We start from the raw sequence: 57,671 nt of genomic DNA on the forward strand, positions 1-57,671 counted from the left end.
CGGCGCGGCGGCCCCACCGGCCCGCCGCGATCTGCTCGTTGGCCGCCTCGACGTTGTGGATCAGCGGGCTGAGCAGGTACGGCACCGACGTGCCGAGCAGCAGATGGTCGACCTCGCCGGTGTGCTCGGTCTGCCGGCACACCCAGGCCCACTCGGCGGCGTCGACCATCGCCCGCGTGCCGTCCGCCGCGACGACCCGCGTCGCCCGCGAGTCGATCACGACCAGCCGGGTCCGGCCCAGATCCCAGCGGAAGCTCCACCGCACCGACCGCTCCCGCGGTTCGACGACGCCCAGGTCGGCCTCGGCCTGGGCGTCGACCTCGGCCTGCTCGGGCTCGGTGGGGTCCGTGGGGTGGGGGTCCGTGGGGTGGGGGTGGTCGGGGACGGCTCGGTCGGCGTCGGCGTCGGAACGCCGGGCGAAGGCGCGCAGCAGGTCCTCCGCGGACGGGCCGGGGCCGCTGAGGCCGTCTGGGCCGGGTTGGCCGGCCGCGATGACGGCTCGGTGAACCGGATCGCGGTCACGCTCGTCCGGTGTCAGGTTGCCCAGGTGCTGGTACAGCCAGTAGGCCATGATCCCGCCGGTGATCCGCGCGTCCCACCAGGGCTCGGTCCTGATCTGCGCGCGCCACGCCGCGGAGATGTTCCAGTCGTCGCGCACGTCGTGATCATCGAAAATCATGGCGGTGGGGACCGTGGACAGCAGCCAGCGGATCTCCGGCTGCGACCAGGCCTCCTGGTAGAGCCAGGTGTACTCCTCGAAGTCGGCGATCTCCTCCCCCGGGGGAGCGGTGACGTCGCGTCGCCGCCGGATCCGCGCGGCGGTCTGCGGGGAGACGTGGTCGGCGTAGACCTGGTCGCCCAGCAGCAGCAGGGCGCCGGGCCAGGTGGCGGGGTCGCGGGTGGGCAGCTCCAGCGCGAGCGCGTGCAGCGCGTCCGTGCCCAGGCCCTGGCTGTCGTCGTCGGCGTTCAGGGTGTACGGCGGCTCCTGCGGCGCGGTGACCCGGCAGGAGCCGAAGACGATGCGCACCGGTTCGCCGCCGCCGACCGGCCGCAGCAGGCTCGGGGGCGCCCCGGGCTCGGGCCACACCCGCAGGGGAGGCGCCGCGGCCCCGGCCAGCCACACCTCGTACGGAACCGGCTCCCCGGGCACAAGACCGTCCGCGACGATTAGGCCGTAGTGGTGCCCGGCCACCTCGAACGTCGACGCGCGGCCCGCGACCCGTCCGAGTGGACCAGGGTCGCCCGGACCCGGGTCCCCCTCTCCCTCGCCCACCACCTGCGGCGGAAGGGCGACCAGCACCTCGCACGCGGCGTCGGTCTCCACCCAGACGGCGACGCGGGAGACGTCCGGGTGGCGTTGGATGGGGCCAAGGAGGAGTCCAGCCATCCTTCTACTGTCGCCCGTCCCGGCCGTCCCACCGGTGGCGGGTGCGCTCCAGATCAGCAATCATGAATACCAGCGCCATTTCGGCCGGCCGGGCGCAGACAACGGGGCGTCGCGCTGCTAGCGTCGTCAACTGTGAGGTCACACGTCGGACATCGGGGACGGTTTCGCGCCGCCGTGCGATGTTCCGTGGGGTGCCCGGACTCCGGCGTCCCGGCCGTCCGCCGGCCTCGCGGCGCCGCCCCCGTCGTGGCGTCCTCCGGTCGCTGACCGGGCCCTTTCGCCGCGACCGTTCGTCGGCATCCCGCCCACCAGCCCTGGCCGCGCCGGCTCCGGTGACCGCCGTGGCCCGCGTCCGGCCACGGGCCGCCGCATACCCAGGTCACGTCCGCGTCACAACCGCGTCACGTCCCTGACGGTGGACGGCGGCCCGCCAAGCCCGGCATCATGCCGCCCGCACCCGACGCCCCACCGCAGGCGACGACCCACCGCAGGCGACGACCCACCGTCGGCGACGACCCACCGTCGGCGACGTTCCNCCCGCCGGCGGCGTTCCACCACAGCCGATGTTCCACCACAGCCAATGCCGCAACGCGGCCACAGCGCAGTGCAGCCGCACCACACCGACACGGGGAGAGTCACCCAATGAGTGCCGAGAGCTGGTCGTTCGAGACTCAGCAGATCCACGCGGGCGCGCAGCCCGACCCGACGACCGGCGCCAGGGCGGTGCCGATCTACCAGACGACGAGCTACGTCTTCCGCGACACCGACCACGCGGCCGCCCTGTTCGCGCTCGGCGAGCCCGGCAACATCTACACCCGGATCGGGAACCCGACGCAGGACGTGTTCGAGCAGCGCATCACCGCCCTGGAGGGCGGCGTCGGGGCGCTGGCGCTCGCGTCCGGGCAGGCCGCCGAGACGCTGGCGATCCTCAACCTCGCCGAGGCCGGCGACCACGTGGTGTCGTCGTCCAGCCTGTACGGCGGGACGTACAACCTGTTCCACTACACGCTGCCGAAGCTCGGCATCGAGGTCACCTTCATCGCGGACCCGGACGACCTGGAGGAATGGCGCGACGCCGTCCGCCCGAACACGAAGGCGTTCTACGGCGAGACGATCGGCAACCCGCGCGGCGACGTCCTCGACACCGCCGGGGTGTCCGAGGTCGCCCACGCCCACGGCATCCCGCTCATCATCGACAACACACTGGCCACCCCGTACCTGTACCGCCCGCTGGAGCACGGCGCGGACATCGTCGTGCACTCGGCGACGAAGTTCATCGGCGGCCACGGCACGGCGATCGGCGGCGTCATCGTCGACGGCGGCCGGTTCGACTTCGGCGCGTCCGGCCGGTTCGCGAACTTCACCACGCCCGACCCGAGCTACCACGGACTGGTCTACTGGGAGGCGCTCGGCCACGGCTCCTACATCGCCAAGGCCCGCGTGCAGCTCCTGCGCGACATCGGCGCCTCGATCTCCCCGTTCACCTCGTTCCTGCTGCTGCAGGGGCTGGAGACGCTGTCGCTGCGGGTCGAGCGGCACACCGCGAACGCCCAGCGGGTGGCCGAGTGGCTCGAGGCGCGCGACGAGGTGAGCTGGGTGACCTATCCCGGGCTGCCGTCGTCGAAGTGGTACTCCCGGGCGCAGCAGGTGCTGCCCCGCGGCGCGGGGGCGATCCTGTCGTTCGGCATCGCCGGCGGGGCCGCGGCCGGGCGGAAGTTCGTCGAGGGAGTCGAGCTGTTCAGTCACCTGGCCAACGTCGGCGACGCGCGCTCGCTGATCATCCACCCGGCGACGACGACACACTCCCAGCTCACCGAGGCCGAGCAGGCCGCGACCGGGGTCACCCCCGACCTGATCCGGCTGTCGGTCGGCATCGAGGGGATCGACGACATCCTCGCCGACCTCGACGCGGGGTTCCGTGCCGCCAAGAGCTGAGCCGGGGGGCGCCGGTCCGGCCCCGCCGACCGGACCGGCGCCGCCACCGGCCTCCCCCGGCCCGGCCTCCCCCGGCCCGGCCTCCCCCGATCCGACCACGGCCGATCCACGTGGCGGCGTGCCGGCGGGTGACCGGGCACCGGCCGTCTCCGGGGCGTGGCGGGCGGGCGTCGACCCGGTCGGGCGGCGGCGGTTCGCCGAGCTGCCCGGCCCGCTGCGCCTGGAGCGCGGCGGGGTGCTGCCGGGGGTGCGGGTGGCGTACGAGACCTGGGGGCGCCTGGACGCCGCGGCCAGCAACGCGGTGCTGGTCCTGCACGCGCTCACCGGGGACAGCCACGCCGCCGGTCCCGCCNAACCGGGCCATCCGAGCGCGGGCTGGTGGGATGGGCTGATCGGGCCGGGCCGGGCGCTCGACACCGAGCGGCTGTTCGTCGTCAGCCCCAACGTCCTGGGCGGCTGCCAGGGCACGACCGGTCCGGCCACCACCGCACCGGACGGCCATCCCTGGGGCGGTCGCTGGCCCGAGATCACCATCGCCGATCAGGTCTCCGCCGAGGTGGCGGTCGCCGACGCCCTGGGCGTGCGGCGCTGGGCAGCGGTGGTCGGCGGGTCGATGGGCGGGATGCGGGCGTTGGAGTGGGCCGTCGGCCATCCCGACCGGGTCGGGCGGGTCGTGGTGCTGGCCTGCGGCGCCACCGCGACGGCGGAGCAGATCGGGCTGTACGCGGTGCAGGTGCGCGCGATCATCGACGACCCGGGCTGGCACGGCGGCGACTACCACCGCCTGCCGGCGGCGCAGGGGCCCGCCGCGGGGATGGGCCTGGCCCGCCGGATGGCCCAGATCAGCTACCGCAGCGAGGAGGAGCTGGAGGACCGCTTCGCCACCCGGACCCGCCCGGACGGGCAGTTCGAGGTGGCCTCCTACCTCGACCATCACGCCGGCAAGCTGGCCCGTCGGTTCGACGCCGGCACCTACGTCGCCCTGACCCGGGCGATGATGACTCAGGACGTCGGACGGGGCCGCGGCGGGTTCGCCGCGGCGCTGCGCGCCTGCCCGGTGCCGTTCACCGTCGCGGGCGTCGACTCCGACCGGCTCTACCCGCTGCGGCTGCAGCAGGAGATCGCCGTGTTCACCGGCGCGCCGCTGCGCGTCATCCACTCCCGCAGCGGTCACGACGGCTTCCTCACGGAGACCGACCAGGTCGCCGCGCTCGTCCGCGAGGCGCTCGGGGCGCTGCGCGGCGGCGACTCTCCGACCGGGTCACCCGGCTCGTCACCTTAGGCGTGTAAGACCTCCATCATGGTGACTCCCTTCACCGGACCGGCCGGTGCCGTCCGTCCGGGCGGGCTGTTCGCGGCCATCCGCGCGACCCTGCCGAGCCTCGTGCCGAGCGAGCAACGGGTGGCCGAGGTGTGCCTGGCCCGTCCGGGGGAGGTGGTGGAGTGGTCCGCGGCCCAGCTTGCGGAGGCGGCGGGGACGTCGGCGGCCACCGTGGTGCGGGCCTGCCAGTCGCTGGGCTTCCGCGGGTTCCAGCACTTCCGGGTGGAGCTGGCCCGCGAGGCCGGGGCGGCGGCACTGCGCGGCGAGGTCGGCCGCGCCGGCGCCGGGGACCCGGTCGAGCGGCTGGTCGACACCGTGTTCGAGGCGGCGGCGAAGGTGCTCGCCGACGCGTTGGGACCGTTGGACCGCGCGTGCCTCACCCCGGCGGTCGACCTGCTGGACTCCGCCGGGCGGCTGCTCATCGTCGGCAACGGCGGTTCGGGGCCCGTCGCCCAGGATGCGGCGCTGCGCTTCCTGAGCATCGGCCGTCCGGCGGAGGCGCCGGGTGATTCGATCATCCAGGAGATCACGGCCCGGCTGCTCGCCCCCACCGACGTCTGCCTGGTCATCACCTCGTCCGGCGCGAACGAGCCGACGCTGCGCGCCGCCGAGGCCGCCCGCACCGCCGGGGCCGCGGTCGTCGGGATCACCAGTTACACGTCGGGCCCGCTGGCCGAGATCGCCGACATCACCCTCGTCGTCGGGACGCCCGACTGGCCGGTCGGCACGGACACGATCGCGAGCCGGCTGGCGTCGCTGCTGCTGCTCAACGCGCTGCAGCTTGCCGTCGGGCTGCGCCGGGAGAACGACCCGCAACGAGCGTCATCCCTGGTCCCGGACGTCCTCGGCCACTCCGTGCGGGCCGAGCCGGCGAGTCCGCCGGAGCCGGCGGGGACCGAGCACGGCGACGGGCCTCGGCGGCGGTAGGCACTCGGCGGTCGCTCCTCCGGGGGCGGATACCCGACGGTGGGGATCCGACTGCAGGTACACAGCCCACAGATCTTCTCACTTTCGGTAACAGACGACGACGGCACAATCGGCGCCTTGACCAGGTCGAATGGCACCCCTCGCCACCAGAAGCCAGAGAGAACCGTTGCGATAAGTGACCACCGTCCGTTTCCCGTCCGTCGAAGACCGTTCATCTCGGTATTCGACGCTGCCCAGGTAACAGGAAACCGGGAGCAGCCCCGCCCCCGGAACGGACGTTACCTGGAGTGCTGGTGGCAGAGATCCGGATCGAGGGCCTGACGAGGACCTTCGGCGATGTCCGCGCCGTCGACGACATCTCCCTCGAGGTGGCCGACGGCGACTTCCTCGTGCTGCTGGGCCCGAGCGGATGCGGGAAGACGACGCTGCTGCGGATGATCGCGGGCCTGCTGGAGCCGAGCGAGGGCCGCATCCTGCTCGGCGAACGCGACATCACCCACCTGCCGGCCCGCCAACGCGACCTCGCGATGGTGTTCCAGAGCTACGCGCTCTACCCGCACCTGTCCGTCGAACGCAACATCGGTTTCCCACTGCGGGCCGCCCGCGTGCCCCGGGCCGAGATCCGCCGCCGGGTCCGCGAGGTCGCCGGGCAGCTCGAACTCGACCACCTGCTCGCCCGCCGACCCCGCGAGCTGTCCGGTGGCCAGCGCCAGCGGGTCGCCCTCGGCCGGGCGCTGGTCCGCGACCCGCAGGCGTTCCTCATGGACGAGCCGCTGTCCAACCTCGACGCCAAGCTGCGCACCGCGACCCGTACCGAGCTCACCGCCCTGCATCGCCGGCTCGGACGCACCTTCGTCTACGTCACCCATGACCAGGTCGAGGCGATGTCGATGGCCACCCGCGTGGCGCTGCTCAGCGGCGGCCGGGTGGAGCAGGTCGGCACGCCGACGGAGGTGTACGACACCCCGGCGTCCGTGTTCGTCGCGGGCTTCCTCGGCGCGCCGCCGATGAACCTGCTGGCGGCCCGCATCGAGGCGGACGGCCCGATGCTGACGGTGCAGGCACCGGGGCTGCGCCTCCCCCTGTGGCCGGGCACGGCGCCGGACCGCGACGTGACCCTCGGCCTCCGGCCCGAGAGCCTGCGCCGGATCCCGGCCGGCGACGCCACCGCGCGAGACCACCCCGGTGTGGAGATCGAGGGTGTCGTCACCGCGATCGAGAACCTGGGCAGCGAGGAGGTGGCCTGGTGCGATGTGCACGGGCAGCCGGTGGCGCTACGCGGTCCGCGGCCGATCGGACTCGCGGTCGGTGACCGGACCCGGCTCGGCGTCGACCCGGCCCGCGTCCACCTGTTCGACCGGGCCAGCGGACGCCGCCTGACCTGGCAGCAGCCGGCCAGCCGGCCCGCGGTGCCGGTCGCCCTCGCCGCCGGGACGCCGGCTCCCCCCGATCCGACCACCGCGACTCCGACCACCGCGACTCCGACCACCGCCGGCGTCTGACCCGCCACACCCGCCACACCCGAGCCACCCGAGCCACCCGCCACACCCGAGCCAAGGCCCACTCGATCCCCCAGGGAGCATGCCCGTGGCCCGACCACGCCTGCTGCGCGCCGCGGCTGGCCTCGTGCTGATCGCCGCGCTGGCCTCCGCGTGTGCGACGTCCTCGTCCACGCCGTCCAGCGCGGCCGCCGGCGCCAGCGCCGGCTCGACCGCGACGATCCCCGAACTCGCCCCGGATCAGAAGGTCTCCATCGTCTTCGAGAGCTACAACCTCACCAGCACGGGCACCTGGAAGCCGGTCATCGAGGGACTGCTGCACGACTTCGAGGCCGCGCATCCCAACATCACCGTCAAGGGCCAGCCGCCGCAGGGCACCACGCCGAACGGCGACTACACCAGCAGCGTGAAGAACCAGGTACTGGCCGGTCACCCGCCGGACGTCGCCCAGGTCACGTTCGACGCGCTGCGGTTTGCCGCCGGCAGCCTCGGCGCCCAGCCGCTGGACACCCTGGTCGGACGGGACGCCGTGCAGGCCAACTTCGGCGGCACCCACCCGTTCGCCCCCACGGCTCGCCCCCTCGGCAACGTCGACGGCAAGACCTACGCGGTGCCCTACGTCTTCTCCACCCCGGTGCTCTGGCTGAACAGGACGCTGTTCACCCAGGCCGGGCTCGACCCGGCCAACCCGCCGAAGACCTGGGCCGACGTCCGGACCGCCGCCCTGGCCATCAAGGCCAGGACCGGCAAGGACGGCATCGTCGTCGACTGCCTGACGAAGGCCGCCGTCTGGTGCTTCCAGAGCCTGGTCCGATCCTCGGGAGGTCGGGTGATGTCCGCGGACGGCCGGACGCTGTCGTTCGGCGACGCGCCGGCCGTCTCGGCGGTGTCGACCGCGGCTGACCTGGCCCACAGCGGCGCCATGCCCAACCTGGACCAGCAGCAGGCGTTCAAGGCGTTCAGCAGCGGACAGCTCGGGATGATCCTGGAGACCAGCGCCGTGCAGGGGCTGTTCATGGCCGGGGCCAAGGCGAACAACTGGGAGCTCGGCGCCTCGCAGGAGCCGTCGTTCGGGTCGAAGCCGGTTGTCCCCACCAACTCGGGCTCCGGCCTGGCCGTCTTCAGCAAGGACCCGGCCAAGCAGCGCGCCGCCTGGGAGCTGATCAAGTTCCTCACCAGCGACCACGCCTACACCCAGATCTCCTCGAAGATCGGCTACCTGCCGCTGCGCACCGGGCTCATCGACGACCCGAACGGCCTGCAGGCGTGGGCGAAGGCGAACCCGCTCATCAAGCCCAACCTCGACCAGCTCACCCGGCTGCAGCCGTGGGAATCCTTCCCCGGCGACAACTACCTGCAGATCAGCGACACGATGATGTCCGCGGTCGAGGGCGCCGTCTTCGGCGACAAGGACCCCGCCGCCGCGATGGCCGCCGCGCAGAAGCAGGCCACCACCCTCCTGCCGCCCAAGTGACCCCGACGGACATGTCCGCCACGCCCGCGGAAGGGATGCCCGTGCTCCCCCAGCTCGCCCCGAACGCCCACACGCCCACCCACACCCTGATCCAGATCAGCGACACCCACATCGTCCGATCGGGCGAACGGCTGTACGACAAGGTCGACACCCATGCCGTGCTGTCGGCCGTCCTCGCTCAGCTCGAGGCATCCCCGCTGCAGATCGGCGTCCTGCTGCTCACCGGCGACCTGGCCGACAGCGGCGATCCGCTGGCCTACCGACGGCTGCGGGAGCTGGTGGAGCCGGTCGCCGCCCGGATGGGGGTGCCGGTCCTCTACGGGATGGGCAACCACGACGCGCGTGGGCCGTTCCGGGCAGGGCTCCTCGGCGTGGAGCCGACCACCGAGCCGCACGACTACACGCACTGGGTCGGCGACCTGCGGGTCATCGTTCTTGACAGCACCGAGCCGGGCCAGCACGGCGGTTTCCTCAGCACCGCCCAACTGGGCTGGCTCGCCGACGAGCTGGCCACGCCGGCTCCCGCCGGGACGGTGCTGGCCCTGCACCACCCGCCCGTGCCCTCCCCGATCGCCGCGGTCAACACGCTGCTGCTCACCGAACCGGAGAACCTCGCGGCCGTCCTCGCCGGCAGCGACGTGAAGATCGTGCTGACCGGGCATGCCCACCACGCGTCGGCGGGTGTGCTCGGCGGGATCCCGGTGTGGGTGGCGGGTGCCACCGCCTACCGGGCCCAGGTAATCGGGGCGGCAGACCGGATGACCGGGCTGGTGGGCGGCGAATACACCCGGGTCGACGTCTACCCGGCCGGCGCGGTGGCCACCACGGTGCCGATCGGCACCGCCGACGTGATCTATGACTTGAGCCTGGACGATCTCAGCCGCCACGCCGCCGAGTACACCGCCCACGCCGCCCAGGCCGCCCACGCCGCCCTCTGACGTCCCATCGAGCGTGCGGGAGCGCGCCACCCCCGAGCGTGGCCCGGTCGGACCCCGCACGGGGGTGGCGTCCGCCTGCCGGAGAGGAAGTTCCAGATCGTGTTCGTCGAAGTCGCGCCGTCCGGCGCCGCGAGGATCTCCGGCGGCGGTGGGGCCGCGGTGGCGGTCCCGGTCAGACGGGTCCAGGCCGCTCGCCCGCCGCTTGCCCAGCGGGCGCTGGGCGCCCTGCCGCCGTATCTCTACCTGCTGCCCGGCCTGGTCTGCCTGGTGCTGTGGACCTACAAACCGATCGTCGAGGCCGTCCAGCTCTCCTTCTACCACTGGAACCTGCTGCCCACCTCGCCGCGGACCTACGTCGGGTTCGAGAACTACCGGCGGGNGTTNACCCTCCCCCAGTTGCGCGGCGCCGCCGAGAACACGCTCTGGTACATGCTCGGCCTGATCCCCTTCTCGATCATCCTGCCCACCGCCATCGCGTTGGGAATCCGGAACCTGGGCGACCGTTCGCGGGCAACGTACCGTGCACTGATCTTCCTGCCGATGCTCATGGCGCCGGTCGCCACGGCCGCGGTGTGGCGCTGGCTGCTGGACCCCAAGGGAATCGTCAACCACGCTCTCGGTCTCGGTTCCTACAACTGGCTGCGCGAGGAGCGGACGGCGCTGCTCGCCATCCTCGGGATCTGTGCCTGGCAGATCCTCGGTTTCGCCACCCTCGTCATCTCCGCCGGCCTGACCGGCATCAGCGCCGACTACGCCGAGGCGGCCGAGATGGACGGCGCCTCCCGCTGGCAGGTGACCCGCTGGGTGACGCTGCCGCTACTGCGCTCGACGCTGCTGTTCATGCTGCTCATGACGGTGCTGCTGTCCGGTCAGTGGACGTTCCCGCTCCTCGACGTGCTCACCCAGGGCGGGCCGGCGGACTCCTCGACGAACGTCTACTACCTGCTCTGGGAGTACGGCTTCCGCAGCCTCGACTCCGGTCTCGCCTCGGCCGCCGGCATCGCGTTCTTCGCCGTCTTCGCCGTCGTCGCCGCGTTCCTGGTGAAACTCGCCGACCGTTACAGCTTCGCCGACAACTGACCGGTGCCGCGCCGCACCAACCGGCGCCCGTCCCTCCCCACCGACCCGCCGACACGCCGACCCGCCGACCCGCCGACACGCCGACACGAGGACACGACCGATGAGCAGCGTGCGGACATCCCGCCTGCGGGCCGCGACCAGCCATTCCATGCTCGCCCTGGTGAGCCTGATCAGCCTTTTCCCGGTGTACTGGATGTTCGCGAGCTCGTTCCGCCGCCGCGGCGACGTCTTCGACCAGTCGTTGCTGCCCTGGCCGCTGAGCCTCGGTAACTACCGGCAGGTCTTCGACAGCCTGGATGTCGTGGGCCTGCTCGGCAACACCCTTGTCATCGCCGTCGTCACCGCCGCCGGCCAGCTCGTCGTCTGCCTGCTCGCCGGGTACGCCTTCGCCGCCTGGGAGTTCCGCGGCCGGACGGTGCTGTTCATGGCGTTCGTGGCGATCTGGCTCATTCCGTTCCAGGTAACGATGATCTCCAACTATCTGGTGCTGTCGAACCTGGGCCTGCTGAACACCCTCGCGGGCGTCATCGTGCCGAACCTGTGCTCGGCGCTGGCCGTGCTCATGCTCCGCCAGCACATGCAGGCGTTTCCCCGCGAGCTGCTTGACGCGGCCCGCATCGACGGACGGGGGTCGTGGACGACGCTGTGGACTGTGGTCGTGCCGAACCTGCGCCCAGCGTTGGCCTCGCTGTCGATCCTGCTGTTCATCTCCGCCTGGAACGAGTACTTCTGGCCCGCGCTCGTGCTGCAGCGCGCGAACTCGGTGATCCAGCTCGGCATCCGCGGCTACCTCACCCAGGAGGGCGACGACTGGGGCGCGGTGATGGCCGCCTCCGGCCTGGCCTGCCTGCCGGTGTTCGCGCTGTACCTCACCATGCAGCGGCAGGTCATCGACGCCTTCGTCCGCTCCGGGCTGCGCTGACCACGCCCAAAAACCGGTGGTAGGCCCGGACGGACTACCGCCATGCTGGCACCATGTCAGAGACACCCCCCGACTGGACCATGCCGATACTCGCCGGCAGCCACGTGCGGCTGGAACCGATGGACACCGGCCACCTCGACGGTCTGGTCCGCGCCGCCACCGAGGACCGGCGGACCTACGGGTTCACGGATGTCCCGGCGACCCCGGAGGCGATGGCCCGGTACGTGGCGGCGGCCGTCGCGGAACGGGACCGCGGCCTGGCGGTCCCACTCGTGCTCCGGGAGCGGGGTGGTGACGCCGGTGGCTCCGGCCGGATCGTGGGCGCCACCCGCTTCCTCGACCTCGGCTTCTGGCGGCCGACGCCAGGCCCCGCCGGATCGGGCCCCGCCGACGCGGCAGGCCGCTCCACCACGTTCCACTGGTCGACGGCGTCGGACGCCGGGACGGCCGTCCACAGCTCGACGACCACGACCGCCACGGCGACCACGATCACGGTGGTGACGACGGCGGCAGGCGGGACGACCGTGGCCACGTCGAGCGCCGAGGGGACCCCGGCTGCCGGAGCCCCGGTCCAGCACCCCCCCACCCACGAGACCCTGGCTGCCAGCGCCCCGGCCCGCGAGGCTCCGACGGCGTCCGACCCGGCGGGCGCCCCACCGTCGGTGGCCGAGATCGGTTCGACGTGGCTGGCAGCGTCGGCCCAACGCACCGCCGTCAACACGGAAGCGAAGCTGCTGCTGCTCGGCCACGCCTTCGGCACCTGGGCGGCCCTGCGGGTCTGCCTGAAGACCGACGCGCGCAACGCCCGCTCCCGCGTGGCGATCGAACGTCTCGGCGCCCGCTTCGAGGGCGTCCGCCGCACCCACGTACTCGCCCTCGACGGCACCGCCCGCGACTCGGCCTACTACTCGATCGTCCGCGCCGAATGGCCCGGCGTGCGAGCCGGCCTCATCGCCCGCCTCACCCGCCCCTGACCGATCCCCCGCCCTTCTCCGCGGTGCGCCTCCAGGTCGGCGACGATCCGGTCCGCGTCGGCCTCGCCCAGCACCGCCTGACGTGCTCGTGCGGCTGCGGTGGTGCAAGGTGGAGAGGCCGCGCGAGCGGGGACGTTCAGGGTGAACTCGTCGAAGGGATGTGCAGGTGCGCAAGGCGTGGAGCAACGATGACACGACCGTGGGTCCGTCGACGGTGGCCGCATGACCGCCCAGGGATCCACGGGTCGCCTGCTGGCCAAGCTCGTGTCGTCGGTACCGGCCACCATCAGCCCGGCGGACGCCCGCGCGCGGATCGCCGCGTACTACGCCAGCTACGCGGCGGGTGACGTCGCGGGCCGCGAGGCGCTGTTCAGCGACGACTGCCTCGTGGAGGATCCGGCCGGCTATGTCGTCGCCCGTGGGGCCGAAGCCCTGCACCGGTTCTTCGTCGAGGGGATTCCGCCGGACTGGTCGGTCGCGTTCCGGCTCGACCGCGTCGCGGTGGTGGGCAACGAGGCGGTGGCCACGACGCTGTCGGTCATCGACGCGGGTGCCAGGGGCGGGCTCGAGAACGTCGTCACCACGCACTTCGTCTTCGACGACGCCGGTCTCATCCGCAGTCTGCGCACCTTCTTCGACGCCGACTCGATGAACGACCCCGCGCCGAACGACCCCGCATCGAACGACTCTGCGCCGAACGACCCCCGGACGCACTGACCCCACGCGCGGCGAGGCCGGGCCCACGGTGCGGACCCGGCCTCGCCGTCGATCGGTTCAGGCCACGCCGACGGGCGCCCGGCTGTGGGCGACCTGCTCGCCGGCGACGTAGGCCATGGTCATGCCCGTCCACAGCGTGGTGCCGCCGCCGGGGTAGCCCCAGCCGAGCGGGCTCGCCGCGGCGTTGCCCGCCGCGTACAGGCCCTCGATGACCCCGCCGCGCGCGCGGCGCACCTGGCCGTTGACATCCGTGCGCAGGCCGCCGTTGGTGCCCAGCGTTCCCGGGTAGATGCGCACGGCATAGTACGGGGCGCGGTCGACGGGACGGATCTTGGATCCGGTCATCCCGCGCGGCCGGTCGAAGTGCGGGTCGACGCCGTCGGCCGCGTGCTTGTTGAACTCGGCGACGGTCTCGGTGAGGTGCTCCGGGTCGACGCCCAGCTTCTCGGCGAGTTCGGCGATGGTCTCGCCGGTCGCGACCCAGTCGGGGATGGGGTCGCCGGGCTTGAACGACAGGATCTGCTTGCGCGAGCGAACACCCTCGTCGAAGATCATCCACGCGATCTCGTTCGGGAAGTCGATCGTCGTCGCGTCGAACTCGCCGAAGGCGTGGGCGAAGTCGTGGTACGGCTGAGCCTCGTTGACGAACCGGTCGCCGTGGGAGTTGACGATGATGGTGCCGCCGGCCGCCCGGGCGTCGTCGAAGGTCGGCAGCGGGGCGCCGAGGGTGAGGTCGGTCGGGTCCAGCATCGCGCCGGAGCCCCAGAACGAGTGCATGTTGCCGAGCAGCGCCCCGGCCTCCATGCCCATGATCTGCCCGTCGCCGGTCGCGTGCTGGGGGCTGATCGGGTACAGCTCGAAGCCGATGAACGCGGACACGAGCTCGCGGTTCCACTCGAACCCGCCGCTGGCCAGCACGACGCCCCGCCTGGTCTCGATGGTGGAGGTCGTGCCGTCCGCGGCGGTCACCCGGATCCCGCGCACGACACCGTCCTCGCCGAGGAGCTGCTCGGCGCGGGTCTGCATGCGCACCTCGACGCCGCGGTCGAGCACCCCGCGCAGCAGGCCCGCGACGATCGCGCTGCCCTTCGTGCGGACGTCCTCGCGGTTGCGCCGCTCCAGCTCCTCCGGGGTGCGCTCGCGCTGCCCGATGTCCTCGGCGAGCATGTTGCGGGCCACCTGACCGCGCACGGCCACCTTGGTCTGGATGCGCGCGGCCCAGTCCGGCAGCAGCTCGCCGACGGGGAAGGGAAGCGGCTCACACGAGCGCCCGCCGTACTTCTTCCCCGGGATGTCGTAGGCGGCGTAGTAGTCCGGGTACTTCGCCATGGTCGTCATCTTCAGCGGGGTGTGCGTCTCGATGTACTCGAGCATCTCCGCGCCCCGGTCCACGCACAGCTCGAGCAGCTCGGGGTCGGCCACCCGGCCCGAGAGCCGCCGGATGTAGGCGAGCGCCTCCTCCCGGGTGTCGGAGATGCCGAACTCGGCCTGGTGGGAGTTCAGCGGCACCCACACGATCCCCGCCGAGACCGAGGTGCTGCCCCCGACGACGGCGGTCTTCTCCACCACCAGCACACGCGCCCCGGCGTCGGCGGCGCGGACCGCCGCGGTGAGCCCGGCGGCGCCGGTGCCCACCACGACGACATCGGTGGTCTCGTCCCAGGATGTGGGGGTCGTGTCCATCTGGCTCCTCGTCATCGCGGCTCTGCGTGGAGAGTCCTCGTGCGGCGGCGGCGCCGTCGCCGCCCCGGGGCACGCGGAACCTCGAGGACCGCAGCCTGGGGCCGGCCGGCGGGGTACGCCCCCGTCGGGAAGAGGAACAGAGCATCCCGAACATAACCGCGCTGTCAGAAGCGGGCAACCGGCGTCAACCCTGCCGCGTCCGGCCGGAGCCGGCGGCGTCGAGGACGCAGGTGATCGGCCGCGGCCGCGGCTCTCCGAACGTGGCTTCGCTGTCAGAAACAGGTGACCAGCCTGCCGGTCATCCCGACAGGTCGATCACCGGGTCGACCCCGGCCATGGACGGGAACCTTGCCCTTCCAGAGGGCTTCGTGTCCGATTCGTCCCGCTGGAAGGACAAGCCCTCCGGAAAGACAAGGAAAGGCGGTGGGGGCTACTCGAAGTGGGGGGGCTGGCCGGTGGCTTCGAGGACGGACATCCACAGGTCGCCGGCGGGGTCGACCTGGTTGCGCTGGCTGACGGCGAGGGCGATCGGGATGTGGATGAAGCGGCGGCGCCAGCGGCCGACGACCATCTCGGTGCGCCCGGACATCGCGGCGTGCACGGCGGCGTGGGCGAGCCGGATCGTGTAGACGTTGTCGTACGGGTTGGCCGGGACGCTGCGGATCGCGTAGCTGGGGTCGATGTACTTCAGGTTCAGCTCGACGCCCTCGTTGGCGAAGTGTTCGGTGATCCGGCGGGACAGCACCGGGCCGACGTCGTGCAGCTTGCGGTTGCCCGACGCGTCGGAGCCCTCCGGCTGGTCGGTGATGAGCTCCTGGCCGGCGCCCTCCGCGACGACGACGACCGCGTGCCCGCGCTCGACCACGCGGTGGCGCAGGTAGTTCAGCAGGCCGCCCTCGCCCTCCAGCTTGAACGGCAGCTCCGGGATGAGCACGACGTCGGCGTTGCTCTTCGCCAGGGTCGCGTAACAGGCGATGAAACCGGAATGCCGGCCCATCAGGCGGACCACGCCCATGCCACCCGGTGCGGACGTCGCCTCGGCATGCGCAACACGGATCGACTCGGCGGCCTTGCCGAAGGCGGTCTGGAAGCCAAAGCTCTGATCGATGTAGGGGATATCGTTATCGATCGTCTTCGGGATGCCGACGACGGCGATCTTCTCGCCGCGTTCGGTGGCCACCCGGGAAATCTCCTTGGCGCCCCGCAGCGTGCCGTCCCCGCCGATGACGAACAGAATGTTGATGTTCATCCGGGAGAGGCAGTCGACGATCTCGCCGGGGTCCTGCTGGCCGCGGGAGCTGCCGAGAATCGTCCCGCCGTCGTCGTCGATGTTCGCGACGCTCTCCGGGGTCAGGTCGACGACGTCGTGCCCGTAGCGGGCGATGAAGCCCTGGTACCCGTTGCGGAAGCCGAAGATCCGCCGGACCCGGTAGTGCGAGGTCAGCTCCAGCACCAGCCCGCGGATGACGTTGTTCAGCCCGGGGCACAGGCCGCCGCAGGTGACGATGCCGACCCGGGTCTTGGAGGGGTCGAAGTAGATCTTCCGACGCGGACCGGCCGGCTCGAACCCCGGTAGCTCCGCGAGATCGACCTGCCGGGCGGCGATCATCGACGTGGTGTCGTCGTAGAGGACCTTGTCCGCCTCGTCGATGTAATGCTGTGTCGTCGGCCGTTCCCCCAACAGGGGCATAAGAGGGGAATCTATCCGGCAGGCCCCCAGGGTCTTCACCGACAGATCGGCATTATCCACAAGCAGTGGCGCACCCACCGTTGCCCGGCCCTCACGTCTCGCTCGGCGTTTCGTCTCTTCGCGACTTCGCTCCATACATACCCCGGGCGGGCCGGCGACGGACGCCGCCGATCATCCCAGTTCTTCCAGACCGAGACTACCGGGCCAAACCAGCCGTCACGGGGGCATCGCCGGGCCAACCCGGCCACCAGCGGGCGGAAACATGTGCTTCACCGTCCGGAAACCGGCCGAAACGGCCCTTCGGACCCGCCCTGTACTTGTCCCCGGCGGACACCTCGGTGCCCGCCGGAGAACCGGCCGCCCGACCCGGCGCCGGCGGCCGTCCCCGCGCGGCCAAGGGCCGTCCGACCGGTCGGACCTGCGCGAACCCGGCCCCGGCCCCACGGGCGGATGGGAGCACGACTGCCCTGCTCACGGCGCCCGCCATGCGACCGGAGGCCAGCGTCACCAGCCTCCGCCGAGGGCAGCCCATGGCCGCCTAGCGCCCCGTCCGCGGACCGTCTTGTCCGCCGGCCGTCCTGTTCTCCGACCGCCCCGTCGGCGGACCTTCCTGTCCACCCCCGTTCCGTCCGTCCGATCGGGCCGTACCCGGAATACCGTGCCCGAAGACCATTCGCCGCAAAAGCTGCCTGATTCACGGTCCGCCAGGCGTCACCGAGGCATGTCAGGAACATGACGGCGACGACCGGTGGCGATCCGGCTGGCATCTGCCGGACACGGGCGTTCTGCCCGGGCAGCCACGGCCCCCGCTCGACCGAGCCACCCGGATCACACCCCGGGGTGTCGTCGCCTCACCACCCGTACGGGCGGCGTCGACACGCAGGCCACCGCCGGCCGGAGCCGGAGCCCGAGCCCGATTGTCAGGCGCGCGCCGCCCGCCGATCGGCCGATCCGCTGCGGGAACGGGCGACGATTCGCCGGGCACCAGGATGATTTCGGTCGAGAGCAGGACGATCCCGCTGGGCAACAGGACGTCGGGCCCCTCCTCGGGGGCCGGTCGGACCGGTGCGGCGGCGCCTTTCGGCGCCCCGGATGCGGTCCGCTCGCCCCTGCCCCGTCGCCGCCCGATCCGGGAAGCTCAAACCACGCTCACGCCGACCACGGGAGCGGACGGGGAGGTCACGGTGCACGTCATCGGGCACGGCCGGATCGGCGGGCAACGCCCACCGCGGTGGCCCACTCGGACGGTCGCCGCCGGCTTCACGCCGCCTGCTGGTCGGAACCAGGACGGGGGCGCGACAGGCTGACACCGGGCTCGGGATCGTCGCACCACCGGGGTCCGGCACGGACCCGCGGTCGAGGATGCGGCGTCACCCGACGCAGACGGCTGCGACCCGCGGAGGGATCGGGTCGGAGCCAACCAGGCACGGCGCGGCGGCCACCGACGCGATGGCGAGCGTGTCGGTGGGGACCGACCGCCGCGCCGTGCCCGGACCTCCGGCATCCCCCAGCCCCGTCCGAACCATGAGTCGGTCCCGACTGGAGACCCGCCGGACCACCCGCGACCGCGCGCACGCTCAGCCCGGGACGTCGAGCCGCCACAGGCGCAGGCCACCCCGCCCGAACGTCCACACGCTGCGCGACGTGGCCTCGCCGAGCCAGCCGCAGTCGTCGACCCGCCCCTCGATCCGCAATGCGGCGACGCGGGCCGCCGAGCGTAGATCGAACACGCGCAGCACGTTCGCCTCGTCCACGGACGCAAGCATCGATTGATCACCGCTGACCGAGAACGCCGTCACCCCACCCAAGTGACCGCTGAACGATGCCGTCCGCGTCCCGCCCGGTAGATCCCAGGCCGTGATCGATATCGGGCGTTCATCGCCGCGCCCGCGATGCTCGACGGTGAGCAACCCCGAGCCATCGGGCAGGTATGCCGCCTTCGCGATCGGGCCCAGATCGCCCGGGTTCGCCCTGGCCTTGAGCGTGCGCAGGTCGAGGCGGGTCACCATCCCGCCGTAATCTACGAGCACGATCTCGCCGGCTGCCTCGCTGACCATGACGTCGCCGACTCCCCGATCGACAGAACGCTCCACACCGAACTCCCGGCCGGCGGCTGCGGTCCACAGTGAGATCCGGCACCGTCCCTCCGCACCGCGAAGGGAGCTGGTGACAACGAGCGCGACGGGAACCGTCGACGGACCTGCGATCGGCGACGCCGCGATCCGCGTGGTAACGCCGTCGGTCTGGAACTCATCCAGCAGCCCGCCGGTGTGTGGATTCCAGATCTGGATCCCCTCATGGGTCCGGACAGCGAGCCATGTGCCGTCCGGAGCCGCGCCCCAATCAGATGAGGTAGCGACTCCAGCCTGAATTCGCGACAACAGCTCGCCGTCCCTCACCGCCCGGACGATTACTTGGTCTCCGCCCGCCTGGAATTCGCGCGTCGTAGAGGCGAACCAGCCGCCCGTCGGCGCAAGCAGGACAGCGCGCACCGCGGCGTCATGTGCCGCGACCATCGCGTCGGCATCGCCGCCTGACGACCAGGTGCGTACGGTCCCATCCCCGTGCCCGGACACCAGCCACCGGCCGCGTGGGTCGCCAGCCGTAGCGGTCGCGTCGTCCGCGTCGTTAGCAGAGGTCGGATCTGCCGCATCCCGCCGGACCTCCCAGATCCGCACGGTTGGGCCATAATCCCCGACGCTGGCGAGCCAGTGGCCGTCCGGCGCCACCAGCAGGCCCGTGATCCTGTCGCGGTGGCCCGTCAGCACGCCGCGCTGGTTCCAGTCCGCAGTGTCCCAGACACGGATCACCGCCCGGCGGCCCGAGATGGACGGCTCGGCGGCCTCGGCCACGGCGATCCACTCCCCACCGGGAGCGATCGCCATGGCGGCGACCCCGCCCACATGGCCTGACAGTCTGCGGTCGAGCGAACCGTCGACGATGTTCCACACGTACAGGCAGCCGGCCTTCTTCCGCCCCGTGTCCGGGACAGATTCACCCACGACTAGCGACCGGCCGTCCGGGAGAAAGGAGACAGTCGACACCGTGCCATCGTGGCCGGTGAAGCTTGCTCGGACCGACCGCGTCTCGACGTCCCACACGAACACAGCCCGCCCGGACGCCGTCGCGAGCAGCCGGCAGTCCGGCGAGATCGCCAGGAGCTGCCTCCTCGCCGGCGCAAACTCCGGCAAGATGTTCACGGACCGGGTGTCGATACCGGCCGGCAGAACTGCAAACACGATATCGTCGGCGACGTTCCACAGGCGGACCAGTCCGTCGTCGGAGCGCACCGCAAGCCAGGCCCCGTCTGGAACACCGGCCAGTTCGACCTGCCCGGAGCCCGGGAGACTGCGGTACAGCGCCCCAGTCCGGCTGTCGAAGATCCTCACAGCGACCGGGGACGGTTCAGGTCGCCCATCGGGGCCATCGTCCCGATGGGCGTGTCCCACCACCAACCAACGGCCGTCCGCGGTGAACCGTAGTCCGTTGACCCTGCCGGCGGCCCCGTCGATTGAATACCGGAGCGTGCCGGAGCTCATGTCCCAGACGCCGACCTGACCCGCACCATCCGCGATTGCCAGCAGGCCCCGCCAAGTGTCCTGCACTGACACCGCGGTCACCCCCTGGGGATGTCCGCGCACGCCGCCCTCGGGACGACCACTCGCAACGTCCCAGAACCGGACCTCCCCCGGTCGCACCCCCCAGACATCCGAGCTCTCTCCAACGAACAGCCGCTTCCCGTCGCGAGATACGGCGAGTGCGGAGACTGCGGCTTCCCCTGCGGACAGGACCCGCTTTAGCGCATTGTGGGGGCGGTCGAGTTCTGGCCAGACCGGCGTCAGCCGGGCCCCGTGGAGCGTCGCCGCGAAGACGGCCGCGAGGTCGCTCAAGCGCTCGTCCGAGGCCATCCGGGCAAGCAATGTCGGCGCGAGGATGTCCGGGACGGGGGTCGGGGTGAGCACGTCGAGCGAGCGTGCGACAACACCGGCGAGTAGGCCGAGCTCCGGATCGGCGGAGCGGGCCAGGTCTGCCTCCACGGCCACCGCGCCCGAGCGCGTGAACTGGGCGACGATCCACCGTAGGTCGTGTACCAGGGCCTCGGCCTCGTCGTCGGGCTGGGGAGCGACATCGGCCGGTGGCGCGGCCGCGCCACCGGGGCCGGGACCGATGGCCTGACGTAGGTGGGCGAGCAGATGGCGCCACAGGTAGGTCTCGGACTCCGTCAGCAGCCACCAGGCGGTGCGGCCGTCGACGGCGGGCAGGTCTCGGCGGTAGGCGTCGAGCAGGCGGCCGTGGGCTGCGGGCAGCGTGTCGCCCAGCGCGAGGCGCAGGTGCTCGCGGATGACCTGGTGCAAGGTGAGTCCGGGCGGGTCCTGGCCGAGGCGGGCCAGGGCGAGCTCGTCGAGCAGCTCGCAGAACCGGCCCGTCTGCCAGGAGGTCCAGCCGGCGCCGGCGGCCCAGAACCGCTCCAGCACCGGCAGCGGGATGACCGCCCCCTCCGCGAAGATCGCCAGTTCGTGGTAGCGGGCGACCCGGTCGGGGTCGCTGCCGATGGTAAGGATGTCGACGCTGGCCGTGATGGCGGCGGCGACCGAGCGGGCGCGGTTGCGTTCATCGTCGAAGGCGCCGGGTCCGGCGGCGGCGAAGCCCTCAAGGGTCGCGGAGACGGCGTCGCTGACGGGGACACCGCGGCCGACGCGGGTCCGGATCGCTCCTGCGGCCAGGCCCAGCAGCAGCGGCCAGTCGCCGCAGCGGGCGGCGAGGAGGTCAGCGGAGGTGGAGGTGGAGAGATCTGGGACCGCGGCGGTCAGGATGCCGATCGACTGTTCTCGGGCCATCGCGTCGACCGCGACGACGGACGCCTCCGGCGGGAACACGGACCGGTCACGGCCGGTGACGAGCCGCCCGCAACGGTGCCCCCCGTGCAGGAACGGCGCGAGCTGATCGGCGGACCACGCATCGTCGACGATGAGCAGCATCCGCCGCTCGGCCAGCAGCTCGCCGAGGCGCATCCCGGCCTGCGCCGGATCGGAGGAGCCGACCGAGCGGTCGCCGAGGCGGCGCGACAGTCCGTTGACGGTCTCTGCGAGAGGAACCCCGGCCAGGTCGGGGCCGACGCCGACCCAGAGCACCCCGTCGGGGTAGCGGGCCCGGATGTCGTCGCGGTGGCCGATCATCCGGGCGAGGGTCGTCTTGCCGAAGCCACCGGCGCCGTGCAGGGCGACGATCGGCGCTGCGGGCCCGTCCGCGGCCGGCTCGACGAGTCTGCGAGCGGCATCCAGCGCCAGCTCCGTGCGGTCGATCTCCCGGCCCGTGAGCTCCGGCAACCAGCGGATCTCCGCCTCGACGGCTGGTTCCGCGGGGCCGGGCGAGACGTCCGGTCGCGCAGCGAGGACGGCGAGTGCCTGCAGGAGCTGCGTCTCGAGATCGGCGGGGCTGGCGACCTTGCCGGCGGTGACACCGCTGTCGAGGATCCGGCGACGGAACGCCTCCTGCCGGTCGCCGTGGGACGGGTCGATGAACAGCTCGTAGCCGCCCTGGACGCGGTCGGGGTCCAGCAGGAACATCAGGCGCGGCCTGTCCAGCCGGGTCGCGGTGTCGAACTCCAGCTCGGTGTAGGAGACCTCCGGCCGGTCTCGGACCGGGGAGCCGTACCGGAAACCGATGATCCCCACGTAGACGTCGCAGCCGGCGACCTCCCGCTCGCACACCTCGGCGGGCGGCGCGTCGGCCACGGCGAAGAATGCCATGTCCACCGCCGCGAACTTCATCCGCCCGACGGCATCGGCTGCTGCCTGCACCCAGGACCGCTCGGCGGGAACCCGGCTCAGCTCGCCGGTATGGCTCAGGAAGACGCGCACCCGAACCACCTCCCATCGCTCGTCCAACCGGAACGGGATGCGGCGGCGGCCTCCGCGCATTCGGTGCCTGGATGCCCGGCAGTGAAACCGAATAATGTGACGCTTCGTCCCCCTACGCTCACAGTGCAGCAAAATAACACCCGGTGCAGCGCTCCGGCTCCGGCTGGACAGTCCGGGGATCATGGCGCTTCGGCCGTCCCGCTCCCTGGCACGGGCCGGGGATCCGCCCAACGCGTGGCGCGGTTCCGCGGAACACCATGATCGCTGAGACCAATACCGGCGCCGGGGTCCGGACACGTGGTGCGGTGGCACGCTGGCCGCGCTGATGCCCGACTGAGCGGATAGGACTGACTCGTCCAGGACGCCCGTCTCCCCGGGCACCCGCCCGCTCGACGAACCAGAGGTTGGCCAGGGGATCGCAGCGGTGCGGCGGGGTCCGACGCCAGCTCGGCGGTCGGAAACCGGCGATGCTGTCGGACGCAGGCCGTAGTGTCGGCTCAAGCGGAGGCGCGGACCACATCAGGCCGCGCTCGCCGCGCCCTGACCCCGCCGTCCGTCCGAGGAGCCGATGTCCGTTGTCTGCCCGTGACCTGGTGCGCAGCCGGTCGCTTCGACTGTTGGACTACCTCGCCGCGCTCGCCGCCGAGCGGCGCGGCGCCCCCCGCCGTCAGCTCGCCGACTACTCCCCCGCCCCGATCCTCCCGGCCGCCGTGCCCGCGCACGCGGATGTCCGCCTCGGCCCGTCGACCCGGCGGGACTCGTGGCTGGAGATCGATCGGACAGCGCCGCCGCGGCCGCCCGCCTGGCCCCGAGCCCTCGACGCGATCCTCGGCCCCACCGGGGTGAACCCCGACACGCCACCCACGATGCCCTCCCCCGCGCCCGCGGGCGGCCCTGACGGCATCGGCGGCATCGGCGGCATCGGCCCGAACGTCGCAGTCGGCGATGTTCCGGATGGAGCCGTCCCGGCGCAGCCAGCGGTCTCTGTGGAGGCGGCGTCGCCGGCCGGCGCCCTTGCGTCACCGGGGATGGAACCGGCGACGGCCCAACCCGGCGAGCCGGGCGACACCGACCGGCACGGGGCGGCGCCCTTGGCGGACGAGCCCGATCCCCGGGCGGCGTTGCTGGACGCCTGGGTACGCGACGTCTGGCGGCCCTGGGCGCCGGCGGCGCGCGCGGCGCGGGACGCCCGCGCGCTCTACCAGCGCCTGTTCGACCTGCGCCTGACTCTGCAGCGCGACGACGCCACCACCGAGCTCGTGTGGGGGCACGGCGTGCTGTGCTGGCGAGTCGGCGACGCCGTGATCAGCCATCCGCTGCTCGTCACCCGAGTGGTGACGACACTCGATCCCGAGTCCGGCGTCATCCGCCTGCATCCCGACGGGCCGACCAGCCTGGAGACCGAGCCGCTGCACGGCCTCGGGCTGCCCGGCCTCGACGAGCTCTCCGCCCTGCGCGACCGGCTGCGCGCCGCGCCGGTCGACCCGTGGGACGCCCCGGGCCGCGCGGAGGTGTTCCGCCAGGTCATCGCGCCGCTCGGGCTGGACGCCCGGCTGGTCGCGGGGCCGGGGCTGCCGTCGCCCGGCGCGGCGCCGGTCCTCGTCGACACCTGGGCGCTGTACGCGCGGCCGCGGCCCGCCCTGCAGGCGCAGTTCTACGCCGACCTGCGCACCGCCCTCACCGATCGCGACGTCGTTCCCGAGGCGATCGCGTCCGTGGTCGCCGACGAGGCGCTCGTCGCCGACGCGCTGGCCGGCGACGGCACCGGGATGCCGCCCGGCGCGGGGCGCTGGGATCACGGCGATCCAAGCGCGCGGCCGGGGCCGGGTGGCGGCACGCCGGTCGGCCTGGGCGAGCGGCTGCTCATGCCGCTGGCGACCAACGCCGACCAGGAGCGGATCGCCCGCCAGCTCGCCGGCTCCCGTGGGGTGACCGTGCAGGGGCCGCCGGGCACCGGCAAGAGCCACACCATCGCGAACCTGATCTGCCATCTCGTCGCGCACGGGCAGCGCGTGCTCGTCACCGCGCAGGACGAGCAGGCACTCGGCGTGCTGCGCAACAAGATTCCGCCGGAGCTGCGGGATCTGAGCGTCGCCGTGCTGGGATCGAGCCGCGCGGACCTCGACGAGCTACGCGCCGCCGTGGTGGAGATCTCCGGGGCGCTCAGCGACGTCGACCCCGCGCGGGAGACGGCGGCCGTCAAGGCGCTCGCCGAGGAACTCGACGCGGCCCGCGCCCACGCCCGCACCCTCGAACTGCGCATGATCGACCTGTTGGCGGCCCAGGCCCGCGAGTTCGAGCTGCCGCACGGACGGNAACGGGCCCCGGCGGTGGCTGCGTGGCTCGCCGAACGGGCGGGCGAGCTGTCGTTCATCCCCGACCGGCTCGACCCGACCCGGGCGCTGCCGCTGGACCCGGCGGAGCTTGCGGTGCTGTACCGCACGGCGCGTCAGATCGGTCCCGCCGACGCGCGGGCACTCGCCCAGGAGCAGCCGGACGCCGCCGCCCTGCCGAATGCGGTCGCCCTGGCGCGGCTGCACGCCGAGCTCGACGAGGTCCGCGACGGCCTCGCCGACCTGGAACAGGCGGGGCTGTCGGTGCCCGCGCTCGACGCCCTCGGCGAGTCCGCGACGCGGGCGCTGGTCGACGACACGCGGGCCGGCGCCGAGCGGGCGGCGCGGCTGTCGGTCGGCTGGCTCGCCGCCGCCCGGGCGCAGTGTGCCGCCTCCGACGCGCAGGCCGAATTCTGGGCCGGTCAGGCCGCGGCGCTGGCCGCCGAGGTCACGCAGCTGCGCGGGCTCACCGCACGGACCTTCGGCCACCCGATCCAGGTGCCGGACGGCGACCCGCGGGTGCACCTGCGCCTGCTCGCGGAGCTGCGCGAGCGCTACGCCGCCGGCCGTGGGATCCCGCGGCTCGGCGGGCGGGAGCTGCGGGAGCTGCGCGACGCGGTCCGCGTCGACGGGCTCGTCCCGCACACGGTGGACGACGTGGCCGTCGCCGAGGCCGAGGTGCGCCGCCGCCAGACCCTCGCCGCCGCGGTGGCCCGCCAGGGCGCGATCGCCGCCGCGCTCGGCGGCCAGCCCGTCGACACGGGTGCCTCCGACGTCCTCACCCGGCTCGACACGGCCGCCCGAGACCTTGCCGACGCCGTCGACTGGGAGCGTCAGGTCCGACCGGAGCTCGCCGTGCGGCTGCGCGCCGTCGCTCCCGGCGCCGTCGCTCCCGGCGCCGGCGACGGTGGCGATCCGGCCGCGCTGTCCCGGCTCGCCGACCTGCTGGCCGCGGCGGCCGGACGGGGCCGCGAGCAGGAGGTCACCGACCGGCTCGCGACCCTGGCGCGGACCCTTGACGAGGGCCGCCGCCGCCCGCGGGCCGGCCGGCTGTGGGGCGAGCTGCACGAGGCACTGACCCGACGCGACCTCGCCGCCTGGGATGCCCTGCTCGACGAGGCCGCCCGGCTGGCGGCGCTGCGTCCCGACGCCGCCGCGCGCACGCGGCTGTCGGAGCGCCTGGGTGCGGTGGCGCCGCTGTGGGCCGACGCCATCCTCGACCGGTCCGGCGAGGCCGTCGCCTGCGGCGACCCGGCGCGGGCGGCGGCGGCGTGGCGCTGGCGGCAGGCGCAGACCTGGCTCGACGACCTGCACGCCGACGGCGACCTGGCGCTGCTCGGCCGCCAGCTCGGCGACGCCTCCGAGCAGGCCCGCCGGCTCGTGCTCGACACCGCCCGTCGGGCCGCCCGCCTCGGGCTCGCCACCCGGCTCGGGGACCCGCAGCGCCGCGCGCTCACCGGCTGGGTGCAGGCCCTCGACCGGCTGGGGAAGGGCACCGGGAAGTACGCCCCGCACTGGCGGGCGCAGGCCCGCGCGCACATGCGGGCCGCGATGGGCGCCGTACCCGTGTGGATCATGCCGACGTACCGGGTGATGGAGAGCTTCGACCCCGGTTCCGACGACCTGTTCGACGTCGTGATCGTCGACGAGTCCAGCCAGTGCGACATTCTCTCCCTCGGCGTGCTGAGCCTGGGTCGGCGCGCCGTGGTCGTCGGCGACGACGCCCAGACGAGCCCGGAGGCCGTCGGGATCGACCGGGCCCGGGTCGGGGCGCTGATCGACGCCCACCTGCCCGACGTGGCCCAGCGCTCGCTGCTCGACGTCGAGGCGAGCCTTTACGACACCGCCACCCGGGTGTTCCCACGGACCGTGGTGCTCAAGGAGCACTTCCGCTGCCTGCCCGACATCATCGGGTTCTCCAACCGCTTCTACGACCATCAGATCCTGCCGCTGCGGGAGGATCCGGAGCTCGCGATCGGCGCCGCGCTGCGCCCGGTGCGCGTCACCGAGGGCGCCCGGACGCAGACCCGGTTCGGCGACGCCAACCCGGTGGAGGCGCGGGCGATCGTCGATCAGGTCGTCGCCTGCTGCGCCGACCCCGCCTACGACGGGATGACGATGGGTGTGGTGACCCTGCTCGGCGCCGGGCAGCCCAGGCTCATCGAGCACGCTCTGGTCGAGCGACTCGGCGAGCGCGAGTTCTCCCGGCGGGCGTTGCGGGTCGGCGACCCCTACCAGTTCCAGGGCGACGAGCGCGACGTCGTGTTCGTCTCCGTCGTCGCCGACGACAACCGCTCCGCCGCCACCCGCCGCCGCGACCTGCAGCGTGTCAACGTCGCCGCGAGCCGCGCCCGCAACCAGATGTGGGTGTTCCACACCGTCGACCCGGCGACGCTGCGCGAGGACGACATCCGCCGCCAGCTCATCGAGTACACCTACGCCGGTGCGACCCCGCAGGCCGAGGGCCGGCTCGCCGACCGCTGCGAGAGCGAGTTCGAGCGCGCGGTCCTGCGCGAGATCCTCGGCCGTGGCTACCGGGTCCGCCCCCAGCACCCCGTCGGCCGCTACCGCATCGACCTCGTCGTCGAAGGAGCACCCCGCCCGCCGGCGCCCGACGCGGGCGCGGCGCGCGTCCGCGGCCCCCGGCTCGCCGTCGAGTGCGACGGCGACCGGTTCCACGGCCCGGACCAGTGGGAGGCGGATCTGCGCCGCCAACGGATCCTGGAGCGGCTCGGCTGGACGTTCCTCCGCATCCGCGGCTCGGAGTTCTACCGCCATCCCACCCGCACGCTCGACGGCCTGTGGCGCCGGCTGGACGAGCTCGGCATCCACCCGGACGTGGGCGCCGGTCCTTGACCCGTGGCCCCTGCCCCCTGACCGCTGGCCCCTGACCGCTGGCGCCTGGCACGGCGCCACGCCCGAGGACGACCGAACCCGGCAGGCCGGCCGCCGTCACACGACCGGCCGGGGCCGGGGCGGGTCGGTCAGCGGCTCGCGCCGGGCATGACGGCCCGCGGGGCGATCTCGTCGACGAGCCCCCAGGCCAACGCCTGCTCGGCGTCGATGGGAAGCCCGCTGAGGATCAGGTAGGCGGCCCGCTGCGGGCCGATGCGCCGCGGGATGCTCGCGGTGCCCCCGGCGCCGGGGACCAGCCCCATCGCCACCTCCGGCAGCCGGAACGTGGTGTCGGGGGCGGCGACGACCCGGCCGCAGAACGCGGGCAGCTCCGCCCCCGCGCCGATGCAGAGCCCGTGGACGTAGGCGGTCACCGGCAGCCCGGTGGCCAGCAGGCCCAGCGGGATGCTGCGGGTGGTTCGCACGGCGTGGGCGCCGACCGGATCGAGCATCGTGCCGAACTCGGTCAGGTCGCCGCCGCTGGAGAACGACGGCCCCGTGCCGGCCAGCCGGATCTCGGCGAGCTCGCTGTCGGCGGCGGCGAGCCCGAAGGCGGAGACCAACCCGTCACGCAGGCTGATGCTCACGGCGTTGTGCACCCGCGGCCGGTTGAGGATGACCGTGAGGACCGCGCCGTCCCGCTCGATCAGGACGGCCGGTGCGGCCGCGGCCCGGGCCGCCGTCGCCGCCGTCACCGTCGCCGCCGTCGCCGCCGTCGCCGCCGCGGTCGTCGCCGCCGCGGTCGTCGCCGCGGTCGGATCCGTCGCCACGTCGGCCGCGGGAGCGCTGTCGGCGGGCGGGACGGCGGCCGCGGAGGCTGCAGCCGCCGGGTCCAGCCCAGGCCGGGCCGCCGCGCGCGCACTCTGCCGGGCCCGTCGTCGGGCCAGCCAACCGGCGAACTCCGGGCCGGCCTGCAACGCCGAGTAGGCGAACGACTCGGCGACGACGGCATCGCGCACGTCGATGCCGGTACTCACGCGCAGCAACTGCACGAGCGCGACGGCGGCGTAGGGATTCGCCGCGGTCGCGGCGACCAGCGCGTCCACCGCGGCATCGATCCCGTCCGGCGCGGTCACCCACGGCCGCGGCGCCCCCGGCTCATCGGTGAGCAGGATGTCGAAGCCGCAGGTGGCGACGCCGTCGGGAACCCACCGCAGATCCTCGGCCACGGCGACACAGACGCAGGGCAGCCGGCGGCCGAGTTCGCCGACCCTGATTGCCGCCGGGGAGGCGGCGTCGACGACCAGGATGGGCCGTCCCCCGAGTGGACTGAAGGCCTCCGGATCGGCTTGCAGGTCCGCGAGCACCGCTTCGGGGTCGGTGACCCGCCGCCCACCCACGCCGTCCAGACCGGCGAGCAGGTCTACCCCGACCGGGCTGGGGGTGGCGGCGAGCGGGTCGGAGCCGACCGGTTGCGCGGCCGGCCCGGGCACAGGAGTGTTCACGGACGATGACGCTAGTGCCCCGGCGCCGCGGAATCGCGCAGTCCTCCTTGCCGGACCGCCGACGGCGGGGCATCGCGGCGGCCTGCGCGCGGCGCGGGCCCACGTTCGGCGTCGGTCGAGGCCGTCAGGCCGGATGGCCCGGTTGCATGTCCCGGACCTGTTGGAAGCCGAGCTGGGTGAACGGCCCGCCGGCTGCGCCGTCGACCGGCTCGAGGACGAACGCCGTATGGTCGCCGACGCCGACGCGGGTGTGTACGGGGCCGGCGAACCAGGCGCGCGGCTGCGCGAGGACGGGCAGTCCGAACGGGCCCTCCCGCCAGGCGCAGCGCGCGAACTTGTCGATCTCGTCGCCGGTCTGCTCGCCGAACAGCGTCGCGAGCCCCTCATCGGCCTCGTCGAGGAGGTGGACCGCGAGATGGCTGGCCGCCAGGGCGATCCGGTGGGTGTGGTTGGCCTGCGAGATGCACAGCAGGTACCGCGCGGGCTCGATGCTGCACTGGGTGTGGAAGCCGACGAGGCAGCCGCTGCGTTCCCCGTCGGGCACCGCCGCGGTCACGATCACCATCGGATAGCTGATCGCGCTCACGGCCTCGTGGAACGCGGTGGGCTCAGTCATCGTCCGCCACGCTCCTCCAATCGGGCGGCCGGGTCAACGCCCGCGCGGACTACCCGACCTGCCCAGCCGGACCACCAGCAACGCGAGCGCCGGGCCACCAGCGGCATGGGACCACCAGCGGCATGGGACCACCAGCGGTACGAGACCACCAGCGGTACGAGACCACCGCCCCGTGCGGTCAGCCGCTGGTGGCCGACCGCGGCTTCGGCCCGGCGGCGCGCATGTTGACCAGCCGGCCCAGCAGCTCGAACCAGAAGGGGGCTCCGGCGGTCAGGGCAAAGCAGGCGATGGCCAGTCCGGCGATCTTCAGCAACCAACCGCCGACCGTGTGCGGGACCTCCCTCGGGTCGTCGCGGTCGTCGCTCGTCCGAACCCACCCGATGGGCAGGGCGAGGCCGGAGGCATTCCGCACCGACCTGATCGCGCTCTCGACGGCGTCGCCCACACCGGCGTCGGAGGTACCGCCGGTCTCCTGGTCGCCGGACTGCGCAGCGTCCTTCGTGTCACCGGGCCCGGCGCCGCCGGACCCCGCGTCGCTCGAACCCGCGTCGCGCGAACCCGCGGTGGTGGGGCCGACATCAGCGGCCTGGCCAATCTGGCCCTGGCTTGCGGTCACCGCCGCGTCGCGCACGGTCCCGTCCTGCCACAGCGCACGGGAGATGGCGACCGCGTCGAGGTTGAACACGGCGGCCAGCACGATCGCGTAGGCGAGCAGGAACACCGCGACCCGCCGCTTGTACCACCCGGACAGGCGGTCCATCGCCTCGTCGTACCACCGCGCCAACTCGGTGATGATCTTCTCTCGGTCACCGCCCGTCCGGACCACCGCCGTGGTCAGCGCATCCTTCGCGAGGGAGGGTGGCAACACGGCCAGCCCGTCCTCCAGCGTGCCGACCGTCCCGCCGCCGACGGCGGACACCAGCGCGGCGGCCACGACCCGCCCGGTCGGGTGGTCCGCCGGCATCGCGGCGTACAGCGCCCGGGCGGACCCCTCGTCCAGAGCGCGCCGGGCAGCCTCGTACGCGGTCCGGTAGGCCTCGCGGGTCTCATCGGGGATGTGCGAGGGCAGCCCGTCCGGGCGTAGCTGGGCCAACATGGCGCGGGCGGGTGGGTCGACCCGATCGAGCAGGGCCCGAGCGAATGCGGTGGACGGCACGTAGGAAGGCAACCGCAGCCGGCGGGCCCGGCTCACCGCGGCCCAGGTTCGCTGCACGGGCGGATGAGCGGCCATGTCCGCGGAGACCTCGTCCCGGCCGGCGGTACGCATGGCCCGCAGGGGCCCGTCGAGCAACTCCGCAGCGACGTCCACAGGCGGCGGGCCCCCCGGATCGGGCGGTGCGCCGCCCGGCGGGCAGCCGCCGAGCAGCCGGCGCAGCTCCGACTCGAGGCGTCGGCCCCGGTAACGCACGAGGCCGAGCACCGCCTCGTTGATCCGCGAGACGGCGAGGCTGAACGCGGCGAACAGCAGCGCGAGGCCGATCAGAACGTCCAGCGCGGACGAGTCAGGCATCCGATTCCCCCGATCCCCACCGCNCCGACGACGGCCAGTTCGCCACCCGCCACCACTGACACCGCCCCGGAGCTGCCCGGATTCCAGCGGGCCACGGGACACATCCGGGCACCGCGGGCGCATCCGGGCCGGACCGCGCATTTGTACACCGAGGGGCAGGACCGCCACCGAGCGGCACCGACCAATCTCACAGCCGACACGGACCGTCACAGCAGGGAAGGGTCGGGCCCCGGCTCGGAGCCGCAGTCCGGGCACGGGGCCGGAGCCTCGAGGTGGCCTGGGGTCGCTGTTTTCCCGGACCCACCGGGCAGCGGGCGACGGCTGGTCCCCGTCGAACGGGCGGAGCCGGCCGAACAGGCGGAGCCGGCCGAACAGGCGGAGCCGGCCGAACAGGTGGGCCGGGCCGAACCCCGCCTGCCCGTTCGGACCAGACGCGCTCCACGGAGGCGGGCGCGGGGGTTGAGGGCGGGAGATGGCATGGCGTCGGCCGCGCCGCCTGCCCCAGACGGTGCGACCGACGCCATGCGACTGTGGCGCCCGCGGGCGGTGAGTCCAGCCCGCGGGCGGCCGGATCAGCCCGCGGGTGCCTCGCTGAACGGCCCCTGCGGGCCGTACGCGGCGACCTCGCTGTAGATCGCCGGGCGGCGCTCGGGATCCTGTAGCGGCCGCAGCGGGGAGGTCGTCCCGCGGTGGTTCGCCCCCTGCTCCCAGGCGCTGAACTCGGTCATGCCCGACCAGACGCTCACCACGACGTACCGGGCCGGGTCCGCCGCCGAACGCTGCAGCGTGTTGCCGAGCAGCCCCGGGGTGCCGAGCAGCTTGGAGCTGATCGCGTGGTAGGCGCGTTCCACCGCCCCGGGATCATCGGGCGGATCGACCGCCCAGAGCATCACCCGGACCGCCGCCTCGCCGCCGGCTCCCACGGCTAGCCGGCCGCCGGCACCGGCAGGGATGCCGCGCCGGCCAGGTGCGTCAGGACGCTGCCGGTGGCCATTGAGCCGCTGGCGCGCAGCGGATGCAGCTCCTTGCGGTGCTTCAGGTGCCGCTCGCTGGTCTCGAACTCGCGGAACTGCGCCTCGTCGACCCAGTCGCTGGTAATGAAGTAGGTGCTCGGCTCGTCCTCCGAACGAATCAGCCACTGGCCCAGGTTGGCGGGGTGAGAGGTCACCGCGTCGCCGATGCGCAGCCAGGTCTGCTCGAACTCGGCCTCGCGGCCCGGGTGGATCCGCATGGTCAGCATGATCCGAAAGGGCGGGGTCGATGCCATCAGATTCCTCCGTCGACCGTGAAGGTGGCGCCGTTGACGTAGGACGACACGTCGCTGGCCAGGAACAGGACGACCGCGGCGACCTCGTCGGCCTCGCCGAGACGGCCAAGCGGGATGCGGTTGGTGTAGGCCGTTCGGGCGGCCTCGGGCATGCCGGCGGCCTGGTCGGTCTCGATGACGCCCGGCGAGACCAGGTTGACCCGGATGCCGCGGGAGCCGAGCTCCTTGGACAGCGAACGGGTCAGCCCGATCAGGCCGGTCTTCGCCGCGGTGTAGTGCGCCCGCAGCGGCACGCCGACGACCCCGGCGCCCGAGCCGATGTTGACCACCGAACCGGACTCGCCGAGCAGCGCCAGCGCGCCCTGGGTGACCAGGTGGGTGGCGGTGAGGTTGGTGGCGAGCACCTGCGTCCAGGCGTCCAGCGGCAGGTCCGCGTAGGGGATGTGGCTGATCGTCCCGACGCTGTTGACCACGATGTCGAGGCCGCCGAGGTGCGTGCCGGTGGCCTCGATGAGCTCGGTGATCTGGGCCGGGTCGGCCACGTCCGCCTGGACCAGCAGGTGGTCGCCGCCGGTGTCCTTCAGCTCGCGGCGCAGGCTCTCGGCCTCCTCGGTCTGGCGCTGGTGGCCGACGACGACCGTCGCTCCGGCGCGGGCCAGGCCGAGCACGACGGCCCGGCCGATGCCGCGGGTGCCACCGGTAACCAGGGCGCGTCGCCCGGCCAGGTCTGGGAACATCGCTGACTGTCTCCTAGGTCGAGGAATCGAGCGGATCGAGCAGGTCGAGCGAATCGAGCAGCTCGGGCGAATCGAGCAGCTCACGAGGGTCGGGCAGGCCGGGTCGGGGTCCGGTCAGGCGGGGTCGACGGCGCGGACGACGAGGCTGCTGTTGAAGCCGCCGTAGCCGCGGGCGTTGACCAGCGCCACCCGGACGGGGGTCTGCCGGGGGGCCTGCACCAGGTCCAGTCCGTAGCCCGGATCGGGGGTGTCGAGGTTGCCCACCGCGGGGATGACGCCGTCCCGGATCGACAGCAGCGCCGTCGCCACCGACAGCGCCGAGCCGCCGGCGCACAACCGGCCGACGAGGCCCTGCGGCGCCGTCACCGGCACCGCGCGGTCGCCGAACACGGCCCGGATCGCCGCCGCCTCCTGGGCGTCGAGGTCCGGGGAGCCGGCGCCGTCGGCGAACACCACGTCCACGTCGTCCGGGGCGAGGCCCGCGTCGGCCAGGGCGCGGCGCATCGCGGTGGCCAGCCAGCGGCCGTCCGGCGCCGGGCGGGCGTGGTCGGCGGCGTCGTGCGTCGCGGCGTATCCCGCGATCTCCCCGTAGACGTGCGGGGCGCCACGGGCCGCCGCCGCTGCCGGATCCTCGACGACCAGGGTCGCGCCGCCCTCCCCCGGCAGGTAGCCGTTCGCCCGGATGTCGAACGGCTTGTAGCCGTCCGCCGCCGCGGCGGCGGTGCTGACCCGGCCGCTGCTGAGATGGCAGGTGAGCCCGTACGGCGTCAGGCCCGATTCGGCGCCCCCCGCGAGCACCGTCGACGTGCCTCGACGGATGACCCGTCTGGCCTGGGCAAGGCTGTCCAGCCCGCCGGCGCCGTCGCTGACCACGACCCCGGATGGCCCCTTCAGGCCATGACGGATCGACGTCTGACCGGTCGTCGCCGCGTAGAACCAGGCGATCGACTGGTAGACGCTCACCGCGGTCCGCCCGCGGGTCCACAGCCGCTGCAGCTCCCGCTGGCCGAAGTCGTTGCCGCCGGAACCGCTGCCGAACACGACCGCGGTGGCATACGGGTCGTGGTCGGCCGGGTCGTAGGCGGCGTCGGCCAGGGCGAGCCGGGAGGCGGCCATCCCGAACCAGGTCCACCGGTCGGTCTGGACGATGTACCGCTTGTCGACGTGCTCCTCCGGCTCGAACCCGGCGACCTCGCCGGCGAGCCTGGCGGAGTAACGAGCCGGGTCGAACCGGCTGATCGGGGCGACGCGCAGCTCCCCGCGCAGGGTCGACGCCCAGTACTGCTCGACCCCCAGACCGCTGGGGGCGATGACCCCCAGGCCGGTGACGACCGGCCGGACCGCGCCCAGCGGGCGCCCGCCGCCACGCACCGAACGGTCCTCGCCGGTCACGGCCGAAGCCGCGGTGGCAGCGGTGGTGGCAGCCGCGGTCTCCACTGCGGCGCTCACCGGTTCGGCGCCGACAGGACGATCGCGGACTGGAACCCGCCGAACCCGCTGCCCACCGACAGTGCCACGTCGACGGTGTGATCACGGGCGATGTTCGGCACGTAGTCGAGGTCGCAGGCCGGATCGCGGGTGGCCCAGTTGGCGGTGGGCGGGACGACGTCGTTCTCGATGGCCAGGGCGCAGGCGGCGATCTCCAGCGAGCCGATCGCTCCCAGGGAGTGGCCGATCATCGACTTGATCGAGCTGACCGGGACCTCGTACGCGCGCTGCCCGAGCGAGCGCTTGAAGGCCGCCGTCTCGTGTCGGTCGTTCTGCTTGGTGCCCGAGCCGTGCGCGTTGATGTAGTCGATGTCGTCCGCGCCGACCCGCGCCGAGTCCATCGCGACCCGGATCGCCTCGGCCATCTCGACACCGTCGGGACGCAGACCGGTCATGTGGAAGGCGTTGGACCGCGACGCGTAGCCGCCGACCTCGCAGTAGATGTGCGCCCCACGGGCCCGCGCGGACGACAACTCCTCGAGGATGAGCACGGCCGAGCCCTCCCCCATCACGAAGCCGTCGCGGCTGGCGTCGAACGGGCGGGAGGCGTGCTCGGGGTCGTCGTTGCGCGCCGAGGTCGCCCGGATCGCGTCGAAGCAGGCCACCGAGATCGGCGACAGCGGCGCGTCGGAGGCGCCGGCGATCACGATGTCCGCCTCACCGTCGGCGATGAGCTGCGCACCGTAGCCGACCGCGTCGATGCCGGATGTGCAGCCGGTGGACACCACCGACGCCGGGCCGTGCGTGCCGAAGCGGCAGGCGAGCTCCGTGGCCAGGCAGCTCGGGACCAGCGCGTGGTACAGGAAGGAGCTGGCGTAGTGCGGATCGACCTCCCAGTGGCGGCCCGAGTCGGAGACGACGACGTACTCGTTCTCCAGCCGGGTCGTCGCGCCGACCGCGCTGCCCATGCTGACGCCGACGACCGGGCCGTCCCCGCCCTCGTCGCCGAGGCCGCCGGTGCCGGCGGGGCGCAGGTCGAGGCCGCTGTCCTCGACCGCCTCCAGCGCCGCGGCGAGCGCGAACTGCACGAAGCGGTCGTTCCGGGCGATCTGTCGGGCGGTCAGCCCGGCCGCCGCCGGGTCGAAATCGCATTCGGCGGCGACCTGGGAACGGAACTGCGACGGGTCGAAGAACGACAGCCGCCGGGTCGCCGTGCGCCCGTCGGTCAGCAGCGTCCAGAACTCCTTGCGGTTCACCCCGCCCGGGGCGACCACCCCGATCCCGGTGACCGCGGTCCTCCTCGGTTCGCTCACCGTCTGGCCCCGGCGGGCAGGGCGTCGGCGGCCACGGTGTGGGCGTGGGGGCCCGAACGGATGATGGGGGCGTGCGGCGCGTCCGGGTTCAGCACCGCCTCGGTGTCGACGTGGCCGAGGTCGGGACGGGGCGCCAGTGGGCTGAGGTGGAACACGAGGAACGCGGTCTCCTCGCCCGTGTTGACGATGCGGTGGCGCATCCCGATCGGGATGCACACGCCGTGGTCGGCGCCCAGGACCTGGTGCTCACCGTCCAGCCGGGCGGTCACGATGCCGCGCACGCAGTACAGGAACTCCTCCGAGTAGGGGTGCCAGTGCTCGGTGACGACCTCGCCGGGCTCGAGGGTGAGCGTGCCGAGGAAGCCGGTGGTCGAGCCGACCGTCGCCGGGGAGAGCAGGGCACGGATGTCCCCGCCGCGGCGCCGGTTGGGCGCGATGTCGTGGATGCAGAGAACCTTCGGGGTCGTCGTCGCTGGAGCTGCCATCGGTCGCGTCCTCCTCAGACCTGTTCCGGCACGGCCACGGCAAGCGGGGCGGGGCGCGCGGCCGCGGCGGCCCGCTCGACCTTCTCCCGGATCACGGCCATCTCCCGGGCGGTGTTGGTGTTGATCCGGGCGGTCATCTGCTCGTCGTTGAGCGGCGCCGCCGGGCGCATGTGGAAGTCCTGCACCCAGCGCATCCGGGTACCGGTGCCCTCCGGGGTGTAGGTCCAGTGGATGTGCATGTACTCGAACGGCCCGGTCTCGACGCGGTAGGCGCGGACCTGCCGGTTCACCGGGTCGAGCGTCCTTTCCGATACCCAGCTCCACGCCGTGCCGTTCTCGTCCGGATGCATGGTGAGCCGGAACTTGAAAGTGTTCCCGTTGCTCTCGATGATGTCCACCGACGCATATTCCGTAAACAGGTCGGGCCACGCAGGCAGATCGTTGGTGATGGTCCAGACCGTGTCGATGTCGGCGTCGATCAGAATCGAGTTGTCGGTATGCCCACTCACGGCTACTCCCCGGTTTGTGAAGGAAATCCGGATGCGGATCGAGAATCGGCGGCCGGCGGTTCCGGGCGCCCGGCGGGAATTCAGACCGGTTCGCGCTCGCCGAGCGCGGCGTTCACGGTGTCGAGAATCTCGGCGAGGGTGTAGCCGTCCGGCATCTCGGCCGGTAGGTCCACACCGAAGGCACCGGCCACCTCCGCCGAGAGCTGGAGGTAGGCCAGCGAGTCCAGGCCGATGTCCAGGAACGTCACGGCCAGGTCGATGGGGCGGTCCTCCGGGGGCAGCCCGGCCTGCTCGACGAGGAAGTCGAGCAGGGCGTCGGCCGTCCACTGCTGGGGCATGTCACGATCTCCTCGGGTTGGCGCAGATGGGATCGGCGGGAAGGTTGTCGTCAGGTCTGTGCCGGGATCCGCCGCGGGCAGGGAGCTGCCCGTCGCGGCGGGCAACGGCGGGTTACTACGGGCAACGGCGGGTTACGGCGAGCGACGGCGGGCGGCAGGCCGGGCGCCGAGGCAGAACCCCGACGGAGCCGGCGGTTGCACGCAGTCGGGTGGCCGGCGTGGCGCCCGCCGCGCCGGCGTCACCGGGGCAGGTCGAGGCGGCCCTGAGCACCGCGGCGATCAGTGGGCCCGGACGCGGGACATCGCGACGGCACGGGTCGGGACGGGTCGGCGAGACCGGTCGGCGAGACCGGTCGCTGCGGATCCGGCAACGCCGGCCGGGCGGGCACCCGGATCAGGCCACGGCGGCGCGCGCCCCTCGCGGGGGGCGGGCCGGGGCCGCAGGTGACCGAGGCCCGCGGCGGCGTGGACCCAGGCCGGTCAGCCGGCCGACCAGTGGTAGAAGCTGCGCGCCATCGCGTCCCGCGGCCCCCGCCAGGTGGCCGGGTCGTAGGCGGTGATGAACTTCTCCAGCTTCGTGTTCACGTCCACGAACAGCGGATGCCCGCGCACATCCGAGACGGTTGGCGCGATGTCCGCCGGCGCGTCGATGAGGTGGAAGTAGAGCCCGTGGAACTCGAACAGCTCGCGGCGGGTGACGCCGACGATGCCGGGGAGTTCCCCCGCGTCGGACTCGGCGAAGGTCTCTGCGACGGCGTCGGCGTCGGCGGGGTTCATTCTCGCCACGATCAGCGTGCGGTGCGTCGGCTTTCCCGACGACGTGGCGGCGGGCTGCGATCCGGCAACTGCGGGCACGGAAGGACTCCTCGGGCGTTTTCCAGGAGAGGCGAGCGGCGTGCATGGCGACCTGCGGGCCGGCAGGTCGACGGCACGGCGGACGGCGGACGGCGGACGGGCGAGCCCGCCGCGTGCCGCGCGTGCGCCCGCGCGGCCTGCGGGGCCCGTCGACGACGGGCGGGCAGGCGGACTCCGACCGACTCGCGACCGCCGGCCGTGCCCGCCAACCCCCTGACATGGTCAGTGTTCGGCTCATCGAGAGCATGCGGCCGGGCGCGGCCGGTGTCCTGGAATTGGCGTGGCATCAAGCTGCCCTGGCCATATGTGCCAACTGGCACGCACCCGATCCACAACACCGCTACAACGATCCGAACGTCGGACCCATGACCTGCAGCGATGCACCTCAACGTCAGCCGTCCACGCCCACCCGGAGGACCACCGACCGGATGCCCGGCGGGCGCGCGGCCGCCCGAGTGAGAGCCGTCACATCCGGTCGGCAGCGTCGACGAGTCCGTCGCCGCCGGGGGAGGTGGTCATTCCCCGGTCCGAGCCGCGCTATTCCGCTGCCTTCCGTGGAACCGGCATGCCGCGATGACCGCGAACGCCGCCCGCCCTCGCTCGGCGCCGAAGGCCCCAAGGGCGCGGGGACAGTCCGCCGACGACGGGATCAGAGCCAGCCGCGGCGGGAGGCGAGGGTGCCGGCCTGAAAGCGGCTGCGGGCGTTGAGGCGGGACATCAGGTCCGCGATCATGCGCCGCACGGTGCGCACGGAGACACCGAGGTGGCGGGCGGCCGCCTCGTCCTTGACACCGAGGCTGAGCAGGCGCAGCAACAGCCGCTCGGTGTCGGAGGGGTCGTCGGCCGACTCCTCGCCGCCGGTCTGCGCCGACCCGCCGCCGAGCGGCTCGGCGATCTCCCAGACCTGCTCGAACAGGGTGAGCAGGACGGCGGTGAGCTCGGGGGTCCGCACGAGCAGCGTGTGGCCGCCCGCGCCGCCGCCGCGGGCCAACCGAACGAGCCCGATGCGGCCGTCGACGGTGGTGGCGTCCAGCCGCGGGTCGTCGGTGACGCGTGCGTCGAGGCCGTGGGCGGCGACGGTGCGCACGTAGCCGGCGCCCCGTTCGTCGAGGCGCAGCGACCGCGGCAGCACGCTGCGCATCACGACCCCGCGCCGCAGGGCCCGCAGCTCGACCGGCATGACGTCGGCGGACAGCGCCGCCGACCAGCCCCGGCGGGTGCGTAGGGTGAGCACCTCCCGCTCGGCCCGGCCGACGAGGGTGAGCAGCTCGGCTCGGGCCTGGTCGACGCCGTCGATGCGCTGGACCTCGACCGTGTCCGGACCGGGACGGCCCTCCAGGTAGTCCGAGACGAAGACGCCCACCTGCGCCCGAGCCCGCACAAGCCGCTCGTGGCGCCGGATGAGCTGCTCGTGCTGGGCCTGGAGCAGATGATCCAGGCCGGCCTCGGGATGGACGGCGACGAAGCGTCCGGGCCGGTCCCGGGAGGCCAGCAGCAGGCCGAGTTCGACCAGCCGGTCGCGGACCCGACCGACGCCGTTCGCCGGTTCCCCGAGCATCTGCGCCGCCTCGGAGACACTCAGCGACCCGTGGCGCAACCAGAGCCGGTAGGCGGACAGGGCATCGTCGTCCAGACCGAGAATGTCGAGCACCTTGCCCTTCCCTGGAGCGGGATCGGGGGCCGGATCGGGACCTTCCCGGCGGACCGGGGGCGTGGCGATCGGTCCTGCCGCGGGCGGTGCGCTCGTGCTGGTCAGGTCCGAACAGTCGTTCGTGGCGTTCACCCGGACCGCTGCGGCAGGCTCGGCCGGGCGGCCGACTCGGCGGAGACCACGTCGAGCGCGTGACGGACCAGCGAGACCAGCGACTGGCGGACCGACTCGCGCTGGCGGGCGTCGCAGAACACCACCGGCCGGCGCGGGTCGAGGTCGAGCGCCGCGCGGACGTCCTCGACCCGGTACTCGCGGGCGCCGTCGAACCGGTTCAGCGCGATGAGGAACGGGATGTCGCGTTCCTCGAAGTAGTCGATGGCGGGGAAGGAGTCCGCCAGCCGTCGGGTGTCGACGAGCACCACCGCGCCAATCGCGCCGAGGACCAGCTCGTCCCACATGAACCAGAACCGGTCCTGCCCGGGGGTACCGAACAGGTAGAGGATGACGCTGTCGATGAGCGTGATCCGCCCGAAGTCCATCGCGACGGTCGTCGTCGTCTTCGAGCTGACCGAGCTGGTGTCGTCGATGCCGATGCTGGCGGCCGTCATCGCGGCCTCCGTGGTCAGCGGTGGGATCTCGCTGACCGAGCCGACGAACGTCGTCTTCCCGACGCCGAACCCGCCGGCAATGATGATCTTGACCGGATGTGGCGCCGCCGTCTCCGACGACCGCGTCCTGTCGGGCCGGTAGTCCTTGTCGGGCCGGTAGTCCTTAGAGGGCCTGTAGTCCATCGAGCACCTTTTCGATGAGGGCGGCGGAAGGACGATCGGATGAACGGCCCGGCCGGTTCACCGTGACCAGGCCGGCGTCGAGCATGTCGCCGACGAGGACCCGCACGACGCCGAGCGGCAGATCCAGCCGCGCCGAGATCTCGACGATCGACTGCACCCGCTGGCAGAGCAGCGCGATCGAGCGCTGCTCCACCTCCAGCGTCGCGCCCATCAGCCGTCCGTTGGGCGTGGTGGTCACCAGCGCCACCAGCTCCAACGCCCGGTTGGTAGGCCGGGTCCGACCGCCGGTGACGGCGTAGGGCCGGACGACCGGACCCGCATCATCGTCGAACCATTCCTCGTCGTGCGACATACCGGTCCTCCTGCCTGAGAGAGCTCCGCCGCCATGACGGTGAGCGTTGCGGTCCGGTCGGTTCGGGCAGGGGTCGACCGGTGGGCCAGATTCGCGGTCGCACCCCCGTCGACCGCCGCGGCGCCGCCTACAGCGGCAGCGCGGACTGCATCTGGGCGCGCAGCTCCGGGGTGAGGAACTCCCCGACCCTGGTCACCAGCAGGGCCATCTCGTAGGCGATGAGCCCGATGTCCGCCCCGGTACTGGACAGGATCGCCAGGCACGAGCCGTCGCCGACCGCCGTGACGAACAGGAAGCCCTGGTCCATCTCGACGATGGTCTGGCGGACGTTGCCACCGCCGAAGAACCGGCCCGCTCCGCGGGCGAGGCTGTTGAACCCGGAGGCGACCGCCGCGAGCTGGTCGGCGGTCGCCCGGTCCATCCCGTAGGAGGTCGCGAGCAGCAGACCATCCGAGGACAGGGCGATCACATAGGTGACTTCCGGAACCTTCTTGACAAGGTTGTTGAGCAACCAGCTCATGTTCTCGGACGGCCCCAGCGGACGCATCTCAGGTCACCTTTCCCACATCGTCGCCGTCGTTGGAAACCTGGCCGTCCGCCAGCCCGCGACCGAAGTTGCTCTGGAAGGACGACATCATGCTGCGGATCTCTTCCGGGCTGCGCTGCGCGGCGAGCTTGCCCGGCTGGTCGTCCGGGCTGTCCCGGCGGAGCTGGGGCGCGAGGCTGGCCCGCCGGGTGCGCCGCGGCAGGCCCACCTCGGTGTGCTCCTCGGGCGCCTGGCCGCCACGCTCCGGCAGGTCCGCCCCGCCCGCCCCACCAATACCGCCGGCCCCGCCAGCACCGCCGGCACGGGCGGGCGGCGCCGGGCGGTGCAGCGGGACGATCGACTGGCCCGCGCCGGGGGTGTCGCCGCCGCGGGGTCCGGTTGGGCGGCTCAGCGGCGCGGTGAACGGGTCGTTGCGGGCCAGGGGGCCGCCGGGCAGGTCATGTATCGCGGGGGGCGGCCCGAACAGGGACGAGGTGCGGCGCCCGGCATCGTCCACCGGCGGCTCTGGCGGCCCGAACCGGTCGGTCTCGGCCGGCGGGAACGGTTCCGGGGCGCCCCGGTTGCCGCGCGAACGGCGGGTCGGCAGGTCGGGCAGGTCGCCATCGCCCTGGCCGGGGTCGCCGCCCGGCGTGGGCTCGGGGCGCGGCCCGGCCGGTCGCGGCGGGCCGTCCGGGCGGCGGCCGTTGGAGCGGTGCCGGGGGCGGTCGGCCACGAACCAGCTCGACCGGACCGTGGCGAAGACCGGCAGGTCGTCGATCAACGTCTCGTCCTGGCCACGCGGCGCCTCGTCGGGCCGCTCCGGGGCGGGGGCGGCGGTCAGATTGCCGTCCGCGTCGACGAACGGTCCGCCGAACCCGTCCTCGTCGACCGTCGGGCCGTCGAGCGCGGGCACGGCAGCGACGGGCAGCGCCCGCACGGTCGCGGTGCCCTCCGAACGGGTGTCGCCGTCGCCCTCGGGCTGGCGCAGCAGGGCGGCCGGCACCAGGACGATGGCCATCGTGCCGCCGTAGGGCGAGGGACGGAGCTCCACCGAGATGGCGTGCCGCTCGGCGAGACGGCCGACGACGAACAGGCCGAGCCGCTCACTGGTCGACAGGTCGAAGGGAGGCGGGTTGGCCAGCCGATCGTTGAGGGAGTGGAACTCCTCCGGGCTCATCCCCAGGCCGCGGTCCTCGACCTCGATGACGAAGCCGTTGGACACCTCGTGCCCGTTGACCTGGACCGGGGTGTGCGGCGGGGAGAAGGAGGTGGCGTTCTCGATGAGCTCGGCGAGCATGTGGATGACGTCACCGACGGCGTGCCCGCTGATGGCCCCGCCGTCGATGGGCATCACCTTCACTCGGGTGTAGTCCTCGACCTCGGCGACGGCGCCGCGCACCACGTCCTTGACGGCGACCGGTCGGCGCCAGCCTCGCGCGGGCTTGGAGCCCGACAGGACGATGAGGTCCTCGGCATGGCGCCGCATGCGGGTGGCCAGGTGGTCGAGGCGGAACAGCTCCTCGAGCTCGTCCGGGTCGGTCTCCTTGCGCTCCAGCGCGTCGATCACCTTGAGCTGGCGGTGGATGAGGGCCTGGCTGCGGCGGGCCAGGTTGAGGAAGGTGTCGCCGATGCTCTTGCGCATCGCGGCCTGTTCGACCGCGGTGCGCACCGCGACGGAGTGCACGATGGAGAACGCCTCGGCGAGCTGGCCGATCTCGTCGGTACTTTGCACATCGACCGGGAATTGCTCGGCGGACATGTCGACCTGTTCGCCTCGGTGCAGCCTCTCGACGACCCCGGGCAGCCGCTCGTTGGCGACTTCGAGGGCACCGCGCCGCAGCGCCCGTAGATGCCGGATCATCGGGCTCGCGACCAGCAGCGAAATCACCACCGACACGACCAGGACCAACGCAACCCCGATACTGCCGAACAGTGCGTCACGAGTGGCTGAACTGGCGATGTCCTGGCTGGTGGAGCCCAGGTCGGTCGCGATCCTCCGCTCGACCTGCCGCATCGCCGCGATCTTCTGATCGACGGTGTTCAGCCAGATCTGCTGCGTAATCGTCAGCGGCTGGCCGTTCTGAACGGCGTTGACCGTGTCGTCGCGCATTGCGGTGGCGGCGGAGATGGTTCGGCCCACCGTGACGTTGTAAAAGGCCTGCTCATCCGCGGTGGCGGTGGTCCGGAACTGCTGTAGCCAGGCGTCCTCGGCGCCGGCCGAGCTCTCGATCTGGCGCAGGGTCACGGAATCCGTCTGGCCGAGAATGATCACACGGGCGATCGAGCCGCGCTGCTGGGCTGCCTCCTCCTTCGCCCGGGAGATACCGACGAGCGTGGTGGCGCCGTTGACCAACGACGCGTTGTCGCTGCCGGCGGCGACGCTGGCGTTGAGCGAAAGGAGGTCGCGCACCAGGTCGTTGTAGAACGTGTTGTTCTGGTCGACCTGCGCCTGCCGGGCGTCGATCGCCTTGCGCTGCGCGGGCAGCCGGTCCAGGCGGGTGGAGATCGACGCCAGCGTGGCCGCCAGGGCGTCCCGGGCGCCGGAGGGCAGCGCGGCCTCGCCGGCGTTGTAGGTCCCCAACGCCTGGTCCACCGGGCCGCGGGCGGCGACGGTGGCCTGTCCCGGCCCGGCGGCCAGGTAGTTGGAACCCACATAGGAGTTCGTCGCGTACCGCTCGGCCTGGAGCGCGGCGACGAGGTCGTTGCCTTTGATCGAGAAGGCTGCCAGCGCCTTGATGCGGTTCGCGGCCCGTACGTTGTCGACGTTCCCCCGCACCTGTATCGCGCTCAGTACCGCCAACGCGGCCAGGGGGACGACGAGAATCACCACGAGCTTCGAGCGGATGGGCCAATTCTGGAGCATCCGGTCCTCTCGTCCGGCACCCGGGAGTTGGGCGCCTCATGTGCGGGGTCAGTGTTCGAGTTCAACGGGCCTTGTCCCCGAAGGACCACGCGCGACAACACCCGGACCGAGGTATTGGAGGCGAGGCCCGAACATCGGGGGAATGTTCCTGGGGCGCCGACAACTCTAGCGGGTGAATGAAGCGGCCGCGTTAGGGGCGGGCCTCTATAACGGAAGAGCATGACAGCGTTGCACCGCGTGACGGACATTCGTTCCGACCTGCGACGAGCGATAGGACAGCTACGCCTAATGAAAATCGACGTAGCCCGGACCAAATGACGTCCATGCACCGGAACTGGCACTGATCGGCAGCATCTGGCAGGAGCCGACACGGGACGTCGGCCGGTGATGCCGGTCCGATGACCGGACTCCCGACGGCGGCAACACAAACACACGAAATGTTGCACGAAACACATCTGGACATCCCGGGACGCCCAGCCGGGGCCGGGTCGTCGGGGTGGTCGTCGGTCTGGTCGCAATACGCGCCCTCACCGGCTTGTGAAGAGCCCGCCCCCGGGACTCCCCATGCACTCACCATGACCCGGCAATGCCCAGCCGCACAGCATCCGCCGTACTGCCCCCATACCCCGGCTACCGTGGTTTCAATCCAGCATCCGCAACGGATCCCGCCATGAGCGGGGCAGCGCGGACGCGGGCGGGCCGTTTCGGCAGGCCGTCGGTCAGCCGGCCGTCGGTCAGCCGGCCGTCGGTCAGCCGGCCGTCGGGGCGGGTGACGGTTGACCGTCCCGGCTCGCCAGGGACGGCGGCCGCACCCGGTGGACCAGCGCCGTCTGACTCACGGTGGCGACCAGCGCACCCGTGCGGTCGTACATCCGCCCGCGCACCTGCGCGACGTTGCGGACGATCGCCTCGACTCGCACGTCCAGTAGTACCCACTCACCGGTCGGGGGCGCGACGATACGCAGGCTGTTGTCGAGGCTCGTGCCGGCGGCCATGTCCCCCGTGGCCTCGATGAGTCCGACCGGGGCGAAGTCGCCAAGCAGCGCGAGCACCGCCGCGTGCAGGGGCAACCGAGGTCGCAGGCGCAGCCACAGCGCGCTGCTCCCGCCGCCCGGCCGGCCGTCGAGGTCGGTCCGGGCCGGGCGGGCCCACCGCTGCTCGACCAGGGAGATCACACCGTCGCGGGGGAAGTCCAGCCAGTTCGGGTACTCGCGCGGGGGGCAGCTGTCGGGGTCCGGCGCCCAGTCACCGGCCGGGCCGAACCGGCTGACGACGCCACTCACCCGGCTGAACGTGCCCCCCGCGAGGAACACCAGCCGCCCGGCCGTGGTGGCGCGCACGACGACCTGTGACAGACCGCCGGTGCCCGGGTCGACGCTCAGCTCCACCTCTTCACCGGCATGCACGGGGGCGAGGAACTGGGTGTGCGCCCACACGCAGTCCCGCCCGCCGCAGGCCTGGACGAAGGCGATCGCGGCGGCGAGTCCGCAGCCGCCCCACAGGGTGCCCCGCGTGTTGAGAAGATGAGCGTCGGCCACGAAGCTGCCGCGGCACTCCCCCGGGTCGACCGTCAGCCCGAGCAACCCGGCGAGGGAGGTGGCCTCGCGGCGGAGCTCACCGCGGGACTGCCCGGCCCGCCGCGGACCGACCCCCTGGCCGAGCTGGGTCGGCAGGTCGGCAGCGAGTCTTGGCGGGATGCCGGGTTCGCGCGGGTCTGTCACATTCTCATCCTGGCAGGCCCGGTCGGGCCATGCGCCGGGGTCGCCCGGCCGGACTCCCCGCGTCTGCTTTCGCGCAGACCTCGCCCGGTGACACAGTGTCGGTCAGTCAGCCCGCCGCCCGTCGGCACCAGGAGGCCGGATTGAGTAGCCAGATCGAGACCGAGGTCGCCGACGGCGTGCTCACGGTGCGCATCGTGCGCCCGGACAAGCGCAACGCCCTCACCCAGGCGATGTACGCGGCGCTCGCCGAGGCGTTTGCGGCGGCCGAGGCCGATACCGGGGTGCGGATCGTCCGGATCCGCGGCAGTGGCGGGTCCTTCACCGCCGGCAACGACCTCGCCGACTTCCTGGCCACGGCCGGCCTGGCCCCGGACGGTCCGACGATGACCTTCATCCGGACGGTCGCCCGCGGCACGAAGCTGCTCGTCGCCGAGGTCGACGGGCCGGCGGTGGGCATCGGCACGACGCTGCTGCTGCACTGCGATCTGGTGTACGCCACCGAACGCAGCACCCTGGGCATCCCGTTCGTCAACCTCGGCGTGGTGCCCGAGTTCGGCTCGTCCCTGCTGCTGCCGCGCCGGGTCGGACCCGCGGCGGCAGCGAGGCTTGCGTACTTCGGCGAACCGTTCAATGCCGCGCGGGCCGCGGAGCTGGGGATCGTCACCGAGGTGCTGCCCGACGCCGACGCGCTGCGCGCCCGGGTCGACGACCGGGTCGCGGCGCTGCTGGCCCAGCCGCCGCAGGCCCTGGCCGCCACCCGTGCCCTGCTCCACGACGGCGGGACGCCGGCGGTACTCGAACGCATCGACGTCGAGGGTGCGCTCTTCGCCGAGCGGCTGGCCTCGGCGGAGGCGAAGGCGGCGATGACCGCGCGGCTGCCCGGCCGCGGGGCGTCCCCCCGGTCGAGCTGAGGCCACCCGCGACCCGCACGGTCCCCCGCACGGATACCCACACGGACACCCACTGGCCCGAAGCGGTCACGATCCCCGGTTCACCCGGGCGTGGCCGGGCATACCGGGGATCGTGACCAGTTCCCTGCCGCGCCAGCGCGACCAGGGGGACGTCCTGCCGCGTCGGCACTGGTGGCATCGGTTCTCCCCCGGTCCGGGGGGTGCACCGCCGGCTCGCAGCGCACTCGGATTGCGGCTGGCGCTCGCCGTGTTCGGTCTGGTCTTCTGCGGCGTCACCGCGGGACTGTTCGCCTCGCGCGACCAGCCCGCCGCCGCGGGGGTGCTCGCGCTGCTCGCGCTGGTCGCCCTCGTCGACCTCGCCGTCATCCAGCGCCGGTTGCACCAGCGTTCCCATCCCCGCCGGCCGCCACCTCCGCGACCGTGACCGCCGACCGCCCGCGCCCGCCGATGTCCGCTCCGGCCGCATGGTGTCCCGGTCCGGCCGCATAAGGTGTCCGAGGATCGACTGATCAGATCCGGTGGGCCCGGGTGGGCGTCGAGGTGGCACGGGAGAGGGACGGCGGCCCATGAGCGAGCCGGCGGGCGGCGGGCGGCCGGTACCAGCCGGACTGCCCCGGGGCACCGCGGACGAACCCGGACTGCGCCAGGCGCTGCGCCGGATGCGACTGATCGCCACCGGGCTGCTCGCCGCTGTCGTGACCGTCTACCTGCTCGCGCAGGGCTGGCACAGCCACGGTGGCCCCGGCTGGGTGGCGTATGTGGCCGCCGCCGCGGAGGCCGGCGTCGTCGGCGCGCTGGCCGACTGGTTTGCCGTGACGGCCCTGTTCCGCCACCCGCTCGGCCTGCCGATTCCCCACACGGCGATCATCCCGGAACGCAAGGACGCCCTCGGCCGGGGCCTGGAGAACTTCGTCAGCACGCACTTCCTCGCCGAGGACGTGATCCGGGACAAGGTCGACGGCATCGGCGTCTCTGTGCGCGTGGGGTCGTGGCTGCGCCAGCCGCGCCACGCCGAGCGGGTGACGACCGAGATCGCCGGCCGGCTCACCTCGGCCATCTCCGGGATGAGCGACGACCTGGTCCGCGAGGTCGTGGAGAAGGCGGTGCTGCCCCGGGTGGTCGAGCGCCCCTGGGCGGGGGTGCTGGGCGCGGCGTTGCAGCGGGTGCTCGACGACCGGCTGCACGTCCGGCTCGTCGACGTGATCGTCACCGAGGTCCAGGAGTGGCTGACCCGCAACCCGGAGCTCTTCACCCGGCTCGTGGTCGACCAGGCGCCGAGCTGGACGCCGCAGTGGCTGGACGAGGCGGTCGCGGTCAAGGCCTACGACAAGGCGCTGGAGGCGATCGCGGAGCTGCGCGCCGACCCGGAGCATCGGGTGCGCCAGGCGCTGGACCGGTTCCTCGACGACTTCGCCGGCCGCCTGCGCGCGGATCCGAGCCTCGGCGAGCAGGTCGAGCAGATCAAGCAACGGCTGCTGGGGCACGCGGAGGTCGGCCGGGCCGTCGCCGCGATCTGGGCGACGACCCGGACGATCCTGCTCGACCTCACCACCGATCCGACCAGCACCGCCCGGGTGCGGGCCACCGACGAGCTGGCCGCGTTCGGGGCACGACTGGCCACCGACCCGGAGCTCGGCCGCACCGTCGACCGGGCCGCGTCCGATCTGGCCGCCCGGGCGGTCCACCGCTACCAGGGGGACATCGCCGCGATCATCGGGGACACCGTCGCGAGCTGGGAACCCGAGGAGACCTCGCGGCGCATCGAGCTGCACGTCGGCCGGGACCTGCAGTTCATCCGCATCAACGGCACGGTCGTCGGCGCCCTCGTCGGGTTGCTCATCCACGCCCTCACCGAGCTGGTCTTCTGACGGCGTGGCCGCGACCGCCCGGCCCGTGCACGCGGCCACGCACCTGCCTCGAGGCCCGCACGGCCGGGCGCACGGGAGACCGGGCGGGCGTCCGGGCCAGCCGCCGGGCGGGCGCGACCTGCACCTGTGACCGAACGGGCAGCGGCGGTCGGCGGCCGCAACCCACGCCGCACGTGCACACCGACCGACCGGGCCCGGGCCCGCAGAGCCCCCCGGATCGGGGGGCACCGGCCGCCGCACCCGAAGGTCCCGTCCACCCCGTGCCGGTCGCCACGTTCGCGGTGGTCTTCTGGTTCCTCCGGACGGTGCGGCGCCGCACCGGCCTCGAACCGGCCGTGACCGCGGTCATCCCGGCGCCACTGACGGTGTTCGGCCTGCTCGGCGGGCATGCGGCCGGGTCCTTCGCCGGTCGGCGCAGGCCGACGTTCCCGATGGTGACCCTCATCGCGTCCCCGGCCGCCACGCCCCTCACTTCCGGTGATGGCCCGGCGATTATTGCTGCGACGCAAGCGGCGGGCGCACGCGTCATCCGCCCGATGCCGCACGCCGGGGTGTTCGTCCTGGTCACAGGGACAGCACGGAGTAACCCGACACGCTGCGCAACCATCGCCGCCGCGGGTCGGCGCCGACCCGCGGGCCCGGCCGGGACGAGGCGGACGACCGTGCGGACGCGCACCGGCATACCGCCGTTCCGTGACCGCCCGAACCGGCACAGAGGGGTATGCAACGGCTCGTTGCGTGCCGCGGCCCTATCCCGAAGCACGGATCGTCGATGTACCGTGAAGGAGACGACGGCCCGAGCGGCTGTCCGCGCCCGGCTGAATGGTCGGGTGTGCGAGGTCGGTGCGAGCGCCATAGCGGGAATCACCCGCCGTTGGGTCTGGTCGCGGAGCCGGCCGTACCCCGGCCGCCGGACGATGCAACGGGCTGGTGTGGACCTCCTCACCCGTCCAATTGATCTCATGGTGGCCCTGACCTGATCGGCGGATCCCTCTGTCTCAGCACGGAAACTCCCAGTCCCATGCTGCCCATCGCCAGCCCCGCCCGGCCCGTGGCCGCGGCGTCGCAGGCGGTACTGGACGCGGCGGCGCCCGCACCGCGGGCCGCGGTCCGCGGCCCGGCGGCTCCCGCTTCGGCGGCCCGGCGCGCCCGGCCGCTCCCCTCATCACGACGCGTGAACCCCGACCCCCGGCCGAGACGTTCGAGGCCGCCGGCCTGCCCAAGCGCCTGATCAAGGCGCTCGCCGACCGGAACATCGCCGCGCCGTTCCCGGTGCAGGCCTCGACCCTGCCCGACGTCCTCGCCGGGGAGAACGTCCTCGGCCGGGCGAAGACCGGATCGGGCAAGACGCTCGCCTTCGGGCTGCCCATCCTCGCCCGGCTCGCCAGCGGCGGTCCGGCGGCACCGCGCCGCCCCCGCGCCCTGGTCCTCGTCCCGACCCGTGAGCTGGCCCAGCAGGTCAGCGACGCGCTCGAGCCGCTGACCCGGGCGTTGAACCTGCGCCTGGCGCCGGTGTACGGCGGGACGTCGATCAGCCGGCAGATCTCGGCGCTGCGCCGCGGCGTGCACCTCGTCGTGGCCACCCCGGGCCGGTTGACCGACCTCGTCGAGCGCAGCGCCTGCGAGCTCGGCGAGATCGAGATGACGGTGCTGGACGAGGCCGATTTCATGTGCGACCTCGGCTTCCTGCCCGCCGTGCGGGCGCTGCTCGACGCCACCCCGTCCACCGGGCAGCGGCTGCTGTTCAGCGCGACGCTCGACCGCGAGGTCGAGGTCCTGGTCCGGGACTACCTGCCCGACCCGGTCCTCGTCGCGATCGACTCGGAGACCTCCCAGGTCACCACGCTGGTCCGGCACGCCCTCGAGGCGCCCGACCGCGCCGCCCAGGTCGCGCTGGTCACCGCGCTGGCCGGCGGCTCGGGCCGCACCCTGGTCTTCGTCCGCACCCAGCGGGACGCCGACCGCGTGGCCGAGTCGCTCAGCCGCGCGGGCGTGCCGGCCGAGCCGCTGCACGGCGGGATGCCGCAGGGCGCCAGGACCCGGGCGCTGGCCGGTTTCACCGACGGCTTCTACCGGGTGCTCGTCGCCACCGACGTCGCCGCCCGCGGCATCCACGTCGACGGCATCCGGCTGGTCATCCACCTCGGCCCGCCGGAGGACGCCAAGACCTACCAGCACCGCGGCGGGCGGACCGCGCGCGCCGGCGCCGACGGCGCCGACGTGCTGGTCACCCTGCCCGCCGAGCGGGGCAAGGTGCGCGGGCTGCTGCGCGCGGTCGGCATCGAGGCGCGCCCCGAGCCGACCACGCCGGACGACCCGATCGTCCTGGAACTCGCCGGCCCGCCGGCCCCCCGGGTCAGCAAGGACGAGATCCCGCAGGCCCGCATGGCCGGCGCGACCGGTGGGCGCGGACCGCGCGTCGGCGCACCCCGGACCGGCGGCGGCCGTGACGGTGAGCACCGGCACGCCCGCCGCGACGGCGGTCACCGCTTCGGCCGGTCCGGGACCGCCCACGGCCGGCCGCAGCGGCGCCCCGGCGCCCCGGCAGCCCCGGCCCCCGCCGCCCCGGCCCCGACGGCCTGACCCACCGACGGTCTGAACCACCGACGGTCTGACCGGCCGACGGTCTGAACCACCACCGTTCACCCGCTCCCGCCATCGGCGCCGCCGCCCTGATCCGTCAGGGCGGCGGCGCCGACCGGGATCTGGCACCGACCGGACCGTCACCGTCGGGTCCCCGCGTTCGCAACGGCCGACTCCCGGCGACAGGTCCGTCACCAGCAGCGGAACACCGACACGTGACGAGACAGTCCGGATCTGTGGTGTGAGCAGGGCCACCCGAGGTCTTTGTGTGCCCCGTCCGCTCGATACCGTTTTAGGGACAGGTGTCGACATCGATGGAAGGAGCGTGCACATGGAACAGGACCAGTTGACCCAGCTGACCTCGGGTCTCTCCGGGCCGGGTCCGCGGGACACCGTCCCCGGCACCGTTGACGCGGTAGAGGTCACGGAGATCACAACCGAGAAGATCGCGTTCGGTTCCGTCGCGAACCCGAAGCGGCTGCGGCTCGGAGCCTCCCGCGCACTGTGACCCCCGACGGGTCAGGATTTCTCCAGGTCGGCCGCCGTGGGGCGGCCGACCTTGCGTTTCATCTCACCGATCCCGGCTTCCGGTCGGGGTCGGGGTGGTCCTACCGTCGAGGGATGAGCAGCCCCGAGACGACCCCGCGCGCAGCCGGATCGACCGCATCCACCGGCTCCACCGGTCCCGAGCCGGCCGGCGCGGGGCACGAACGCGTCACGCGGCCGGTCGGCGGTGACGGCTTCCGGTCGTCCTGGGCCCAGCTCGATGGGCCGGTGCACGTCGTCGACTTCGGCGGCCCGGCGGACGGTCCGCTGCTGCTGTGCGTGCACGGCCTCGGCGGTTCCTATCTGAACTGGCTGCCCCTCGCCCCGCTGCTCACCACCACCCATCGGGTGATGGCCGTCGACCTGGCCGGTCACGGCCGCACCCCGGCCGCGGGCCGGCGCACCGACGTCGTGGCCAACCAGGGTCTGCTCGACCGCTTCCTGGCCGAGGTCCTCGACACCGCGCCCATCCTCGTCGGCAACTCGATGGGCGGCATGATCAGCGTGATGCAGGCCGCCCGGCGGCCCGACTCGGTCGCCGGCCTGATCCTCGTCGACCCGGCGCTGCCCCGCCCGCGCGGCGTGCGCCCGGATCCGGAGATCGCCCGCATCTTCGCCGGCCTGTTCGTCCCCCGCCTCGGCGCCGCGGTCCTCGCCCGCCGGCGGACCCGCTTCACCCCGCGTGAACTCGTCGACCAGAGCCTGCTGCGGCTCACGGCCGACCCGAGCGCGATCCCCGAGACGGCGCTGGCCTCGATGGAACGCGCCCAGCGGGAGCGCGGCGGGCTGCCCGACGCCGACCAGGCGTTCGTGGGCGCGGCCCGCTCGGTGGTCTGGTCGCTGCTGCGCCCGGCGCCGCTGGCGCACATGGTCCGCACCGTGCCGCAACCGACGCTGCTGCTGCACGGCTCCGCCGACCGGCTGATCCCGGTGGCGGTGGCCCGCAACGTCGCCGCGCAGCGGCCCGACTGGCGGGTGGAGATCCTCGACGGCCTCGGCCACGTGCCGATGCTCGAGGCCGCGGAGCTGACCGCGGAGCTCATGGCGGACTGGCTGAGCCGCGAGGGCCGCGCGGCGGCCGAACGCGCCCGCCGTCCCGCCAGCCCGGTGCTCCCGACCCTGGCCCCGCTGCCGGCGGTGGGGAGCTGACCAGGGCGACCGATCCCGGCGAGGCGCTGCGGTCCGCGCTGCGTGCCGCCGCCGGGCACGCCGATGCCTGGCTCGCCGGCCTCGCCGAGCGCCCGGTGCGCCCGGCGCACAGCGCCGCCGAGGTCCTGGCCCGGCTCGACGACCGGCTGCCGGCCGGCCCCAGCGACCCGGTGGCCGTCGTCGACGCGCTCGTCGAGGCGGTGGGGGGCGGGCTGACCGCCACCGGCTCGCCTCGGTTCTTCGGCTACGTCGTCGGCGGCACGCTGCCCGCCGCGCTCGCCGCGGACCTGCTCGCCGTCGTCTGGGACCAGAACGCGGCGCTGGCGTCGCTGTCGCCCGCGGCCAGCGCCGTCGAGACCGTCGCCGGCCGGTGGGTCGCCGAGCTGCTGGGCCTGCCGGCGGACGTGTCGGTGGGCTTCACCACCGGCACCCAGATGGCGCACGTCACCGCGCTCGCCGCCGCCCGCCAGCGGGTGCTCGCCGACGCGGGCTGGGACGTCGCCGCCGACGGCCTGACCGGGGCGCCGCCGGTGCGCGTGCTCGTCGGCGCGAACCGGCATGCCACCGTCGACGCCGCGCTGCGCCTGCTCGGCTTCGGCACCCGCACGATCGTCGAGGTGGCCACCGACCGGCTCGGCCGGATGCGCCCCGACGCCCTGCGCGCCGCCCTCGCACCGACCTCGACCGCGACCGCGCACCCGACCGGACAGGCCGGCGCCGAGCCACCGACACCAGCACCGATGCCGACATCAACATCGACGCCGACACCGACACCGACACCGACACCGACACCGACGATCGTCATCGCCCAGGCGGGGGAGGTCAACACCGGCGCCGTCGACCCGCTCGGCGAGATCTGCGCGATCGCCCACGCCCACGGCGCCTGGGTGCACGTCGACGGCGCCTTCGGCCTCTGGGCGGCGGTGTCGGGGTCACCGGCGCGGCGCGACCTCGTCGCCGGCGCCGAGCTCGCCGAGTCGTGGGCCACCGACGGGCACAAGTGGCTCAACGTCCCCTACGACTGTGGGATCGCGCTGGTCGCCGACCGGGTGGCCCACCGGCGGGCGGTGTCGACCTCGGCGGACTACTTCGTACTCGACACGGCGGGGCAGCTCGACCCGGTGGACTGGACGCCGGAGTTCAGCCGGCGGGCCCGCGCCCTCGCCGTCTACGCGGCGCTGCGTTCGCTGGGCCGCGCGGGCCTACGTGACCTCGTCGACCGGTGCTGCGCCCTCGCCGACCACGCCGCCACCCGGCTCGCCGCACTACCGGGGGTGACCATTCTGAACGCGAACGGCGACCCCGCCAGCCCGGAGCCCCTCGTCGCCCTCAACCAGGTGCTGATCCGGGTGGACGACCCACGCCCGGTGGCCGGCCGGACACACGACTCCTGGCCGGCGAGGCTGTCCGGGTCAGCCGAGGCAACGGGGTCAGCGGGGTTGGCGGGGTCAGCGGGGTCAGCGGCGGCGCGGGGGGACCGGCTGACCCGGCAGGTCACCGCGGCGGTGACGGCGGGCGGCGAGGCGTACGTGACCGGCACGGTGTGGCGGGGCCGCGCGGCGATGCGGCTGTCGGTGAGCAACTGGGCGACCACGCGACGGGAGATCGACCGGGCGATCGCGGCGATCGCCGGCGCGATCGCCGACGCTCGGCGTGAGCCGTTCCAGCCGGACGCCGCGCCGGCGGCGGTCGGGCCGCCCACCCGCCCCCGTGATGCCGATCCGCACCGCGGCGGTGTCCCTTCGTGATGCTCGGGCCGACACAGTGGTGGAGGTGCCGGCGGGCTCGGGCGGGCCGCTAGGCTGCCGGGGAAAGCCCCGTCCATCCGGCCGATCCCCGTGGCGAGCGCACCCGGCGCGTCGGCGTGCCGTCCGCCCGTGACGGGGTGATCGGCCGCGCTTCGACCGGCGTGCCCAGCGCGCGGGAGGGTCCGACGTGTCAAACTCCTTCGTCCACCTGCACGTTCACACCGAGTACTCGATGTTGGACGGGGCGGCTCGGCTGAAGGACATGTTCAGCGAGGTGTCGCGCCAGCAGATGCCGGCGGTCGCGATCACCGACCACGGCTACATGTACGGGGCGTACGACTTCCACCGGCAGGCCACCGCCGCGGGCGTGAAGCCGATCATCGGCTGCGAGGCGTACGTCGCCCCCGAGTCGCGCCTGCTCAAGCAGCGGGTGCGCTGGGGCGAGCCGCATCAGAAGAGCGACGACGTCTCCGGCGGCGGCTCCTACACCCACATGACGATGTGGGCGCGCAACGCCGACGGGCTGAAGAACCTGTTCAAGCTGAACTCGCGGGCGTCGATCGAGGGCCACTACATCAAGTGGCCGCGGATGGACCAGGAGATCATCGCCGAGCACGCCGAGGGGCTGATGGCGACGACCGGCTGCCCGTCCGGCATCGTGCAGACCCGGCTGCGCCTGGGCCAGTACGACGCCGCCCTGCAGGCCGCCGCCACCTATCAGGAGATCTTCGGCAAGGAGAACTTCTTCTGCGAGATCATGGACCACGGCCTCGACATCGAGCGCCGGGTCCGCGACGGGCTCGTCGACATCGCCCGCGCGCTGGACATGCGCTTCGTGGTCACCAACGACTCGCACTACACCTACGAACACGAGCGCGACGCCCACGCCGCGCTGCTGTGCGTGCAGACGGCCTCGACGGTGGCCAACCCGTCGTTCCAGTTCGAGGGCTCGGGCTACTTCCTCAAGAGCGCCGAGGAGATGTACGGCATCGACTCCTCGGACATCTGGCAGGAGGGCTGCGAGACCACGCTGCTGATCGCCGAGCGGGTCGACCCGAGCGGCATGTTCGCCAAGCGCAACCTGATGCCGCGCTTCCCGGTGCCGGACGGCGAGACCGAGGAGAGCTGGTTTCGCAAGGAGACCTGGGCGGGCATGGCCCGGCGCTTCCCGAACGGCTTCGACGACGAACACCGCGAGCGGGTCGAGTACGAGATCGGGATCATCCTCCAGATGGGGTTCCCGTCGTACTTCCTCGTCGTCGCGGACTTCATCATGTGGGCGAAGAGCCAGGGCATCCCGGTCGGGCCGGGCCGCGGCAGCGCCGCCGGGTCGATGGTCGCCTTCGCTCTCGGCATCACCGACCTTGACCCGATCCCCCACTCGCTGCTGTTCGAGCGCTTCCTCAACCCCGAGCGCGTGTCCATGCCCGACATCGACATCGACTTCGACGAACGTCGTCGCGGCGACGTGATCCGTTATGTCACCGAGCGCTGGGGCGACGACCGCATCGCGCAGATCGTCACCTTCGGCACCATCAAGGCCAAGGCCGCGATCAAGGACTCCTCGCGGGTGCTCGGCTACCCGTACGCCGTCGGCGACCGGATCACCAAGGCAATGCCGCCGGCCGTGATGGGCAAGGACATCCCGCTGGGCGGCATCTTCGACCCGAAGCACCCGCGCTTCAGCGAGGCCGGGGAGATCCGCGGGCTGTACGAGTCCGACGCGGACGTCAAGAAGGTCATCGAGACGGCGAAGGGCCTGGAGGGGCTGATCCGCCAGGCCGGGGTGCACGCGGCCGGCGTCATCATGTCCGCCGAGCCGATCATCGACCACATCCCGGTGTGGCGCCGCGACGCCGACGGCGCGATCATCACCCAGTTCGACTACCCGACGTGCGAGACCCTCGGCCTGCTCAAGATGGACTTCCTGGGCCTGCGCAACCTCACCGTCATGGATGACGCGGTGCGCAACGTCGAGGCCAACCGGGGCATCACGATCGACCTGCTGGGGCTCACCCTCGACGACTCCGCCGCCTACGAGCTGCTCGGCCGCGGCGACACCCTGGGGGTGTTCCAGCTCGACGGCGGGCCGATGCGCTCGCTGCTGCGGATGATGCGCCCGGACAACTTCGAGGACATCTCCGCCGTGCTCGCCCTGTACCGGCCGGGGCCGATGGGCGCGAACTCGCACATCAACTACGCGCTGCGCAAGAACGGCCAGCAGGAGATCACCCCGATTCACCCGGAGCTGTCCGACGCGCTCGCCGACATCCTCGACACGACCTACGGCCTGATCGTCTACCAGGAGCAGGTCATGGCGATCGCGCAGAAGGTCGCCGGCTACTCCCTCGGCGGCGCCGACCTGCTGCGCCGGGCGATGGGCAAGAAGAAGAAGGAGATCCTCGACAAGGAGTTCGTTCCCTTCTCGGAGGGGATGAAGACCAGCGGGTACTCCGAGGCTGCGATCAAGACGCTGTGGGACATCCTCGTCCCGTTCTCCGACTACGCGTTCAACAAGGCGCACACCGCCGGCTACGGGCTGGTCTCCTACTGGACGGCGTACCTCAAGGCCAACTTCCCGGCCGAGTACATGGCCGCGCTGCTGACGTCCGTGCGCGACGACAAGGACAAGAGCGCGATCTACCTCAACGAGTGCCGCCGGATGGGTATCCGGGTGCTCCCGCCGGACGTCAACAGTTCCAACGCCGACTACACCGCGCACGGCGACAACGAGATCCGGGTGGGGCTCGCCGCCATCCGCAACGTCGGGACGAACGTCGTCGAGTCGATCGTCCGTACCCGGAAGGCGAAGAGCCGCTTCGT

The 57,671-nt window shown here is 73.1% G+C and carries 40 protein-coding genes and 4 pseudogenes (2 of these 44 cut by a window edge); 22 read left to right on the forward strand and 22 right to left on the reverse strand.

The features are described 5' to 3' along the window. Window positions 1-1,387, reverse strand: partial view of an alkaline phosphatase D family protein gene (locus FF36_RS06650; protein ID WP_044884082.1) — the 5' portion only. 512 nt of this gene lie to the left of the window's left edge; the window shows 1,387 of its 1,899 coding nt (coding positions 1-1,387); the start codon lies at window positions 1,385-1,387; its stop codon lies beyond the left edge, outside the window. 642 nt (window positions 1,388-2,029) lie between these two features. Between FF36_RS06650 and FF36_RS06655 the strand changes: the two genes are divergently transcribed. The 12 genes and pseudogenes from FF36_RS06655 (at window position 2,030) to FF36_RS06700 (ending at window position 13,174) form a co-directional block, all read left to right on the forward strand. Then, window positions 2,030-3,322, forward strand: a complete 1,293-nt coding sequence (locus FF36_RS06655; RefSeq protein WP_044884083.1) for a bifunctional o-acetylhomoserine/o-acetylserine sulfhydrylase — start codon at window positions 2,030-2,032, stop codon at window positions 3,320-3,322. Beyond that, window positions 3,306-3,674 (forward strand): annotated as a pseudogene (locus tag FF36_RS37290) (homoserine O-acetyltransferase MetX); the annotation flags it as partial. The gene FF36_RS06655 and the pseudogene FF36_RS37290, both read left to right, overlap by 17 nt. Window position 3,675: 1 nt before the next feature. After that, window positions 3,676-4,604, forward strand: a pseudogene (gene metX / locus FF36_RS06660) (homoserine O-acetyltransferase MetX); the annotation flags it as partial. A gap of 18 nt (window positions 4,605-4,622) precedes the next feature. After that, complete coding sequence (locus FF36_RS06665) at window positions 4,623-5,570, forward strand: MurR/RpiR family transcriptional regulator (protein WP_044884085.1); 948 nt, start codon at window positions 4,623-4,625, stop codon at window positions 5,568-5,570. 293 nt (window positions 5,571-5,863) lie between these two features. Beyond that, on the forward strand, window positions 5,864-7,072 hold the full coding sequence (locus tag FF36_RS06670) for an ABC transporter ATP-binding protein (RefSeq protein WP_044884166.1): 1,209 nt from the start codon (window positions 5,864-5,866) through the stop codon (window positions 7,070-7,072). 79 nt (window positions 7,073-7,151) lie between these two features. After that, window positions 7,152-8,543, forward strand: coding sequence for an ABC transporter substrate-binding protein (locus FF36_RS06675; protein ID WP_044884086.1), 1,392 nt, complete (start codon window positions 7,152-7,154; stop codon window positions 8,541-8,543). A gap of 35 nt (window positions 8,544-8,578) precedes the next feature. Beyond that, window positions 8,579-9,481 (forward strand): metallophosphoesterase, encoded by a 903-nt coding sequence (locus tag FF36_RS06680; protein WP_044884087.1) that lies wholly within the window; start codon window positions 8,579-8,581, stop codon window positions 9,479-9,481. A 99-nt stretch (window positions 9,482-9,580) separates the two neighbouring features. Beyond that, window positions 9,581-9,860 (forward strand): annotated as a pseudogene (locus tag FF36_RS37295) (sugar ABC transporter permease); the annotation flags it as partial. A gap of 5 nt (window positions 9,861-9,865) precedes the next feature. Next, a pseudogene (locus FF36_RS06685) lies at window positions 9,866-10,561 on the forward strand (carbohydrate ABC transporter permease); the annotation flags it as partial. 100 nt (window positions 10,562-10,661) lie between these two features. Continuing rightward, entirely contained in the window at window positions 10,662-11,483 is an 822-nt protein-coding gene (locus tag FF36_RS06690) for a carbohydrate ABC transporter permease (RefSeq protein ID WP_044884088.1), read from the forward strand. A 53-nt stretch (window positions 11,484-11,536) separates the two neighbouring features. Further along, window positions 11,537-12,457 carry a GNAT family N-acetyltransferase gene (locus FF36_RS41430; protein WP_044884089.1) on the forward strand — a complete coding sequence of 307 codons (921 nt, stop codon included), beginning with the start codon at window positions 11,537-11,539 and terminating at the stop codon, window positions 12,455-12,457. Window positions 12,458-12,679: 222 nt separating this feature from the next. Further along, entirely contained in the window at window positions 12,680-13,174 is a 495-nt protein-coding gene (locus tag FF36_RS06700) for a nuclear transport factor 2 family protein (protein WP_044884090.1), read from the forward strand. Between the two features lie 57 nt (window positions 13,175-13,231). Here FF36_RS06700 and FF36_RS06705 read toward each other — a convergent pair whose 3' ends face one another. The 3 genes from FF36_RS06705 to FF36_RS06715 form a co-directional block, all read right to left on the reverse strand. Beyond that, complete coding sequence (locus tag FF36_RS06705; protein WP_044884091.1) at window positions 13,232-14,857, reverse strand: FAD-dependent oxidoreductase; 1,626 nt, start codon at window positions 14,855-14,857, stop codon at window positions 13,232-13,234. Between the two features lie 430 nt (window positions 14,858-15,287). Then, window positions 15,288-16,625, reverse strand: coding sequence for an ATP-dependent 6-phosphofructokinase (locus tag FF36_RS06710; RefSeq protein ID WP_044884092.1), 1,338 nt, complete (start codon window positions 16,623-16,625; stop codon window positions 15,288-15,290). A 1,499-nt stretch (window positions 16,626-18,124) separates the two neighbouring features. Continuing rightward, entirely contained in the window at window positions 18,125-22,408 is a 4,284-nt protein-coding gene (locus tag FF36_RS06715; protein ID WP_199865336.1) for an NB-ARC domain-containing protein, read from the reverse strand. Between the two features lie 575 nt (window positions 22,409-22,983). Between FF36_RS06715 and FF36_RS37300 the strand changes: the two genes are divergently transcribed. After that, window positions 22,984-24,723, forward strand: a 1,740-nt coding sequence (locus FF36_RS37300; RefSeq protein ID WP_242422346.1) for an AAA domain-containing protein, incomplete at its 3' end; no start/stop codon positions are given. A gap of 1,611 nt (window positions 24,724-26,334) precedes the next feature. After that, window positions 26,335-27,597 (forward strand): AAA domain-containing protein, encoded by a 1,263-nt coding sequence (locus FF36_RS37305; protein WP_242422356.1) that lies wholly within the window; start codon window positions 26,335-26,337, stop codon window positions 27,595-27,597. A gap of 128 nt (window positions 27,598-27,725) precedes the next feature. Here the strand turns inward: FF36_RS37305 and FF36_RS06725 are convergent, their stop codons facing one another. From FF36_RS06725 to FF36_RS06810, 18 genes are all read right to left on the reverse strand, one after another. Further along, the gene (locus FF36_RS06725; protein ID WP_044884095.1) at window positions 27,726-29,081 is read right to left on the reverse strand and encodes an enoyl-CoA hydratase/isomerase family protein; all 1,356 of its coding nucleotides are present in this window, start codon (window positions 29,079-29,081) and stop codon (window positions 27,726-27,728) included. Between the two features lie 124 nt (window positions 29,082-29,205). Then, on the reverse strand, window positions 29,206-29,697 hold the full coding sequence (locus FF36_RS06730; protein WP_044884096.1) for a flavin reductase family protein: 492 nt from the start codon (window positions 29,695-29,697) through the stop codon (window positions 29,206-29,208). Between the two features lie 178 nt (window positions 29,698-29,875). Further along, the gene (locus FF36_RS06735; RefSeq protein WP_044884097.1) at window positions 29,876-31,207 is read right to left on the reverse strand and encodes a hypothetical protein; all 1,332 of its coding nucleotides are present in this window, start codon (window positions 31,205-31,207) and stop codon (window positions 29,876-29,878) included. Window positions 31,208-31,779: 572 nt separating this feature from the next. Then, entirely contained in the window at window positions 31,780-32,097 is a 318-nt protein-coding gene (locus FF36_RS06740) for an antibiotic biosynthesis monooxygenase family protein (RefSeq protein WP_044884168.1), read from the reverse strand. 35 nt (window positions 32,098-32,132) lie between these two features. Further along, complete coding sequence (locus FF36_RS06745; RefSeq protein WP_044884098.1) at window positions 32,133-32,474, reverse strand: antibiotic biosynthesis monooxygenase family protein; 342 nt, start codon at window positions 32,472-32,474, stop codon at window positions 32,133-32,135. Then, entirely contained in the window at window positions 32,474-33,211 is a 738-nt protein-coding gene (locus FF36_RS06750) for an SDR family NAD(P)-dependent oxidoreductase (RefSeq protein ID WP_044884099.1), read from the reverse strand. The genes FF36_RS06745 and FF36_RS06750 overlap by 1 nt, the downstream gene beginning before the upstream one ends. Window positions 33,212-33,325: 114 nt before the next feature. Further along, window positions 33,326-34,603, reverse strand: a complete 1,278-nt coding sequence (locus tag FF36_RS06755) for a beta-ketoacyl synthase N-terminal-like domain-containing protein (RefSeq protein ID WP_044884169.1) — start codon at window positions 34,601-34,603, stop codon at window positions 33,326-33,328. 53 nt (window positions 34,604-34,656) lie between these two features. After that, window positions 34,657-35,952, reverse strand: coding sequence for a beta-ketoacyl-[acyl-carrier-protein] synthase family protein (locus tag FF36_RS06760; protein WP_044884100.1), 1,296 nt, complete (start codon window positions 35,950-35,952; stop codon window positions 34,657-34,659). After that, window positions 35,949-36,437, reverse strand: coding sequence for a cupin domain-containing protein (locus tag FF36_RS06765; protein WP_044884101.1), 489 nt, complete (start codon window positions 36,435-36,437; stop codon window positions 35,949-35,951). The genes FF36_RS06760 and FF36_RS06765 overlap by 4 nt, the downstream gene beginning before the upstream one ends. A gap of 14 nt (window positions 36,438-36,451) precedes the next feature. Continuing rightward, window positions 36,452-36,946: an SRPBCC family protein gene (locus tag FF36_RS06770; protein ID WP_044884102.1), complete on the reverse strand. Its 495-nt coding sequence runs from the start codon at window positions 36,944-36,946 to the stop codon at window positions 36,452-36,454. An 80-nt stretch (window positions 36,947-37,026) separates the two neighbouring features. Beyond that, the gene (locus tag FF36_RS06775) at window positions 37,027-37,284 is read right to left on the reverse strand and encodes an acyl carrier protein (RefSeq protein ID WP_044884103.1); all 258 of its coding nucleotides are present in this window, start codon (window positions 37,282-37,284) and stop codon (window positions 37,027-37,029) included. A gap of 480 nt (window positions 37,285-37,764) precedes the next feature. After that, window positions 37,765-38,139: a TcmI family type II polyketide cyclase gene (locus tag FF36_RS06780; RefSeq protein ID WP_044884104.1), complete on the reverse strand. Its 375-nt coding sequence runs from the start codon at window positions 38,137-38,139 to the stop codon at window positions 37,765-37,767. A 649-nt stretch (window positions 38,140-38,788) separates the two neighbouring features. Next, window positions 38,789-39,790, reverse strand: a complete 1,002-nt coding sequence (locus FF36_RS06785) for a LuxR C-terminal-related transcriptional regulator (protein ID WP_044884170.1) — start codon at window positions 39,788-39,790, stop codon at window positions 38,789-38,791. Window positions 39,791-39,918: 128 nt separating this feature from the next. After that, window positions 39,919-40,581 (reverse strand): GTP-binding protein, encoded by a 663-nt coding sequence (locus FF36_RS06790; RefSeq protein ID WP_044884105.1) that lies wholly within the window; start codon window positions 40,579-40,581, stop codon window positions 39,919-39,921. Then, a complete protein-coding gene (locus tag FF36_RS06795; protein ID WP_044884106.1) occupies window positions 40,562-40,933 on the reverse strand; it encodes a DUF742 domain-containing protein in 372 nt (123 codons plus the stop codon). The genes FF36_RS06790 and FF36_RS06795 overlap by 20 nt, the downstream gene beginning before the upstream one ends. A 127-nt stretch (window positions 40,934-41,060) precedes the next feature. Next, entirely contained in the window at window positions 41,061-41,480 is a 420-nt protein-coding gene (locus FF36_RS06800) for a roadblock/LC7 domain-containing protein (RefSeq protein ID WP_009737517.1), read from the reverse strand. 1 nt (window position 41,481) lies between these two features. After that, entirely contained in the window at window positions 41,482-44,322 is a 2,841-nt protein-coding gene (locus FF36_RS06805; RefSeq protein WP_044884107.1) for an ATP-binding protein, read from the reverse strand. Window positions 44,323-45,071: 749 nt separating this feature from the next. Then, complete coding sequence (locus FF36_RS06810) at window positions 45,072-46,043, reverse strand: acyl-CoA thioesterase (protein WP_236706412.1); 972 nt, start codon at window positions 46,041-46,043, stop codon at window positions 45,072-45,074. A gap of 140 nt (window positions 46,044-46,183) precedes the next feature. Here FF36_RS06810 and FF36_RS06815 point away from each other — a divergent pair, with 140 nt between their 5' ends. The 8 genes from FF36_RS06815 to dnaE form a co-directional block, all read left to right on the forward strand. Beyond that, the gene (locus FF36_RS06815; protein WP_044884108.1) at window positions 46,184-46,954 is read left to right on the forward strand and encodes an enoyl-CoA hydratase-related protein; all 771 of its coding nucleotides are present in this window, start codon (window positions 46,184-46,186) and stop codon (window positions 46,952-46,954) included. A 112-nt stretch (window positions 46,955-47,066) separates the two neighbouring features. After that, the gene (locus FF36_RS06820; RefSeq protein ID WP_082121730.1) at window positions 47,067-47,378 is read left to right on the forward strand and encodes a DUF6343 family protein; all 312 of its coding nucleotides are present in this window, start codon (window positions 47,067-47,069) and stop codon (window positions 47,376-47,378) included. Between the two features lie 142 nt (window positions 47,379-47,520). Then, complete coding sequence (locus FF36_RS06825; protein WP_044884109.1) at window positions 47,521-48,822, forward strand: DUF445 domain-containing protein; 1,302 nt, start codon at window positions 47,521-47,523, stop codon at window positions 48,820-48,822. 1,272 nt (window positions 48,823-50,094) lie between these two features. Then, window positions 50,095-51,405, forward strand: coding sequence for a DEAD/DEAH box helicase (locus tag FF36_RS06830; RefSeq protein WP_052680986.1), 1,311 nt, complete (start codon window positions 50,095-50,097; stop codon window positions 51,403-51,405). A 331-nt stretch (window positions 51,406-51,736) separates the two neighbouring features. Next, window positions 51,737-51,913 (forward strand): hypothetical protein, encoded by a 177-nt coding sequence (locus FF36_RS35860; protein WP_173667349.1) that lies wholly within the window; start codon window positions 51,737-51,739, stop codon window positions 51,911-51,913. Window positions 51,914-52,026: 113 nt separating this feature from the next. Then, the gene (locus tag FF36_RS06840) at window positions 52,027-53,100 is read left to right on the forward strand and encodes an alpha/beta fold hydrolase (RefSeq protein ID WP_052680987.1); all 1,074 of its coding nucleotides are present in this window, start codon (window positions 52,027-52,029) and stop codon (window positions 53,098-53,100) included. Window positions 53,101-53,195: 95 nt separating this feature from the next. Beyond that, the gene (locus FF36_RS32450) at window positions 53,196-54,848 is read left to right on the forward strand and encodes a pyridoxal phosphate-dependent decarboxylase family protein (RefSeq protein ID WP_370657129.1); all 1,653 of its coding nucleotides are present in this window, start codon (window positions 53,196-53,198) and stop codon (window positions 54,846-54,848) included. Window positions 54,849-55,035: 187 nt separating this feature from the next. After that, window positions 55,036-57,671, forward strand: the 5' portion of a protein-coding gene (dnaE, locus tag FF36_RS06850; protein WP_044884111.1) for a DNA polymerase III subunit alpha. It continues 898 nt past the right edge of the window; only the first 2,636 of its 3,534 coding nucleotides appear in the window; the start codon lies at window positions 55,036-55,038; its stop codon lies off the right edge, out of view.

It is taken from the genome of Frankia torreyi (assembly GCF_000948395.1).
Taxonomy (GTDB): Bacteria; Actinomycetota; Actinomycetes; order Frankiales; family Frankiaceae; genus Frankia; species Frankia torreyi.

Excerpts from the sequence above, each read along its gene's own strand:
- FF36_RS06655 (WP_044884083.1), top strand. The coding sequence starts at position 2,030 with ATGAGTGCCGAGAGCTGGTCGTTCGAGACTCAGCAGATCCACGCGGGC.
- FF36_RS06665 (WP_044884085.1), top strand. The coding sequence starts at position 4,623 with ATGGTGACTCCCTTCACCGGACCGGCCGGTGCCGTCCGTCCGGGCGGG.
- FF36_RS06675 (WP_044884086.1), top strand. The coding sequence starts at position 7,152 with ATGCCCGTGGCCCGACCACGCCTGCTGCGCGCCGCGGCTGGCCTCGTG.
- FF36_RS06680 (WP_044884087.1), top strand. The coding sequence starts at position 8,579 with ATGCCCGTGCTCCCCCAGCTCGCCCCGAACGCCCACACGCCCACCCAC.
- FF36_RS06690 (WP_044884088.1), top strand. The coding sequence starts at position 10,662 with ATGAGCAGCGTGCGGACATCCCGCCTGCGGGCCGCGACCAGCCATTCC.
- FF36_RS41430 (WP_044884089.1), top strand. The coding sequence starts at position 11,537 with ATGTCAGAGACACCCCCCGACTGGACCATGCCGATACTCGCCGGCAGC.
- FF36_RS06700 (WP_044884090.1), top strand. The coding sequence starts at position 12,680 with ATGACCGCCCAGGGATCCACGGGTCGCCTGCTGGCCAAGCTCGTGTCG.
- FF36_RS06705 (WP_044884091.1), bottom strand. The coding sequence starts at position 14,857 with ATGGACACGACCCCCACATCCTGGGACGAGACCACCGATGTCGTCGTG.
- FF36_RS37305 (WP_242422356.1), top strand. The coding sequence starts at position 26,335 with ATGGAGAGCTTCGACCCCGGTTCCGACGACCTGTTCGACGTCGTGATC.
- FF36_RS06730 (WP_044884096.1), bottom strand. The coding sequence starts at position 29,697 with ATGACTGAGCCCACCGCGTTCCACGAGGCCGTGAGCGCGATCAGCTAT.
- FF36_RS06735 (WP_044884097.1), bottom strand. The coding sequence starts at position 31,207 with ATGCCTGACTCGTCCGCGCTGGACGTTCTGATCGGCCTCGCGCTGCTG.
- FF36_RS06740 (WP_044884168.1), bottom strand. The coding sequence starts at position 32,097 with ATGCTCTGGGCGGTCGATCCGCCCGATGATCCCGGGGCGGTGGAACGC.
- FF36_RS06745 (WP_044884098.1), bottom strand. The coding sequence starts at position 32,474 with ATGGCATCGACCCCGCCCTTTCGGATCATGCTGACCATGCGGATCCAC.
- FF36_RS06750 (WP_044884099.1), bottom strand. The coding sequence starts at position 33,211 with ATGTTCCCAGACCTGGCCGGGCGACGCGCCCTGGTTACCGGTGGCACC.
- FF36_RS06765 (WP_044884101.1), bottom strand. The coding sequence starts at position 36,437 with ATGGCAGCTCCAGCGACGACGACCCCGAAGGTTCTCTGCATCCACGAC.
- FF36_RS06775 (WP_044884103.1), bottom strand. The coding sequence starts at position 37,284 with ATGCCCCAGCAGTGGACGGCCGACGCCCTGCTCGACTTCCTCGTCGAG.
- FF36_RS06790 (WP_044884105.1), bottom strand. The coding sequence starts at position 40,581 with ATGGACTACAGGCCCTCTAAGGACTACCGGCCCGACAAGGACTACCGG.
- FF36_RS06795 (WP_044884106.1), bottom strand. The coding sequence starts at position 40,933 with ATGTCGCACGACGAGGAATGGTTCGACGATGATGCGGGTCCGGTCGTC.
- FF36_RS06800 (WP_009737517.1), bottom strand. The coding sequence starts at position 41,480 with ATGCGTCCGCTGGGGCCGTCCGAGAACATGAGCTGGTTGCTCAACAAC.
- FF36_RS06805 (WP_044884107.1), bottom strand. The coding sequence starts at position 44,322 with ATGCTCCAGAATTGGCCCATCCGCTCGAAGCTCGTGGTGATTCTCGTC.
- FF36_RS06825 (WP_044884109.1), top strand. The coding sequence starts at position 47,521 with ATGAGCGAGCCGGCGGGCGGCGGGCGGCCGGTACCAGCCGGACTGCCC.
- FF36_RS35860 (WP_173667349.1), top strand. The coding sequence starts at position 51,737 with ATGGAACAGGACCAGTTGACCCAGCTGACCTCGGGTCTCTCCGGGCCG.
- FF36_RS06840 (WP_052680987.1), top strand. The coding sequence starts at position 52,027 with ATGAGCAGCCCCGAGACGACCCCGCGCGCAGCCGGATCGACCGCATCC.